We start from the raw sequence: 57,671 nt of genomic DNA on the forward strand, positions 1-57,671 counted from the left end.
CTGCAATGATAGATAGCGCTTTGTTCTTCTGCGCTGTTGATGCTGTTGCTAGGTGAAAAGCAGCCTCTTTTGCTGCGATACCCATGTTAGTTAAATCCACGTTTAACTCTCCCTTAATTCTGTCTGTCTATCTGAAATTCTGGGTGCGCTATTTAATCAAATAGCCACCTTTAGTCGGCAGCTATTCATCGATATCTCATACTCAACGTATGCGCACTACACTTGGGTGGTCAGTTACTCTTGGATAACAACCATGTCATCACGGTGAATGACTTCCGAGCCGTAGTCATAGCCCAGGATTTCTCCAATATCTTTACTGTGTTTGCCCGCAATCTTCGCCAAGTCTTGGCTTGAGTAGCTTGCGATGCCGCGAGCAATCACTTTACCTTTGTTGTTGGTCACTTGGGTGACTTCACCACGGGAAAACTCACCGCGTACTTGAATCACACCTTTTGCCAGTAGGCTGCTGCCTTTGGTGTTGACTGCGTTAACTGCACCATCATCGACTACGATGTCGCCGGCAGAAGCTGGGCCCGCAAGAATCCAGCGTTTGCGGTTTTCTAATGCCTCTTCAAGTGGTAAGAAACGCGTGCCTTGTGGCTCTTCACTCAATGAGTCAAATACAACGTTTTCTGCACTGCCTGCAGCGATGATTACCTCAATACCTGCACGGCGAGCAATATCCGCCGCTTGCAGCTTAGTCGCCATACCACCCGTGCCTAGCGTTGTACCACTGCCACCTGCGATTTTACGCAGAGTATCATCAATGGTCTTGACCTCTTTGATCAACTCGGCATTTGGGTCTTTGCGAGGATCTGCGGTAAAGAGGCCTTTTTGGTCCGTCAGAAGCAGCAGTTTATCCGCACCACACAGGATACCCACCAATGCCGATAGGTTGTCGTTATCACCCACTTTAATTTCGTTGGTTGCAACGGCATCGTTCTCGTTCACGATAGGGATAATGTCGTTATCCACCAGCGCATTAATGGTATCACGTGCGTTTAAGAAGCGTTCACGGTCATCAAGATCAGCACGCGTCAATAGCATTTGACCAATCTTGATGCCGTAGATAGCAAACAAAGACTCCCACACTTGAATCAACTGGCTCTGCCCAACTGCGGCAAGAAGTTGCTTGCTTGCCATTGAGTTGGGTAGTGCGGGGTAACCAAGGTGCTCACGCCCAGCTGCGATTGCGCCAGACGAAACCATAACCACAGAGTGGCCTTGTTTTTTAAGTTCTGCACACTGACGCACAAGCTCTACCATGTGAGCTCTGTCTAGCGCCAATGTACCACCAGTTAAGACACTGGTACCCAGTTTAACAACCACAGTCTTAGGCTGTGTTGCTGTCCCGCTTTGATGATTAGTTGTCATGAAGTCTTTATATGAATAAAACAAATAAGAGGTGATGTTTTAGCAATCAAAACAGGAATTCACAAGTAGAAAAGGTGCGAAATCGCACCTTTTTACTTTATAGAGAGGAGTAACCTTTAAAATTAAACAAATTCGACAGAAGCTGCGTCTAGCTCAACCTCCAGTTCGAACTTAGTTTTCAGCTCCTCAGAGAGCTTTTGGTGAAACGCTTCTTGAGTACGAGTTACCTCAGAAATGGCCTTCTTAGGGAGTTCTAGCTCGTCCCATTCCCCTTCAACGTTGTATTTGCCAATGTTGTATTTCGCGGTAAAGCCTTGTTCAGATTTTGCCAATTCTAGCCACCATCCCCAGAACTCACGCTCTTCGGGTGACTTCTTATCATTCACGCATACTGACAAGCAATCGAAGATATAGTGTCCGTCTTCAGATTGTGGCTCTCTCAGATATGGGCCAATAGCCTTTAAAACATTTAGCAAACGATAATGAGTTGGTTGTTGTGTCACTTCTGACATATTGAATCTCCGTTTTCAATGTTAAGAATGACGTTACTCAGACTGCAATACGTAAAAACGACGCAGTTGGGTTTTATAAATTTTCTCTGAGTATCAGGTACTTAATCTGTACACTTTTCATGCTTAACTAATTTTGGAGAAATGTCATCTAAATAATTCATCCTCAAGCCATTTTATCGCCAATTCGAGGGATTGCTCATAACCCTGTGTAATTGACTTGGACTTAATTTTCTTCGCCTTGCCGTAATCGCTGTAAATAGCAACCAGTTGATTATCCGATGGCGGTGATACCGGATCCCCTTCCAATGCCAATGCCAAGATAGGCACACGCGTCTTACTGTTGGCCAGTAGCCCCTGAACTTTGAGTGACCAAGCCATCAGCTGCCCAGACAAGCTATTGATATCAACAGCACCTTTACCCAAACGAGAAGCGAGTACATCAAGGTGCATCTTCGGCATCTGCTTGAGCTTATTTGTATGGACAAATATGTCATGAATCGGTGCGCCTAATGCCACACAGGCTTTGATCTTCTGCTGTTCTAAGAAAGACAAGCGCACCATCGCATTGCCACCAAAGCGGAAACCAAACAGACCTACCTTATAGTGGTCAACCCAAGGAATATTCGGCAATTCATTCAATACCGCTTGGTGTAGACATGAAGAGTCTTCGGTTAGCGGCCAATGAGAGCTGTGACCAATCGACGGCATATCCACAGTTAGCATCGCAATGTTCTTTGGTGCAAGGTAGTCACGAAACAGACGCCACATATCCGTTTGCAGGCTATCAAGGCCAGCGCTCACAATCACCACCGGCTGAGGTTTCTCGGTACTCGATAGGTGCAGGTGCGCTTTGATCTTGCGATTTTGATACGGGATCTCAAGCTGCTTCACCACCAACTTCGTATGCTTGATCGCTTCCGCATAAGCCGTGTTCGCCAACACCTGAGCCTGAGTCGCTAGGTTGTCGTTTTTAAGATGAGGGTAACCTGCAATGCTAAAACACAAAGAAGCAGAGAACAGCTCTTCAGCGACCTCTTCACCACTCTTATCATTAGCGCGGTTTTGGTGCTGCATACCTAGCTTGGTCCACTCGTACGCCCAGTTACCACCGCGATAACCCATTACGGTGTCTAGCCACTCATCGGTGGTGCGAGAGTGTGTCGATGAGGCAATGCGTGATAACACTGCTTCCTGTTCGATTGGATTAACCCCCTGCCATACCCATTGCATGCGACGCAGGTTGCGATACCAAGAGCTGTCTTGCTCCTCACGCTTCTGATCGAGTAGGTCAATCGAGCTTGGCATATATTGCGTCAGCATCGAGGTCTCTTTCGCCTGTTTATGCTTAACGAATAGAGTTTCAGATAGGTTTTTACTGGTTTCTTCAGATAACGACATGGGGATTCTCAGTCGAGGATGATGCTTGTAATGATATAAAAAAAAATGACCCTATAAAGGGTCATTTCTCAAAAAACACAGATTATGCTTATTTTGACTTGCGATTTACCGGCTCAACGTAACCTAGGCTTAGGTCCCATGGCTGTTCAATCCATGTGTCTTGCGCGATATCAACAATGTAATCGTCTAGTAGTGCAGCGCCTGAAGGCTTAGCACATACTGCGATCAGTTTTGCTTTCGGGTACATTTCACGAAGTTTACGTGCAGTGTCACCGCTGTCTACTAGGTCTTCAACGATTAGGAAACCTTCACCGTCACCCTCTGGCGCTTTTACAACCGTCATATCACGTTGGTGATCGTGGTCGTAGCTAGAAATACAAATTGTATCAACGTAGCGAATACCTAGCTCACGAGCCAAGATTGCGCCTGGTACTAAACCACCACGACTTACTGCCCAGATACCCTTCCACTGTTCTGCAGGCATTTGCTTAGCAGCCAGTTCACGGCAGTAAGATTGCATGTTGTCCCATGTGATGATGAATTTGTTACTCATAGTAATTAAACCTAATAATTTGTCATGTTGTTAGAGGCCATAAGCGATATGGCCTCTGCAAGCGATTAAGCGAAGATGTACTTAAGGATAAAGATCACTGACATTACCCAAACGGCAACAGAAACGTCGCGACCTTTGCCACTTAGCAGCTTAATTGCAGCGTAAGCGATGAAACCTAGAGAGATACCCTCTGCAATAGAGTACGTCAACGGCATAAGCAGACATGTTACCACGACTGGTGCCGCTTCTGTAAGATCACGCCAATCAATGCCAACCAAGCCAGACATCATCAGAATTGCTACATAGAATAGCGCGCCCGATGTTGCGTAAGCTGGAATCATGCCCGCTAGAGGCGAGAAGAATAGAGCCAGAAGGAATAGAACGCCAACAACAACCGCTGTTAGACCAGTACGACCACCTTCAGCAACACCAGAAACACTCTCTACGTAAGAAGTTGTGTTCGATGTACCTAGAAGTGCACCGATAGATGTTGCTGTTGAGTCAGCAAGCAGCGCTTTGTTTAGACGAGGCAGTTTGCCGTCTTCTTTGATTAGGTTTGCTTTTGTAGCAACACCCACTAGCGTACCTGCTGTGTCGAATAGGTCGACAAATAGGAAAGCAAATACCACAGAGATCATGCCGATTTCGAATACCGCAGAGAAATCAAGCTGCATGAAGGTTGGAGCTAGGCTTGGCGGTGTAGATACGATACCACCGTACTGAACATCACCAACAACAATCGCAATCGCAGTAATCGCGAGAATCGCGATCATTACTGCACCTTTCACACCACGGTGAACCAGTGCAACCGTTAGGAAGAAACCAAGCGCGCCTAGGATAGGGCCAATCGCCGTGATGTCGCCCAGTGATACTTTCGTTGCTGGGTTAGAAACCACGATACCCGCGTTGCTCAGTGCAATGAACGCTAGGAAAAGACCGATACCCGCAGAGATACCCACACGCAGTGACATAGGAATCGAGTTAATGATCCATTCGCGGACTTTAAAAATGCTTAAGAAAATGAAGATAACGCCCGACACGAATACCGCAGCCAAAGCGACTTGCCACGTGTAGCCCATACCCATAACCACCGCGTAGGTGAAGAATGCGTTTAAGCCCATACCCGGAGCTTGAGCAATTGGGTAGTTTGCTACAAAGCCCATGATGAAACAGCCAATAGCCGCAGCTAGACAGGTTGCTACAAATACAGCGCCATGGTCCATACCCGCATCAGCTAGGATCATTGGGTTTACAAAAATGATGTAAGCCATGGTTAGGAAGGTCGTTAGACCAGCGATGATTTCAGTGCGCACATTGGTGCCGTTTTCACTGAGTTTGAATAGCTTTTCGAACATTATCGAATCCTATAAGGGTAAAAAGTAAACGGTTGCGTAATCGATTGGCTCAGGATTATAAAGTCATCAAATAACAAATTCCAGATAGAATTAAGACTCTAATCAATATTAATAGAGAGAATGTATGAAACAGGGCGATTAAAAAGCCCTCTATGGAAATGGCAAGTGCTTTAAAAACAGTGGCTTAAAATACTGAGAAAATCAGAATCTAAGTGGTGTTTTTTTCTACCATGTAAAAAAGTTACAAACACAAGTTTGCATGGAGCGTACGATAAAAGTCATAAAAGCAGCCTTCTTTTCAACAGATCTGGTAATAACAGCAGTTCTAGAAAGTTGAAGTATAAAAAATCACCAATATTTATCGACAGATAAAAAAAACGCCACTCAAATTTGAGTGGCGGTAGAATCAGTCAACCAATACGGTTGTAAAAAAATTCCAATATATAGGGGTGAACAAACTGTTCAAGTCACACGCTCGGGTTACTTGTAACCAAAGCTAGTTGGGTATGCAAAGTTGCTAGTGTAAACAGAGCTGTTAAGCCAGAACATTGCAGATGGTAAACCTTTCATAACTATCACCTTAATAAATCAATTAAAAACAATTTTGATTTCTCGGTTCCTTGGAGGCGATAAACGGACTCATCCTTTGAGCATTTACTCTTCGCTTCAGAAGTTGGTTACTAATATACCTTAAAGAAAAAACATTACAAGTATTTTTTGCATCAGCTCACAATTTTGCTAAAAAAAGACTAAATAACAAACTTAAACTGTAATTTAATTACATAATAGTTCGATAAAAACGTTTGCACGACAATTTATTAAGCAACTGCGCGCTTATTTTTGATCTCAACTACAGATCTATCTTCAAACTTTGCAACAATTGCCTGTTGCAACACCTACTCGTTGCCCCGCTCAAATGGTATGCTGTCGGCATCAAAACAGACCCATACCTCTAGATTATTGTCCTTTATATAGGGGCACCTCTACCTAAAGATATGGTTATTAAATAAAAAAGGAGTCATCCGTGTCTGAATTCCATTCTGAGATCAGTAAATTATCCCCTGCCCCACTTTGGCAGTTTTTCGATAAGATTTGCTCAATCCCGCACCCATCGAAGCATGAAGAAGAGTTAGCTCAATACATTATCGCTTGGGCAACAGAGCAAGGCCTAGATGTTCGCCGTGATCCAACGGGCAATGTTTTCATCAAGAAGCCTGCAACACCGGGTATGGAAAACAAAAAAGGTGTCGTGCTACAAGCGCACATCGATATGGTTCCACAAAAGAACGAAGATACGGTTCACGACTTCACTAAAGATCCAATCCAGCCGTACATCGACGGTGAGTGGGTAACAGCAAAAGGCACAACGCTAGGTGCTGATAACGGCATGGGCATGGCTTCTTGTCTTGCAGTATTGGCGTCAAACGAAATCAAGCACGGTCCAATCGAAGTTCTACTAACCGTAGATGAAGAAGCAGGCATGACAGGTGCTTTCGGTCTTGAAGAGGGTTGGTTAGAGGGTGATATCCTTCTGAATACTGACTCTGAGCAAGAAGGCGAAGTCTACATGGGTTGTGCTGGCGGTATCGACGGCGCAATGACATTTGAGATTGCTCGTAACGCAATCCCTGCTGAGTTTGTTACTCGCAAGCTAACGCTTAAAGGTCTGAAAGGCGGTCACTCTGGTTGTGACATCCACACAGGTCGTGCGAACGCAAACAAACTGCTTGCTCGTTTCCTAGCAGGTCACGCAAAAGAACTAGACCTACGTATCGTAGAATTCAAAGGCGGTAGCCTACGTAACGCTATCCCTCGTGAAGGCTTCGTTACAGTTGCACTACCTGCAGAGAACCAAGAGAAACTGGCTTCTCTATACAACTACTACACTGAGCTTCTTTCTACAGAGCTAGGCAAAGTAGAAGACAGCATCGTAACATTCAACGAAGAAGCTTCTGTTGAAATGGGTGCGCTAGCAGCTGCAGACCAAGCTCGCTTCATCGCGGCACTTAACGCGGCGCCAAACGGTGTGATCCGCATGAGTGACGAGATTGAAGGTGTTGTTGAAACCTCTCTAAACGTAGGTGTTATCACAACAGAAGAGAACTCAATCACTGTACTTTGCTTGATCCGTTCACTTATCGACTCAGGCCGTCAACAAGTTGAAGGCATGTTGAATTCGGTAGCAGAACTAGCGGGTGCGAGCATCGCATTCTCTGGCGCATACCCAGGTTGGAAGCCGGACGCAGATTCAGAAATCATGCACATCTTCCGTGACATGTACGAGGGCATCTACGGTCACAAACCAAACATCATGGTTATCCATGCTGGCCTAGAGTGTGGTCTATTCAAAGAACCTTACCCGAACATGGACATGGTTTCTTTCGGTCCAACAATCAAATTCCCTCACTCTCCAGACGAGAAAGTGAAGATTGATACGGTTGAGCTATTCTGGAACCAAATGGTTGCTCTACTTGAAGCTATTCCAGAAAAATAGAAGCTATCCCAGAAAAAGCATAATTCGCTTTTCTAGCACAAACAAAAACAGGTACTCATTGAGTACCTGTTTTTTTAGCTAGCGAGCTTGTTATGTATCTTTGTTTACAACAAACGTTAAGCGCGAGCTGCAGCGTAAGCCGCTAGTTCATCCATTGAGGTTTGAGCCACAACTTCACCGTCGATAGAGTAAGTCACGACTTCACCGTCACGCACGCCAATCAACGTCGCTTTTTCACCATTCTGGTAAGTAATGCTCATTTGGATTGTATTCTCGTCCAATTGCATCATCTCACCACGCTCAATTACACGGTTCTGCGTTAACGGTGCAATCGGCGCTTCAGTTAGAGACTTGTCTAGCTGATGGTTGATGTCGATGTAAGTATCGGTTTTGCTATCAAAGATATGCGGTGTACCTGTGATTGGGTTTTTACCCGTCCAAAACTCTAGCGAGTTGAAAACCAAGTAGTCCGCTGCAACAGTTAGACCGTAAACAGGCGCGAGCAACATGTTCAATCCACCGCGCGCGTAACGGTTATCGACCGCTTTAAGGTTAAATTGCATTAGGTAACCAGTAACAGCATTACTACCCACACAGCCTGAAAGAGCTACCGACGCCACTGCCAGAGCTACGATCTTTGTGATTGTTTTTTTCATAACGATCTCAGTTAATTAATATACTCGCCCAAAAAAAGGCGCTGGATAGTAGCAGTCACTTTCTTCTGAATTATCAGCAAATTGTCAGAAATAAAACGGCAATCAATTAACTTGATTAAGAATAAATCAATGCCGATTCCATTCTCAAACACGCCTCATCAAAAATTTTTGTCGTCACCGTAAAGTGATTGATTCGTACTAAAAATCAACGATTGGTACATTCCGATTTAATCCATTATCTATTCGTTGAGAAACCTAAATGGCAAGACTAAAACCTAACCAACCATTCGAACTCCTTGGTCAAACTGTACAACCAGGCCAACGAATGGAGATTGAGCTGCAAGCGGCTCAGCTGTATACCCATTCTCCGTTGTCGATCCCTATCGAGGTGATTCATGGTCGCCAAGCAGGCCCAACGTTGATGGTGAACGCAGCTATTCACGGTGACGAGCTTAATGGCGTTGAGATTGCTCGCCAGCTAACGAATGCTATCGAGCCGAAAAAGCTAAAAGGTACCCTGATTGTCGTGCCAATCGTCAACGTGTTTGGCTTTATTCATAAGTCACGCTACTTACCTGACCGTCGCGACCTAAACCGTTGCTTCCCAGGCAGTGAGAAAGGCTCATTGACGTCTCGTATCGCGTACACCTTCTTCGAAAACGTCGCGAAACGTTGTGATTACATTCTGGATCTGCACACAGGTGCCATTCACCGCACCAACCTGCCTCAGATTCGCGCCAACTTGTCGAACCCTGAGACATTAAGAATCGCTAACGCGTTTGCGACACCAGTGATCATCGACTCACCACTTCGCGACGGTTCACTGCGTAGCGAAGCTGAGAAGCTTGGTATTCCGGTACTGACATACGAAGGCGGTGAAGCGCTGCGCTTTGATCACCTAGCGATTCGCGCGGGTTACTTGGGTATTCACCAAGTGATGAAAGCGATTGGCATGCTGCGACCAAACCGTAAAAAGCTGCCAGAGCCTGTGATCAGTCGCTCTACCAGTTGGATCCGTGCAGAGTCAGACGGTATTTTACGCAACATGGTTAGGCTGGGCGAAAAAGTAGAAGCAGGACAAACCCTAGCGTATGTCAGCTCACCACTGGGCCACCAAGAGAGCCAAATCATCACCAAGAAAGGCGGTATTGTGATTGGTCAACAAACACTGCCATTGGTGAATGAGGGTGACGCGGTGTTCCACATTGCTTACTTCAAACAAGATGATGAAGATGTAGAGCAGTCAGTAGAGAACTACATTGAAGAAGTGGCAGAAGAAGATTGGTTAACCACTCTGAATAACTAATCTGTCACCAAACGATACATTCAAACTCCACAAAAAAGGCCCCAGTCGCTCAAGACGATTGGGGCCTTTTCTTTACCAGGCGAGTAAACTCAACCTCGTAGAATCTGAATCTTATTCTTCATCAAGCTCTGCTGCGCGAGCCTTTGCACGTGCTTCACGCGCTTGCTCTGCTTTTAGCTCTTTCGCGTGACGCAGTTCGTCGCGCTCTTTACGCTGTTCAGCTTTGCGCTCGTTACGCTCAGCTTGGTTAGCAACGAAAGAAGCCAGCTCTTTCTCTGCCCACTCTTGTGCTTGCGCTTCAGTTTCAAAACCCGTTTCACGCTTAGAAACGCGAGTTGAGCGAGATGTTACTTGACGAGTAATCTCTGCACACCAGCCGTTGCGTTTTTCTGAAAGGCGGATATCAAATTTTTTGGTCTTAGACATGTTCTGTATTTTCCTAAGGGAGATCATTAAGGGATCGGTCAACTTTGATAACTCCATCTATGTGAGTATCTTTTTAACACCATCCCTTGGTAAGCGCGGTATTAGAGCACAAATCCATAAACATTGCTGCAAAAATTTGCAGCGGATCACACTGCAATTTCCTCAATCGATTGCGCTCCCGTTTCAGCGTTCTATAGGTGTTAGGCCAGCATCAATTATAACGAAGGGCAAGCGAGCATCTCGGAATAGTCTATGCTGAGACAAAGGCCGATGATCGAACCTATCAAGCTACAATTCATCTATCATCAACGCCTTAACTACTCCGCCCATAATTAAAATAGCTAAGGAGTCGCTATGGAAAGCTTCATTAAACATCTCCCTAAAGTTGAGCTGCACCTGCATATAGAAGGGACGCTGGAGCCAGAACTGATGTTCGAGCTGGCGAAACGCAATAACATCAGTATCCCCTTCACCACACCAGAGGAAGTCCGTGAGGCTTACCAATTCCACAACCTACAGTCGTTTCTCGATATCTATTATCAAGGGGCGAACGTGCTCATTCATGAACAAGATTTTTATGATCTAACTTGGGCTTACTTACTCAAATGCCAACAAGACAACGTGATTCATACCGAGATCTTTTTTGACCCTCAAACTCACACAGAGCGTGGAATTGAATTTGAAACGGTCATCAAAGGCATCACTCGCGCTCTCAAACAGGCCGATCAAGAACTCGGGATCAGCAGTCAATTGATCATGTGCTTCCTGCGTCATCTTGATGAAGAGAGCGCCTTTGAAACCCTAGCGAGCGCCCTGCCCTTCAAAGAACACATTATTGGCGTCGGACTCGACTCCTCAGAAATGGGTCACCCTCCAGAAAAGTTTCAACGTGTATTTCAAGAGGCTCTTAATCATGGCTTCCTCAGCGTGGCACACGCCGGCGAAGAGGGGCCTGCACAGAACATTCGCGATGCCATCGAGATGTTAGGTGTTACTCGTATCGACCACGGTGTTCGTTGCAGTGACGATCCAGAGCTCATCAATGAATTAGCCGCCAATCGGATGCCTCTGACGGTGTGCCCACTCTCCAACACTAAGCTCAAAGTGTTTGAGACAATGCAGCAACACAACATTGTGGATTTATTAAGAAGAGGGTTATGTGTGACAATTAACTCGGACGATCCTGCCTATTTCGGTGGCTATATGAACGACAACTTCTTCGCCGTCGCCAATGCCCATAGCGTGACTAAACAAGAACTGGCTCAGTTTAGTATCAATGCTATCGAGGCAAGCTTTATCTCACCTCACGCCAAAGAGGATATGATCACTCAAGTTCGTCATTACCTAGCCAATCACTAAACTCGGATAACAGGGTTAAGACGAAAAAAGGAAGCACACCGCTTCCTTTTCTTTTCAATTTTGTTCAATCACTTAGCCCGGATGACCATCGACTCTCGGAGTCAATAGCATCATGCCGAACTTAAGCACATACATACCAAAAGCCAATACCCATAAGCCCGCGCTGATGTTAATCAGAGGCAACATATGAGCCGGGAAGAAACTCACACCAACACTACGCAGCAGCGCAGCCACAATAATTGCCGCAAATGCCACAGCCATGTTCGGCCCTTTATAGATAGCACGACCAGTATGACCCATTGTGACACGCGCAATCATAGCGAGAATTAAACCACTCAACCCGCCGATAGCAAACAGGTGAATCATATTGTGACCAGCAAACGGGTTATCTAACAGACCACGCAGCAGCAGGCTCACCGGAATACACAGGTATGCAGCATGTAGCGACCAAACTAATGGCTCTGACAGCGTCATCCAAGGCTTCCATCGAACCACTCGCAGCAGTTGGACCACACCTGCAAACAGCATTAATGATGACCCAACCTCGAGGAAGGTCAGCGGGAAGAAGCTAAGAACAAACAAGGCCACCAATGGCAGATTGGCTAACCACTCAAGCCACAGTAATGGTTGTGGTTTTTCAAAGTCAAAGCGGCGCGCAGTAAAGAATGGGATCACCCTACCGCCCATGACAGACAGCAACAAAGTGAACCACCACAGCATCGCGTGCCAAACCGCAGACGATGGGAAAGGCGGCATCCCCTTAATGGTTGCGTAGCTAGCAAAGTTCGCCACAATCGCCAAAACAAACAGCGGAACGAAGAATAGATTCTTCCACCCTTTTGCATGTACAACACGAAAACCAATCTCGTACGCGGCAAAAGCCAAAAACAGCGCCTCAATCGAGGAGATCAACCATAACGGGGCTGGTGACCAAAACAGAATACGAGGTGCTAACCACAAGCCGACTAGCGCCGCTAATCGATAATGCTTGGTGCCATTAACGCCCGTCCAGGTTTGCACTGCGGTTAACACAAACCCAACCACAATCGCCATCGAGAAACCAAACAGCATCTCATGCACGTGCCACCACAAGGCTGGGACATTAAGAATCTCAGGTTGGCCGTTTTGAAACATGTATACCCAAAGGGCGATGGCCAACACCGCATAAAGACTGCCAAGGAAGAAGAAGGGTCTAAAGCCCAAGCGCAGGTATGCAGGAATCGCATCTTCAACGCTTTTATCTGTGATATTTAACAAGCTCGCTCCTAATTTGATAAGCGTATCGCCCCTACTGACCAGAGATTAAAAGGCGATAGATTCACATATAACTTAGGTAATGCATGAAGCATTCCAAAATCATAAATACTTGTATTTACTGGATTTAAGAAACTAAACCATGCTCATTCATGTCATTTAAACACACAGCAAGATGTCAATATGACTTGTTAATGTCTAAAAGTAATATGCTGACTTTTGTTGGTATCCCCAATATAGTAGGAAAGGCTTTCAACAATAAACAGACAAGGATAGCGATGTATATTTTTGGCTACGGCAGTTTAATCAACTCCTCTTCACGACAACTCACCGGACAGACCGGAAAAGCAATCCCAGCGATCGTCGATGGTTTAGTCAGACACTGGAGTAAAATCGATGACAGCTATGTGCTTTCACCTTTGATCGTAAACAAGGGACAAGGTCAGGTTAATGGTGTGCTGCTTGAGGTGGATGATGCGGCACTGGCCGAGTTCGATCGTCGCGAACGCGGTTATCACAGGATTGAGCTCAACCCCGATCAAATCGACGCCCACCAAGGCTTTGATCCTTCACAGACGATCTGGGTTTACATAAAAGATGAAATTGAAGCGCCTTGCAGCAACAGTCCGATCGTTCAAACCTATGTCGATACGGTTATCGCTGGCTGCTTAGAGATATCAGAGAGTTTTGCCGCGCATTTTGTACAACACACTCAGGGCTGGCAACACCCTATGATTAATGATCGCCATCAGCCTAAGTATGGCAACCTCGCAGGCGTGTCTGAGCACCACCACAGCATCATTGATGACCTACTTCTAGTGGTGCGCAGCTCGTAAATAACTAAACGATGCGAACCCCTGCTGGCATCATACGCTCTGGTGTCAGCAATACACTCTCTGATTCGTCTTCTGTTTCAGCACACAGCAACATACATTCTGATGTGTGTCCACGCATCTTGGCCTTCGCCAAATTACACAGCACCACCACTTGTTTGCCCATCAGCTCTTCTTCAGTGTAGTAAGGCACTAAGCTCGTAACCGTTTGTAGCGTCTTTTCACCGACATCAATTTGAACAATGTATAGCTTGTCTGCGTTCTCATGGCGAGCAACCTCAATGATCTTACCCACACGCATCTCTAACTTAGCAAAATCGCCGTACGCAATCGTATCCATATTTACTCCCTTATTATTGATGAATTAATTTTTTTACTAAATTTAAGTAAAGTGTAAACATTTACACTAGCACTAAAGCTAATAATTACAAGCGGTAAAGATCTCAATATTGGAAGTAAAAGATAACTTTGATTGCCATACTATCAGCGACAGTGTTAAATAAGAGCGGTACTGAGTAGAGGTAGAAAATGGCGACAATTAAAGACGTAGCAAAGGAAGCTGGAGTATCGGTTGCAACGGTTTCTCGTGTAATCAATAAATCCCCGAAGGCAAGTGCAAGCTCAATTGAGTCGGTGACGCTGGCAATGAAAAAGTTGGGCTACCGCCCCAATGCCAATGCTCGTGCGTTAGTGAGTCAAAGCACCAATACCGTTGGTGTTCTGGTGGGTGATATCTCAGACCCTTTCTTCGGCACTCTCGTGAAGTCGGTCGACAATGTTGCGCGTGAAAACGGCAAACACATTCTAGTCGGTAATGGCTCTCACGATCGTGAAGAAGAGAAGCAAGCCATTGAACTCTTAATCAACAACCGCTGTGAGTCTTTGGTCATTCATTCAAAAGGACTGACCGATGAAGAGCTGATCGCCTACGCTAAAGAGGTGAAAGGCTTAGTGGTGATAAATCGCTATATCCCTGAGATCGGTGAACGCTGCATCTACTTAGACAACCAGAAAGGCGCCTACCTTGCCACTGAATACCTGATCCGTCACGGACACCGCAACATCGCGTGTATTGCTTCATCGATCAACATTGAAGATGCACAAGAGCGTATCCAAGGCTATAGTGACGCACTCAACGACTACAACATTGAACTGCCAGAAAGCTATATTGAAAGCTCGCAGCCAAGCAGTGAGGGTGGCGAATATGCCATGACGAACCTGCTGACCAAATCACTGCCTATTACTGGTATCGTCGCTTATAACGACTACATGGCTGCAGGTGCACTCTCTGTGTTGGATGAAAACGGCATTCAAGCACCGGACCAAATCTCTATGGTTGGATTTGATGACGGTCTAATTGCCCGCTACGTGTCCCCAAAGTTGACCACCATTCGCTATCCAATCCAAATGATGGCAGAGAAAGCGACACGTCTCGCACTGCAACTTGCTAAGCAAGAAATCACCAGCTCTGAGACGATGATGTTCTCTCCGACCTTGGTTCGCCGCAACTCCGTCACTAAGCTCAACTAATACCAAGACCGGCTAGTACCAAGAGCAACGAATACCAAGATTAACCAGCGAGGTCAGTGAATCAGCTGCGCTCGCTTCGAATCACCCTATTCCCCTATCGAACAAATGAAAAAAAGCCCTAGCGAAAAACGTCCGCTAGGGCTTTGTTACCATACTCTCACTAATGTATCCGTACCTTAGTCATTCCCTTATCAGCGAGATTTATACCAATAAGGTTCACCAAAACTTTTGAGCCGAGTGGGTCAGTCTGATTAATCCCCCGAAAATTCAAACTGGTAGCAAGTTTGATGGCGGTACTCTTGTTCAGGTCTAAGAATACAGCTCTCTTGCTTCCACTCTGGGTGGTTTGGCGAGTCCGGTAAAAACTGTGTTTCCAACGCGACACCTGCATAATCTTGGTAGCTTGTCCCTGAACGGTTTGGCGTTCCTGCCAACCAATTTCCAGTATACAGCTGCATTGCAGGCTTGGTCGTAAACACTTTTAAAGTCACCAGTGCGTCTGGAGAAGTCACCGTTGCGGCACACTTTCCAGCTCGGCACTCTTCTGCCAATAGAAATGAATGGTCATAGCCTTTGGCATTCTTTTGTTGCTCATCTCCCAGTAAACGCTCTGAGATCATCATAGGCCGATTGAAATCGAAGCTGGTCGATTTTACTGATTTAAGCCCATCGAGTGGGATCCCAGATTTGTCTGTCGGCAGGTATTGTGACGCATTAATGCTAACAATATGCGACAAACAATCTTGCTCCAACTCAGCGCCCAATAGGTTGAAATAGGCGTGGTTGGTGAGGTTAACCACGGTGTCTTTATCCGTCTTGGCAAAGTAGTCGATGGATACGCGGTTATCGTCGGTCAGTTGATAACGCACAGAGACCTTGAGTGTCCCCGGAAAGCCTTGGTCTCCGTCTTGCGAGGTTAAACCAAACTCTACTGAGCTGTCAGTTTGCTCCAGTATTTGCCAACGACGCTTATCAAAACCATTAGGGCCGCCATGCAAGGTATTGCCCGCTTGATTGACCTCAAGTTTATGGTTGATGCCATCAATCTTGAAACGCCCTCTCGCAATACGGTTAGCATAACGCCCTACGGTTGTACCCATATAACTGGCTTGCTTATCGAAGCTCTCCATTGAGTTGACACCCAATAGCACCTCTCTTTGACTTCCTTTGACTGGCAGAATACAGCTCAACCAAGTCGCGCCAATATCCATCAATGTCACTTCCATGCCGTGCTGATTTGACAGCGTGACTAACTTGGCGGTTTGCCCGTCGTAAGCCGCTGTTTGAGCCATTGATTGATGCAAACTTTGCGCGTGTGTCATCCTACATTCCTTCCTAGTGCCAGCAAAAAGCCCTTGCCCTCAAGCAAAGGCTTTACTATTTGGCCTACCATGATCTTTTTGCTTGGTAAGCCTGTAATCAAAGGGTTAGATTACTTCAACTAAGCCTGCACCGTCTTTTGCTTGGCACACATAAATCGATTCTTTTAGGCCAGTCGCCGCTTGGTATTTCTGTTCAACCGTCGCTTTAATCTCGTCAACCAGTGTTGGTGGAACTAATGCCACGATACAGCCACCAAAACCGCCACCGGTCATGCGTACGCCACCTTGGTCGCCAATCACCTCTTTGACCATATCCACCAGCGTGTCGATCTCTTTTACCGTGATTTCAAAGTCGTCGCGCATGGATGCGTGAGACTCCGCCATCAATTCGCCCATACGCTTCATATCATGATTACGCAGTGCAACTGCCGCTTCTTCAGTACGGTCGTTTTCAGTGATGACGTGGCGAGCACGTTTAGCCACCATCTCATCCAGCTCATCGACTTTAGTATTGAATTGTTCAATTGTTACATCACGTAGTGCAGGCACACCAAAAATACGCGCCGCTTCCTCACACTGCTCACGACGAGTGTTGTATTCACTGTCGACCAGACCACGCTTCTTGTTAGAGTTGATGATCACCACCGCCATATCTTCAGGCATTGAAACAGGCGTTGTTTCTAGACTACGACAATCCAACAGCATCGCATGATTCGCTTGGCCTTCTGCTGAGATCATTTGGTCCATGATGCCGCAGTTACAACCAACAAACTCGTTCTCAGCTTGCTGGCCGTTCAATGCGATCTCTGCTTGGGTGATCTCTAGGTTGTAAAGCACTTTAAAGGTTTGACCAATAACCACTTCTAAAGCCGCCGAAGAGCTTAACCCTGCACCTTGAGGCACATTACCTGTTACCGAGATATCAGCACCATTGAACTCATAGCCACGACCTTTCAAGCACTTCACTACTCCACGAATGTAGTTCGCCCACATCTTGTCTTGTTGGAAGGTGATCTCTTGTGTCAGATCGAACTCGTCAACCGCATCGCCGTAATCCACCGACACCACTCGAACGATGTTATCGTCACGCTTCGCAGCCGCTACTACGGTTTGGTAGTTAATGGCACACGGTAGGACAAAACCATCATTGTAGTCGGTATGTTCACCAATTAGGTTAACGCGACCCGGCGCTTGGATGATGTGAGTCGGTGCGTAGTTCAGTACCGAAGTAAAAGACGCTTTTGCGTTTTGGATTAGATCAGACATAAGTAAACTCTCTGCTTAAACTCTTTATTCAATTGGTTATGGCCCCTTATTGGCACCACTTTAATTCTGTTCGATTCCCTATCACGTTTATCCCTCTCAGTTGGGAATGACAACATCAGCTTTTTAGCTTGCAGACTCCTAGGCATTTCACTTCCTAGGCCCCTCACTCGTTGTCATTCCAGAATCGAGGCACGAGATATCTGGAATCTCTTTTTATGATGAAACTAGCGATTACTGCTCTTTGTAGTGCACGTCGCTCAAGTCACGTAGACGCTGCGCGGCTTGCTCTGCCGTCAGGTCACGTTGCGATTCTGCCAGCATTTCATAACCCACCATGAACTTGCGTACCGATGCGCTACGCAATAGTGGTGGATAGAACAGTGCGTGTAGCTGCCAATGATCAATGTCGGTCCCCTCTTCGAAGAATGGCGCATAGTGCCAGCCCATCGAGTATGGGAATGAACATTGGAACAGATTGTCGTAGCGGCTTGTTAGCTTCTTAATCGCAACCGCCAAATCATCACGTTGCTCGTCAGTCAGTTCGCTCATACGACGAATGTGTGTCTTTGGCAGCAACATAGTTTCGAACGGCCACGCTGCCCAGTAAGGTACAACGGCAATCCAATGTTCCGTTTCAACCACAGTGCGAGAGCCGTCTTTCATTTCAGCTTCAACGTAGTCTACTAATAGGTTTGAACCTTGTTGTTCGAAGTACTCTTTTAGAAGCTTCTCTTTACGCTCGATCTCATTTGGCAGAAAGCTGTTCGCCCAGATCTGACCGTGAGGGTGCGGCTGAGAACAGCCCATGGTCTCGCCTTTGTTCTCAAACGCTTGAACCCATAGGTAATCTTTACCTAGCTCTTCAATCTGTTCGTTCCAAGTATCAATCACGCCGCGAATCTTGTTTACCGGCAACTCTGGCAATGTCTTGCTGTGATCCGGTGAGAAACAGATCACGCGGCTCAACCCTCGAACACCTTGAGTCTTAAATAGAGGGTTATCAGACTCTGGAGCATCAGGTGAGTCAGGCATCAACGCCGCGAAATCATTACTGAAGACATAAGTGCCATCGTAATCAGGGTTCTCATCACCTGAGATGCGTGTGTTGGTCGGACAAAGGAAACACTCTTTGTCGTACGCTGGCAGTTGCTCGGTTGATGGCTTCTCATCTTGGCCGCTCCACGGACGCTTTGCGCGGTGTGGTGATACCAAGATCCACTGACCTGTTAATGGGTTATAACGACGGTGCGGGTGATCGACTGGGTTAAATTCAACTTTTGACATACTTACATTGCTCTTAATTTTTGTGTTCTTGGTGCATCGACCAAGATAAATAATTCTTCTACAAGGAGATTCCCTATCGCGCTCGTTCCTCGCTGTAGGGAATGACGTTTGAGTTCATCGCTTAAAACTCAGTGTCTAAACCTCTATGTTTAGCGTTTTTCCAGAGCTTTATGGTGCGGTGCATCAGCTAATAGCCTATAGCGCTCAATAACCTTTAACTCATCCGTCATTCCAGAATCGAGGTACGAGATATCTGGAATCTCTCTTTTCTAATCTCTTACCTCTGCATTCCCCAAAGAAGTTGGAGTTGCAGCTTTCAATTACATCAAGTTAGTAACCATTGGGGTTATTCGACTGCCACTTCCACGTATCCGCCGTCATTTCATCAACACTGCGTGTCGCCTTCCAACCTAGATCTCGCTCGGCTTTTTCAGTACTTGCCCAGCACTCGGCAATATCACCAGGGCGACGTGGACAGATTTCATAAGGGACTGGTTTGCCAGAGGCTTTTGCAAAGGCTTCTACCATCTCTAGAACACTTGAGCCTTTACCTGTGCCTAGATTGTAGATATGCAAACCCGCTTTCTCACCGACTGCTTTTAGTGCTGCAACGTGACCATCAGCCAAGTCCATTACGTGGATGTAATCACGAACGCCCGTGCCATCTAGAGTTGGGTAATCGTTACCAAATACCGCTAACTTCTCACGGCGACCGACGGCCACTTGAGCAATAAATGGCATTAAGTTGTTTGGGATGCCTTGCGGGTCTTCACCCATAGTGCCTGACGGGTGTGCACCAACCGGGTTGAAGTAGCGAAGCAGCGTTACGCTCCAATCATTTTCGGCGTTAAACAGATCGCTCAAACACTCCTCGACCATGTATTTACTGCGTCCGTAAGGGTTAGTTGTTGCACCCGTAGGAGAATCTTCAGTAATTGGCACAACCTCAGGGTCGCCATAAACCGTTGCTGAAGAGCTGAATACGATGCTTTTTACGCCCGCTTTTTTCATGCAACGAGCCAAAACCAAAGAGCCGTTGACGTTGTTGTCGTAGTATTCAAGAGGTTTAGCCACCGATTCACCCACGGCTTTTAAGCCCGCAAAATGAATCACAGCCTGAATGTTGTTTTCTGCGAACACACTATCGAGGAAAGATTCGTCGCGAATATCGCCAAGGTAAAAGGTTGGGCGTTGACCCGTTAATGCTTCGATTCTCTCAAGCACCAACTCTTTGCTGTTACACAAGTTATCAACGATGATCGGCTCCATACCTGCCTGCATCATTTGAATGCAAGTATGACTTCCGATGTACCCCATGCCGCCTGTAACCAGTACTTTCACAATCAACCTCTCTCTTAATCTTGATGACACTCAAGTGGAATATCCAAACTCAATAGCGTCGCGTTAATTAAATACTAGCAGTCAATTTGGAACTAATTCTGTGATCAAAACCACGAAGTGTAAACGTTTACACAAAGTTTCACAGATAGGTAACCGAGAGAAAGGCGTGAGAAATGAATGATTGGCAACCTAATTCATTGAATTTAAATAAGATAATTATGAATAGTGAAATTTGCGATATGCACTAAGAGTTCTGAACTTATTTTACTAAAAGTTAATGCAATGACTTCCAGTTTCATTACAATAGACGTTGCAGAATTAGAGAGGTGCACTGGTTTTTTCGCTCATCTATGTTTAGAGCCGCCCAGTGTTCCAATAACAGGAAGTGAGTATGGCAACGTTAAAAGATATCGCGACTGAAGCAAATGTATCATTGGCGACGGTTTCAAGGGTCCTTAATGAAGATCCAACATTGAGTGTTAAGGAAGAGACCAAAAGGCGTATCTTTGAAATTGCAGAAAAGCTGGAGTACAAAACCAGCAGCTCACGTAAAACGGTTAGCAGTAAAAAGCAGCACCATCACTTTCTTGCTCTGTACAATTACAAGCAAGAAGCTGAGGTAAACGATCCGTACTACCTATCTATTCGCCACGGTATTGAAACCCAGTGTGAGAAGATGGATATAGAGCTAACCAACTGTTATGAAAGTAAAATACAGTCTAGCACTAGCCCTATCACAGGTATTCTTCTGGTTGGTAGAATGTCTCCAGAAGTCATTGAACAAGCGAAAAAGCTCACTGATAACATCTGTTATGTAGACTTTACTGATCACTCAGAACCGTATGACTCCGTTGATATCGACCTAGCTCGAATAAGTAAAGAGATCACTAACTTCTTTATTGACCAAGGCTACGACCGCATCGGCTTTATCGGCGGCCAAGATGACGTAAATACACCGGATATTCGTGAAGTCGCTTTCGCAGAGTACGGCCTTTTGAAACAAGTGGTAAGCGAACAAGATATCTATCGTGGGGATTTCTCAAGCTTGTCGGGTTATAAGTTAGCGAAGCAAATGTTAGAAACTGGCGACTATCCAAAAGCGATGTTCATTGCTTCAGATTCCATCGCAATTGGCGTATTACGTGCTATTCATGAGCATGGATTGAACATTCCAGAAGATATCGCTCTGATCAGTGTCAATGATATCCCAACGGCTAAGTTTACTTTCCCATCTTTATCGACGGTTCGTATTCACTCTGAACTGATGGGAATTCAAGGCGTTAACTTGCTGGTCGAGAAATCGAGAGACGGACGAGCGATCCCACTGCGTGTCTACGTGCCGAGCAAGCTAAAGCTCAGAGATACAACAAAATAGCTTAATATTCAAAAAGATAAACAAAGCCACCGCTAAAAACCGGTGGCTTTTTTGGTTCTATGGCTCCCAAAACCACGCTTACCTAAACCGATCCTGCCTGACGCTATTTTCACCACATAGCATTCTTTTAGACGGATCACACCGCACGACGAAAAGCCCTCAAAAAATGTGATGAAGTTAAAGTAAAACGTTTTCACCAATTTCATTTAGTAAAACTTTTACTAATAATTACCTCAGTCCAAAAAATACTCGTATTCACTACGACCCAATTACGCATAAGAACGTCGGCTAGCATTCAAATAGGCCGAGAGAGAGGCAACGTGAACAACTGGGAAAACTTCCTGAACTTACATGAGAACCGTATGGCACCACGTGCTTACTTCTTCTCATACGCATCAGAAAAAACAGCTAAGACATTTCAACGTGAATTAAGCAGCCACTTCCAACTATTAAGTGGTCAATGGAATTTCAGCTACTTCACCAACCCGTTACTGGTTCCTGAAGAGTTTTACTCTCAAGAGATGAGCGATTGGGGCCATATTACGGTACCAAACATGTGGCAGATGGAAGGCCACGGCGATCTTCAATACACAGATGAAGGTTTCCCATTCCCAATTGATGTGCCTTTTGTACCGTCAGACAACCCAACTGGCGCATATCAACGTTCGTTCTTCCTTGGCGACAGCTGGAACGACAAACAGACCATCATCAAGTTTGATGGTGTAGAGACCTACTTCGAAGTTTACGTAAACGGTGACTATGTTGGTTTCAGCAAGGGCAGCCGACTGACCGCTGAATTCGATATCTCTAGCCACGTAAAAGCAGGCAACAACCTACTTTCTATTCGTGTGATGCAGTGGGCAGACTCCACCTACATTGAAGACCAAGACATGTGGTGGACAGGCGGTATCTTCCGTGATGTTTACCTTGTTGGTAAAGAACAACTTCATGTTCAAGACCTAACGGTTCGCACTGATTTCGACGACGCTTACCAAAGCGCTACTCTTTCGTGCAACGTTGCTCTAGAAAACCTAGCAGCAGCGACAAACGCAACCCTTGAGTACGCATTGCTTGATGGCAGCCAAGTTATCTCCCAAGGCTCTGTAGATAACTTAACGGTTCCTAACCAGCAGACTGGCGGCAATGCGAACACTCAATTCTCTATCGATGTCGTGAACCCTGTTCAATGGAACGCTGAAAACCCATACCTTTACCAATTGCTGCTGACGCTAAAAGATGCAGACGGCAAAGTGCTAGAAGTGATTCCACAACGCGTTGGTTTCCGTGACATTAAAGTTCGCGATGGTCTGTTCTACATCAACAACAAATACGTGATGCTGCACGGCGTAAACCGTCATGACAACGACCACCTAAAAGGTCGCGCGGTTGGCATGGATCGCGTTGAGAAAGACCTAGTATTGATGAAGCAACACAACATAAACTCAGTACGTACCGCGCACTACCCGAACGACCCTCGCTTCTACGAGCTATGCGATATCTACGGCCTATTTGTTATGGGCGAAACCGATGTCGAAACACACGGCTTTGCTAACGTTGGCGACTTAAGCCGCATCACTAACGATGCAGCATGGGAAGCTGTGTTTGTTGAGCGTATCGAACGTCATATCCATGCTCAGAAGAACCACCCTTCTATCATCATGTGGTCACTAGGCAACGAGTCAGGCTACGGCTGCAACATCCGCGCTATGTACGATGCGGCAAAAGCGATTGATGACACCCGCTTGGTTCACTATGAAGAAGACCGTGATGCTGAAGTGGTTGATGTTATCTCTACCATGTACTCACGTGCTCAGCTAATGAATGCCTTCGGCGAGTACCCACACGAAAAACCACGCATTATCTGCGAATACGCACACGCAATGGGTAACGGCCCAGGTGGCTTAACCGAATACCAAAACGTGTTCTACAAGCACGATGCAATTCAAGGTCACTACGTTTGGGAGTGGTGTGATCACGGCATCTTAGCTCGTGATGAAGCGGGTACTGAGTTTTACAAATATGGCGGTGACTACGGTGACTACCCGAACAACTACAACTTCTGCATGGACGGTTTGATCTACCCAGACCAAACACCGGGCCCAGGCTTAAAAGAGTACAAACAGGTTATTGCACCAGTGAAGATCCGCGACTTCAATTCTGAAGACGGCACATTCACCGTTGATAACAAGCTGTGGTTCTCAAATATTGATGACTACACCATCACTGCAGAAGTTCGCGCTGAAGGCGAAACCATTGCAGTACAACACATCAAGGTTGAAGAGTTGGCTGAAAACTCTAGCCGCGAACTGACACTTAACTTGCCACAGCTTGATGAGCGCGAAGTGTTTGTGAACTTTACTGTGCGCAAAGATTCTCGCACGCCTTACAGCGAAGCGAACCACGACATTGCGGTGTACCAGTTCCAAGTGAAAGAGAACACAGCACAGCTAGAAGCCTTCATCAACAACAATGCAACGGCACTGAATGTTGAAGAATCTCGTCTCGCCTATCTAATCAAAGGTCATAACTTCGCACTGAACTTCTCGAAAGTGAACGGCAAGCTGACGTCATGGTTGGTCAATGGCGAAGAGATGATTAAGTCAGAACCACGAATCAACTTCTTCAAGCCAATGATCGATAACCATAAGCAAGAGCACGATGGTTACTGGGAGCCAGCACACCTACAGATCATGCAAGAGCACTTCCGCACGCTGAAGGTGGAAGAGAACAACGGCAAGGTAGAGATCACGACCACCAGCATCATTGCTCCACCTGTATTTGATTTCGGTATGCGTTGTGAATACCGCTACCAAGTTAATGCTGAAGGCCAATTGAACGTTGAGCTAAGCGGCGAACGTTACGGTGAGTACCCGCATGTGATTCCTGTGATTGGTTTTGATATGGGCATCAATGGCGACTTCGACCAAGTTCAATACTACGGCCGCGGCCCTGAAGAGAACTACCAAGACAGCAAGCAAGCCAACATGATTGATGTGTACCAATCAACCGTCGCAGACATGTTCGAGAACTACCCGTTCCCACAAAACAATGGCAATCGTCAGCATGTTCGTTGGGCTGCGCTTTCAAGCCGTGCGGGTAATGGTATTGCAGTAAAACCGCAGCAAGAAATCAACTTCAGCGCATGGTTCTACACCAACCAAAACCTGCACCAAGCACAACACACCATTGAGCTAGAGAAAAGCGGTTACATCACGCTAAACCTAGATCACCAAGTAATGGGCTTAGGCTCCAACTCTTGGGGCAGCGAAGTGCTCGACTCTTACCGCGTGTATATGGATGAGTTCCGCTACGGCTTAACTCTGATTCCATTCCAAGCAGGCGATTGCGACGCGCAGCACCTAATCAATCACAACTTTGGCGATGAGTTTTTTACGGTCAATGCACCACAAGCTCAACCACAACTGAACGAGGCATAAACGATGATCGTTTTAGAGAACTTAGAACAATTTAAAGTCGTCTACCGTGATGGTCGTAAATGGCAACGCTGTGTAGAAGCGATTGAAAACATCGGCAACATCAAAGATGGCGTGATGTATTCAATTGGTGATTCACTGGCTTACATGATTGAAGACGGCGTGGCTCGCAATACAGAAAACTTCACCGGTAATCGTCGTTACTTCGATGTGCACTACTACCTAGAAGGCCGTGAAACGGTCGAGTTCGCAGCGAAATCAGAGCTAGAGCAGATACAAGCTTACAGCGATGAAACCGACCGCGAACACCTAATGGGTAACGGTGAAACTCGTGAGCTAGTTGAAGGCCAAGTGGCGATCTTTGACAACAACCAAGCTTACCGCTTCCACGGTGATAGCCGAGTTCGCAAAGTGGTATTGAAAGTGACTATTGAAGACGGTTACTTCCTCAACAAATAACAACAACCCTATCTATTCGCAGAGTGAGCCTTGCCGTTCAAGGCTCACTGAATAATTAACTCTCTAAGTCACCGAATAAAGACTTAGGACCATAACTACTATAATTACGTGATTCCCGGAGGACACTACTATGTCTGAATCTGTACGCGGAAAGTTAGGCAAATTTGCCCTACTCTCCATGACATTTGCAGCGGTATTTAACGTTCGCAACATCGTAAACAACAATATCGAATTGGGACTAAGTTCTGCCCCTATCTTTTTGCTTGCGACCCTTATCTACTTCATCCCGTTCGTGTTCATCATTGCCGAATTCGTTTCAGCAAATAAAAACTCTGAGTCAGGTATGTATGACTGGCTGAAAAAGCCACTCGGAACCAAAGCCGCTTACCTAGGTTCATTCCTATACTGGTTCGTAAACCTGTTCTGGTTTGTATCTCTACTACCAAACGTCATTGCTTACGCATCTTACGCGATGTTGGGCTACGAATACGCCTTCTCTCCACTAGTGACTTCGGTGATCTCGATTGTTCTATTTGCCGCTGCAACCCACATCTCGACTAAGGGGGCCACTTGGCTAGGTAAGATCTCTGAAATCGTGGCTTACGGTGTATTCGCACTATTCGCAATCTACGTTATCGGTGCACTAATGGCGCTAGGCGGCGACCACGTACCAGCTGAACCAATCACGCTTCAAGCTATGTCCCCGACCATTAACTGGGCAACGCTAGGCATTATGTGTTGGATCTTCCAAGCAGCTGGCGGTGCAGAAACGGCGGCAGCTTACTTAAACGATGTAAAAGGTGGCCACAAGTCATTCATCAAGGTGATCATTGGTGCAGGTATCGCTATCGGTTCAATGTACGCTGTCGGCTCACTGCTAGTAAACGTGTTCGTTGCTCGTGAAGACCTAACCTATGCGGGTGGTATGGTTGAAATCTTCACAGGCATGGCTCAGTTCTTCAGCATCTCAGAATCTCTAGTTGGTCGCTTCGTTGGTATCGTTCTATTCGTTGCTATGTTTGGCTCAATGATGATGTGGACAGCAGCACCGGTGAAAATCCACTTCTCTGAAATTCCAAAAGGCGTTTACGGTGAGAAAACGACAGAGCTAAACGAACATGGTGTTCCAGTCCGTGCAGCATGGTGGCAGTTTGCGTTCGTATTCGTGATGCTTGTGGTTAACGGCTTCGGCTCGGAATCAGTACAAGACATGATGAACACTGCAATCAACCTAACAGCTGGTACCGCAATGCTACCGCCTATCTTCATCATGGTGGCGTACTTTGTGTTCCGCTTGAAGCATGACGACACACCGCGTGATTTCCGTATGGGTACTCGCACTCAAGGTATGGCTGTGGTTTCAGTTCTGATTACTATCTTCGTTGTGAGCATGACAGCGTCAGCCTTCCCAACAGGTGTAGACCTAGTTCAAGCCTTCTTCATCAACGTATTTATGACAGCGGTATTCTCTGGCATTGCATGGTGGTGGATCTCTCGCTTTGAAAAGAAGCAAGCAGGTAAAGAAGCTAAGCTAGAAACGGCTAAGCAGTCGTAACCAGAGTTAACCTTCAGTATTTATAAAAAAGCGCCTAATACGGCGCTTTTTCTATTTAAATCAACACATTAAAGTCCAACCACCAATAATAAAAACGCCATTCCGTCAAGTGTAAACCTCTCATAAACACCGATAAATCGCTAAATAAAACAGCTACAAAAACCAAGGTAAAATATTAACTAAATATATTTACTCAAGCTCACATATTTGACTAATTTCAGTTAACTTATTGGCGTCTAATCTTTAATCTTCTTGTTGAAGAGATAGCCACTTCTACACCATAAAAACGACACAAAGCCCCTACAAGCCTTTTAAATAGTCGAAATGTAGATGTTCAACTCTTCCATCCTCTTCTTTGTTAAATATTGACTTCAGCAAGTAATAAATTTACTTAAAGAATCATAAACACAGAGAAGACCGATCGTAAAAATAACAACAATAATCGCTCTCCCCCTTCTTTAAGAAAGGTAGTTAGCAAACCAACACAATAATGAAAACGCGGTCTAGATTTTCCTCTCTAGAACCAAGTACTAACGATCATCAACGTGATTCACCGGAGAACATCATGTCCGATAATAAACGCAGTACGATAGGCAAGTTTGCCCTACTGTCTATGACCTTCGCGGCGGTTTATAGCTTTAACAACATCATTAATAACAACATCGAAATCGGCCTCTCTTCGGCTCCGATGTTCTTTTTAGCAACCATCTTTTATTTTGTTCCTTTCTGTTTGATTGTTGCTGAGTTCGTATCCCTGAATAAAGACTCAGAAGCAGGTGTTTACTCCTGGGTTAAAAGCTCTCTTGGCGGTCGCTGGGCGTTTATTTCAGCTTACACATACTGGTTTGTTAACCTATTCTTCTTCACGTCTCTGCTGCCTAGAATCATCGCTTACGCGTCGTATGCTTTCTTAGGTTTCGAGTACATCTTCACGCCAATGACCACTGCGATCTTGAGTACTATTTTGTTTGCGGTCGCGACGCACATCTCTAACAACGGCGCGAAACTGTTAGGTCCTATCACCTCATTAACTTCGTCACTGATGCTACTACTAACCATGTCTTACATTCTGCTATCAGGCGGTGCGTTGATCGGTGGTATCGAGCCAGCTGACCCAATCACCATTGAAGCAATGACGCCAAGCTTTAACTGGGCATTCCTAGGCGTCATCACATGGATCTTCATGGCGGCTGGCGGCGCTGAATCGGTCGCAGTTTACGTAAACGACATCAAAGGCGGTCACAAGTCTTTCGTTAAGGTGATCATCATTGCGGGTATCTTTATTGGTGCGCTTTACTCGGTGGGTTCTATCCTGGCTAACGTATTCGTATCTCGTGAAGAGCTTAAGTTCACTGGTGGTTCAGTACAGGTTTTTGAAGGCTTAGCACTCTACTTCGGCTTACCTGAAATTCTTATGAACCGCTTTGTGGGCATCGTTTCTTTCACTGCGATGTTAGGCTCTCTACTGATGTGGACAGCAACTCCGGTTAAGATTTTCTTCTCTGAGATCCCCAAAGGTATCTTCGGCGAGAAGACAGTCGCTCTAAACAAACAAGGCGTACCGGAGCGTGCAGCTTGGGTTCAATTCTTCATCGTGATTCCATTGATGTTCATCCCGACGCTAGCGTCTGACACAGTGCAAGATTTAATGAGCACTATCATCAACATGACTGCAGCAGCTTCTATGCTACCGCCACTGTTCATCATGATTGCGTACCTGCACCTACGCCTGAAACTCGATCACCTACCACGTGACTTCCGCATGGGTTCTCGCCCCGTTGGTATCGCTGCAGTGTCAATTCTTATTGGTATCTTTACGGTGGGCTTCTTTGCATCAACCTTCCCAACAGGTGCTGACATCATGACCATCATTTTCTACAACGTCGGCGGCATTGTTATCTTCCTTGGCTACGCTTGGTGGAAATACGGTCAATACGAGAAAAGCCTTTCTGCAGAAGAGAAAAAGCTAGAAGCAAGGCCTGAACCTGCAAACGCCTAAGGCATTGGTATCTGATTAACAGATAACAATTCAGACTAAGGATTTTCATCAAAGACACTCAACTAACCGTGAGTGTCTTTTTTCTTATATTTTGTTCTATTTTTCATTCACTTAATAGATACAACCCAGCGCTATCATCTGTTTGTACGTTCAACTAAAACTCGGAACAAAACGAAGGTAAATATTTTACTAAAACAGATCACACTTTCGAGTTAAAGGGATTTTAAACAACACATTTATCAGTAATATCAGTCGGGAGAACGCGAGTAACCTGACCACTACGCCTTGAGAGCACCCCACATTAGAAGTCAGAACTGCTTACGATTCTTCATTTACTAACCCGACACAGAAGTGAACAAAATGAAAAGTAGTTTTACTAAAACCACTCTTATCGCTAGTTGTGTTCTTGCTGCGTTATCAACCCAAGCTTACGCACAAGAAAGCGCTGCTAACCACAGCGACACTCAGCCCCCTAAAACAGAAACTGAAACCCTATTTAACTTCTATGGTGAGCTTGGCCTTGGTGGTCATGTTGCCCTAGAAGGTGACGACAAGGGCCGCTACGCCGACGGCACTTACATTGAAGCTGGCTTGGCTATCGAGCATGGCAATTGGTTTGGTCTTGCTTACATGGAAGGCTGGACAGTCCAAGCCGATGACGAAGGTAATGCATGGGCTACAGGTCATGGTTGGGGCGGCTTCGAAGGTGGTTTTAACCGCTTTTATGCTGGTTATCGCACTGATGCAAAAACAGAATTTATTGTCGGTCGCATGGACTCATCTCTGGATGACGTCCAATGGTGGGGTGACCCAACCGTAGAGTACGGCTACGCGATCTCAAACACTCGTGACGTACACGTGGGTGTGAAGATACAAAACCTAGAAGGCAAGCTGCGCTACAGCGTTTCCTTCGCTCCAGAGTCTGACTTCTCTGAAGACGATGCGCTGATTCACTTTGGTAAATACGACAACTTCGCAGACCAATGGAAAGACAAAAACGCCATGGTCAACGGTTATGTCCAATACGATCTGACTGACGACCTAACCCTAATGGGTGGCGGTGAAGTTCGTAATAACGACGGTGGCGAACTTCTACTATTAGGTGCTGAGTACAAGAACTTTGCTACGCGCGTTTGGCACGACACTGACAAAGGCAATCAAGAGTCTTTCGGCAGTGAGTCTGGTATTCAAACCAGCGCTTGGTACGAAGCCGCACAAGGTGTTTACCTATCAGCAGCCTACAACTACGCTAACTTTGATGGTGATAACGGCGAAAAAGAGATCACTTCTTACATCAACGCAGGTGTTTGGTACGAATACGGAAACGGTGCATTTGCGACCGCTTTCGATAGCCGCTTTGGCGTAGGTAGCGACACTGAAATTGGCGACGCACAAGTGTTCGCAATGCAATACTTCTACTGGTAATAACAGGAAATCACTATGAAACTGAACAAATCATTCGCAGCTATCGCTATTGGCGCAGCACTTGTTGTTACTGGTTGCGCATCAAATACAGGCTCTGAAGAGCTTCAAGCAAATCAATTTAAAAACGTTATCGACCGCACTGGCTCACCAGAATACATGCGAGACTATGATTTCGATGACCATCAACGCTTTAACCCTTTCTTCGACCTAGGCGCATGGCACGGTCACTTGTTACCAGACACGGCTGAAGGCATGGGTGGCTTCCCGGGAACTGCGCTGCTTACTGAAGAATACATTAACTTCATGGCTGATAACTTTGACCGCCTAAGCGTGTTCAAAGATGGCAAAAAAGTCGAATTCACGATGGAAGCTTACAGCCTACCGGGCGCATTGATTCAGACGCTAAAGTCTGACGATGTTACTGTCGAGATGACGATGCGTTTTGCTTCTAACCGTACCTCTCTGCTGGAAACTAAAATCACCACTGACTCACCAGTTGAGTTAGTGTGGGACGGTGAACTGCTTGAAAAAACACACGCCAAAGAAAGCGTAGCACAAACCGATAAAACCATTGCCGAGACTTACCCTGACTACAATCGCCAAATCGTTGCAACGGACGATGGCCTAAAGGTCACTTTTGGCAAAGTGCGTTCAACGTGGGATCTACTGACTTCAGGCGAGTCTGAATACCAAGTTCATAAATCGATTCCAACCCAAACTAAGGTCGATGGCCTAACGTTTACTTCAACCGCAAGCATTGCAGAATCAACCACTATCTACACCACATACTCGCATGTGCTAACGGCAGACGAGGCGAAAGCGGAGCAGCCTGAAATCAAAAAGATCATGGCAAACCCTACCGACTTCTTAGCGGCATCGGAAGCGCGCTGGGAAGGTTACCTAGAGATGGGCTTAACCAACCCGGATGCGACGCCTGAGCAAGAGCGTGTTGCGGTAAAAGCGATGGAAACCCTAAACGGTAACTGGCGTGGTGCAGCCGGTGCGATGGAGTTTGACTCTGTGACACCTTCTGTAACGGCGCGTTGGTTCTCAGGCAACCAAACATGGCCGTGGGATACATGGAAACAAGCTTACGCGATGGCGCACTTCAACCCAGACGTAGCGAAAGACAACATCCGCGCAATGTTTGCCTACCAAATTCAAGCTGATGACCCTGTTCGCCCTTGGGATGAAGGCTACGTGCCAGATCTACTGGCTTACAACCTAAGCCCAGAGCGTGGCGGTGACGGTGGTAACTGGAACGAACGTAATACTAAGCCAAGCCTAGCAGCATGGGCGGTAATGGAAGTTTACAAGACCACCAGCGATGAAGCTTGGCTAGAAGAGATGTACCCAAAACTAGTGGCATACCACGACTGGTGGCTACGTAACCGCGATAACAACGGCAATGGCGTTCCAGAATACGGCGCAGCGCGTGACAAAGCACACAACACTCCAGAAGGCGAAATGTACTTCACTGTGGTTCGTGGTGACAAACACGAAACCGTTGTAGGTCAAGCAGCACTGGATAAAGTGATTGCAGAAGGTAACTATGACTACATCGAGAGCCCAGCTCAAACTGCGGCATCTTGGGAGTCAGGTCGTGATGATGCGGCAGCCTTTGGTTTCATCGATAAAGACCAGCTAGACGCCTACGTAGCCAACGGCGGAAAACGCAGTGATTGGGATGTTGAATTCGCCCAAAACCGCGCGGAAGACGGCACCCTGTTAGGCTACTCACTGCTACAAGAGTCCGTTGACCAAGCAAGCTACATGTACAGCGATAATAAGTACCTAGCGGAAATGGCTGACATTCTAGGCAAAGAAGCGGAAGCGAAAGAGTTCCGTGAAAAGGCTGAGCACCTATCGAACTACATCAACACCTGTATGTTCGATGAAGGCACGAACTTCTACTACGACATTCGTATTGAAGATAAGCCGTTAGCCAATGGCTGTGCTGGTAAACCGATTGTAGAACGTGGCAAAGGCCCTGAAGGTTGGTCACCACTGTTTAACGGTGCAGCAACCCAAGCACACGCGGATGCGGTGGTCTCTGTGATGAAAGACACCTCAGAGTTCAACACCTACGTACCACTGGGCACGGCAGCGCTATCTAACCCAGCATTCGGCCCAGATATTTACTGGCGTGGACGCGTATGGGTAGACCAGTTTTACTTCGGCCTGAAAGGCATGGACAGCTACGGTTACCGTGATGATGCGATTGAAATGGCAGGCGCTTTCTTCGACCACGCTGATGGCTTGGTACAAGACGGTCCTATCCGTGAGAACTACAACCCATTAAACGGTGAGCAGCAAGGTGCGCCAAACTTCTCTTGGAGTGCTGCTCACTTGTACATGCTTTACAACGATTTCTTTACTGACGCAGAGTAAGTCAAAGCTTTAACATCGTTCTAAAACCACTACAAAAACAAAGGCACCCAACATGATGTTGGGTGCCTTTTTCTTTGAATCAACTTTCAGTTCATTTAGGTTACTGTAGTATTTGGCCTACCATGTTCTTTTTACTCCACAAGCAGATCACCAAGCCTCTATGCATCAAAGAATCGAACCTGATAACGGTAGTGCTCTTGTGTTAATTTGAACTCATCATGCACACTTGGCGTCCATGAATCATCTCCACCAACCCCCATATGAAAGCCATCGACGTAAACAAACAACTGGTCTTGCTCGGTGAGATCACAAGTGTGTTTGGCCTGCACAAGTTGCTGCTGTCCAAAGCGGCTGACCGAAAAATGAAAATCGCCCTGTAATTTAAATCCGCCAATAACGGCCTCACGCACATCGCAACGCAACCCACAATCAGACGGGAAAATATAAGGAGTATGCATCTGCTCTATGTTCTGCTGATAGCGACCAATATGAGCCGAGCTTTTTCTGTCTGGGTAGTTTTCATGTGGCCCACGACCAAACCATGTCACCTCATTCGACGTCTCTTTTAGCGCAAAGGATAAACCAACACGTGGCAGAGATGGCAGACCTTTGGCGGCCTGAACATGCACATCGATAATCACTTCGCCATCAGAGAACAATTGATATTGCCAAGTCGACAACAGGCGTACTTGTCCTTCAACAACATGAGCAATTTTCGACGTCACCAATACCTTGTTTTCATGCGTGAAGAAGGAGAAATCAATGCACTCTGGCGTCAGAGAATCTAATCCCGCGGCTTGCCATCGCGCTATCCATGAGTTGGGATCAACGCGATTTGCTTCACTCACACCAATATCGTTATCCAGTGGCGCGCGATAGAAGTTATCACGAATGCCGCAGGCAAGCTGTTCAACGCCCTCTTTCAACCAGCTTTCAAGAGTACCCATTACACGGTCGAACTCAACGCGATACTGTGCGCCGATAATGATGAGGCTTTCAGCACTCTCGACGACCTGCGGTGGATGCTCAGAGGTATTATCGTCCAACACCAGTTGTGACGATGTCGGTAGGGTGAGTTGCTCGGTGGCTGTAACGTAACCTTTGCTTGCCCACTTAGTATCTTGATGTAATCTCACTTCTAGATTTAGGTGGTTGAGCGCATTGGCCTTTTGAGGAAGCACAATGCTGTCTAACTCAATCTGAATACTCGACTCTGGTTCTAACAACAGTTCAATGCTGCCACAACTTTGCTCTTCTCCTTCTTGAGTAATCGACCAATAAAGGGTTTCTTTATCACTTGAGCAAAAAAGGTTCTCGCTGCGCACTTCAATCACCAAAGGCTCAGGCGATATCAGAGCGAATTGATAAAACTGCTGCGCCTTTTTTACCTCGTTCAAGCTCGGGTGCAGGGTTCGGTCTGGGAACACCAATCCATTGATACAGAACTGACGGTCATTAATCTCATCACCAAAATCGCCACCATACCCCCAATAAGGCTTGCCTTTTGCGTCGGTTTTGGTGATGCCTTGATCAACCCAGTCCCAAATAAATCCGCCTTGCAGCCTTGGATTATCGCGAAAGGCTTGCCAGTATTTATCAAAGCTACCTAGGCTGTTGCCCATCGCGTGTGCGTACTCACATAAGATCAGCGGACGCTGCTCATTCGGCAATGCGATCGCTTTGCGAATTCCAACACGCGGCGTCACCTCTGGTTGATGAGCAACGACAGGTAAATCCCAATCCACTCGCGCATACATAGGGCACATAATATCGGTAGCTGCGGTATCCGCCCCACCTCCTTCATATTGAACAGGTCGAGTTGGGTCGCTCTGTTTAACCCACTGGTAGAGCGCATGATGGTTGCGCCCTATCCCTGACTCATTGCCAAGTGACCAAATGATCACACTAGGGTGATTCTTATCGCGTTCGACCAAGCGAGTCATGCGACGCATATAAGCATTGAGCCAAGAGGCATCGTCTGATAGGCGGCACATGGGTACTTGTCCGTGGGTCTCGATGTTTACTTCATCAACCAAGTACAACCCATATTCATCACACAGCTCATACCAAAGTGGATGATTCGGGTAATGGGCGGTTCGCACCGCGTTGAAGTTGTTTTGCTTGATGAGTTTAATGTCTTGAATCATTCCCTCACGAGTCATGGTATGCCCAAGTTCAGGGTGATGCTCGTGTCGATTCACCCCTCGAATTAGCAGCGGCTTACCATTAACTTTAAGCAGGCCATCGCTGATCTCAACGCTGCGAAAACCGACATCGTAAGCCTCACAGTCGAGCAGCTCGCCTTGTTCATTCTCTAACGAGATAACACAGCGATAGAGATAGGGAGATTCAGCACTCCATTTGTGGGGGTTAGCAACGGAATTCTGGCTGTATGCCACTTCCTGCCAAGGCCCTTTTTCATCGACATATCGTTGGCCAAAACCGACAACATCAGGTTCAATGACTTTCTGACCTTGCACATCATACAGTTCAATTTTTACCTGATGAGCATCACTACTCTCATCACTGTTTTTTGATATTTTCACATCAACACAGAGCTGCGCGTCGCGATAGGCAGCGTCTAATTGAGTTTCGATTTTTACGTCTTCGATCGCTGTCTTCGGCTTAGTGAGCAAGGTAACGTCGCGGAATATGCCGCTCAACCACCACATATCTTGGTCTTCAAGGTACGAGCCATCTGACCAGCGTAATACCATAACTGCTAACGAGTTTTCTCCCACTTTGACAAACGCCGATAGGTCAAACTCAGCTGGCAAACGGCTGTCTTGTGAATAGCCCACCCACTTGCCGTTACACCACAAATGAAAAGCAGAGTTGACGCCATCAAACACAATTCTGTGGGTATTCGTCAATGCTTGCTCTGTGCATTGAAAAGAGGTTCGATAAAGCCCTGTAGGGTTATCGCGAGGCACAAATGGCGGGGTATCTGCAAACGGATACTTCACATTGGTATAAATCGGTTTGTCATAGCCTTGCATCTGCCAATTACTCGGAACTTCCATCGAGTCCCAGGTTGCATCGTCAAAATGCTCTGCAACCATGGCTTCACTAACCAACTCTGGCGCATCAAACAGCTGAAACTTCCAGACCCCATTTAAAGATTTGGTATTCGAAATGGTTCGTGCAGCTGCATCTTCTCGAGAGGTATACGCCTTCAAAGGAGCATGCGCTTCCAGCACGTTGTGATGTGTAATGTGTTGATTTTCCCACTCACGAGCGGAGATGATTTGAGAGAAGCTTCTCATTAACTGTTCCTTGCGATAAACCGTTCAGAGTGTGTCATTGTCAATATGACTTAACTGCCTTTAACCAACAGCAGTGGCAGTGAGGTGAGTCGCACCATAAATACTATTGACGATGACACATACAGAGTGATGAAAACCGCAGCGACAATCGCTGCGGCTTGATCTCAATTACTTAAAGGCGCGTTTGCTTACCTTGTCTAGCTTCTTAAGAATCTTATCGATACGTTCAGGGTGAACCATAAACTCTTGGAAGCCTTTCATCCCCTCTTTTGCCATCGCCGGGTTGGTGTCGCGATCATAGAACTGTGCAGTACCATCACTCGCCGCTAACATCGCAACGCCTTTGTCTAAGAACGGATCTGACTTAGCTTTTGCTTTGTTGTTGGTTGGGATCTGCAGCAGCATCTCATTGATTAGCTGTTGGTTCTCAGCACGAGCGACAAACTCTAAGAACTTACGAGCATCAGCTTTGTTCTTCGCTTTTGATGGAATGTGCAGGGTATCCATTGGCGCATCTTCTGCCATTGGCACGCTTGGGTCGATGACTGGGAATTGGAAGAAATCCATCTTGCCATCAAGCTCCGCCGGGAAGTTTGGCGTAATGAAGTTACCCATTAAGTACATCGCTGCCTTACCGTTGTATAGGAAAGGTTGCGCTTCTTGCCAAGAGTAAGATGCATGGTTATCTAAGAAGTAGCCTGGCTCAACCAACTCAGCCCAGTTAGCGAATGTTTTCTTCACACGCTCATCGGAATAAGGCACCTTGCCATCCATCAATTGGATATGGAAATCTAAGCCATTGGTACGCATGTTGATGTAATCGAACCAGCCAGCAGCCGTCCACAGATACTTAGTACCGATGGTAAATGGTGTCACGCCGTTTTCTTTTAGTGTTGCTGACGCCGACTTTAACTCTTCCCAAGTTTTTGGTTCAGCAATACCGTACTGCTCAAAGATGTCTTTACGGTAGTAGATACCCCATTGGTAATACGTGTAAGGCACACCATATTGCTTGCCTTGCACCGTCATCGCCGGCGCCGCTGCTGCAAAGTCTTGCTTCATGTTGTTGTCTGCCCAGATGTCACTCACATCTTCAAACAAGCCACGATCAACAAACGCCTTCATACGGTTACCGGCATACCAGAACACCACATCCGGTGGCGAGGTCACCAACCAGTTACGAATCGTGGTTTTATACGACTCATGGTCATACAGGTTGTACTTAACCGTGATATCAGGATTCTCTTTTTCAAAGCGACTGATGATCTCACTCCAAGCCTCTTTTGGGGCTGGGTCAGAGGCATCTGAGTTGATGACTAAGGTTCCTGCGAACGCTGTAGTCGAGACGGAGGCAGCAAGCACTGCAGTTGCAGCGATATGTTTCACGTATTTCATATGTAGGTCCTTGTTATAGAGCGGGGCTCACTAAGTCCAATTTTTATTATTGTGCTGGGTAGAGTTATTCGTGCTTTAGTTACTCTCTGTGTATCCATTTAAAGTGGATTGTTTATATAACGGCTCCTACTTTGAGGAGCCCTCATTGATTGTTTAGCCTTTGGTCGCTCCCAAAGTCAGGCCGGCAATAAAGTGCTTCTGCATGGTAAAGAACAGAACAACCGGTGGAATAGCCGCAACTACAGCACCCGCTGACATGAACTGCCACGACGCCAACCACTGACCTTGAAGTGAACTTAAACCAGCAGTCACTGGACGCACTTCATCGCTTTGAACCAGAACCAAGGCCCAGAAGAAATCATTCCAGATAAAGGTAAACACTAAGACTGCAAGTGCAGCTAATGCAGGGCGAACCAGCGGCAGAACTACATGCCAAAATATTTTCCATTCACTGACCCCCTCTACACGCGCAGCTTCGATCAAGGCATCAGGTATACCGACGATAAAGTTACGCATAAACAGAGTACAAAAGCCGGCTTGAAAGGCGATATGGAAAAAGATCAGAGCCCAGTGTGTATCGTACAAACCTAGGTTAATCGTCAGGTCACGTACCGGGATCATCAGGATCTGGAAAGGTACAAAGTTACCCGCAATGAACATCGCGAAAATCCAGAGGTTGGCCTTGAAGTTGTATTTAGCTAACGCGTAACCTGCCAATGTGGAGAGAGCAACCGCTCCCGCTACCGCTGGTAAAGTGATGATCAAGCTATTGATTAGATACTGTCCCATCGATGTGGAGGTGAACACCTGAGTGTAGTTTTCAATAAACTGAATCTCGCTTGGCCAGCCCCAGTAGTTACCTTTGTTGATGTCTTCCATCGAACGAATCGAGGTCATCATCACTGCAATAAGAGGGAGCAGCCACATGACAATAGAGATGGGCAGAGCCACTCGATAACTGATATTGGTAAAGCGTCCTGCTTTTTGAATCGGTTGTGGATACATTATTTTTCACTCCTCAACATACGCCACAAGAAGTAAGCGATATAGATATCCATAATCAGGAATAGAACAACGGAAACCGCAGCGCCATAACCCATTCGGTAGTTAAAGATCGACTCTTCGTACATTTGATACGCCAGTACTGTAGAGCTTCCCCACGGGCCACCAGCGGTCATGGTTGCCACTAAGTCAAATGAACGCAGAGCGCCAATTACGGTGACTACCACGGCAATAAAAGTGGCAGGTCGCAATTGAGGTAGCACCACATACCACAGCATTCGCCACTTCTTGGCTCCATCCAGTCGTGCTGCTTCCAACTGTTCAGGGTCTAGGTTGTTCAAGCCCGTTAAGTACAAAATCATGCAGTAAGAGATTTGTGGCCACAGGCCTGCCACGATAATCCCGTAGGTAACGTAATCTTCATTGGCGAGAATGGAGATAGGCTCAAAACCAAGTGAACCTAAGACGATATTGAACAGGCCAAAGGATGGATCGTAAAACCAGGCAAACACTAAGCCCACAACCACTTGTGAGATAACAAATGGAAAGAAGAAGAGAGACTTAACAACACGGATGCCTTTCACTTGTTGGTTGAGAAAGAGGGCGATAGCCAGACCACAAGGTGGCGCAAGCATAAAGAAGATCAACCAAAGGAAGTTGTTAGTCAGTGAGGTGTAGAACGCATCGGAGTCAAATAGCTCACGATAGTTCTCTAGCCCCACCCACTCTTTCTCACCAAGTCCATCCCACTCGAAAAAACTCAACCAGATACTGTCCACAATCGGAAAGATCACATAGAGCGAGAAGATGGCTATTGCCGGTGTTAAAAACAGCCACGGCGACAGCTTAGAGCTGATGCGCCTTTTCTTTCTGGCTGATGGGATGCGATTTTCTGGGTATATCGTTTTCACAGATTGCACCATTTTCCCAAATTCCTTGTCTTCATAGCTTTGTTTACAATTCCATTTGTTTCAAAGTTAATCGGCGAAACATCATCAAATTGCTAAGCTTTAATCGTAACCATGCTCAAATATTAATCTCAGCAATCATATTGTGTATCGTTATGTTTAAATTGTGTAAACGATTCCACAAAAAACAGAATACTTTGTAAAATTTGTATGAGCCGGATCAATAAATCGTGCGAGGCACCTAACAAATTTCTGATGAATGCGTATGTTTTAAAGGCAAAGTGATGTAGTCCAACAAGGCAAGGAGATAGCATGGCTGATATCAGCTTAAAAAAGGTCATTAAGCGTTATGGTGATGTACAGACCATCCATGGTGTTGATCTAGAGATAACTAACGGTGAATTCGTTGTTTTTGTTGGTCCGTCAGGTTGTGGTAAGTCGACGCTACTTCGTTTAGTTGCCGGTTTAGAAGAAATTACCGAAGGCGAAATTCATATTGGCGACGAGCTAGTAAACGATGTTGACCCTGCTGAACGCGGTGTTGCCATGGTATTCCAATCTTATGCGCTCTACCCACATATGACAGTGGAAGAGAACATGGGCTTTGGCCTGAAGATGAATGGCGTCGCAAAAGAGACCATCGATAAGCAGGTCACCAGTGCCGCTAAGACTCTACAACTCGAACACCTATTAAAGCGTAAGCCGAAAGAGCTGTCTGGTGGTCAGCGCCAACGTGTAGCGATCGGTCGCGCGATTGTACGCAACCCAAAGGTGTTCCTATTTGATGAACCACTCTCAAACCTAGATGCAGAACTTCGTGTCGATATGCGTCTACAAATCGCAAAACTACATCAAGATCTGCAAAATACCATGATTTATGTCACTCACGATCAAGTCGAAGCGATGACGCTTGCCGATAAGATCGTAGTACTTAGAGATGGCAGAGTAGAGCAAGTTGGCTCTCCATTAGAGCTTTACCATACCCCACAGAATGAGTTTGTGGCTGGCTTTATCGGTTCACCGAAGATGAACTTCTTACCTTGTGTAGTGGGCTCTTGCTCAGAGACTCACGCTCAACTTTCTATCAATGGTAATAGCCAAATCATCCTGCCACTTCCAAGCCAAAAGTTAGCAGAAGGACAACAGTTGACACTCGGTATCAGGCCAGAACACTTAGAGATAAGTGGCGGTTCTGACATCAAGATTGAGTTTCAAAGCGAAGTGGTTGAACGGCTTGGTAATAGCACCTACATGTTTGGTCAATCTTGCGGTATTGATGGCTTTAAGGTTCACCTCCCTGGCGACCAAGAGGTTTCTCGTTATCAATCTTTGGAGCTAAGCTTCTCTGCAAAAGACTGTCATCTATTCGATGTGCAGGGGCAGCGAATCGACTAACTGCCCGTTTATACAAAGCCAGTCTACGCACTGGCTTTGTCTTTCCCTCTCTCTTACCCAACCTCCCCTTCCTACTATCTTCTTGATCATACTGAAAGGGAAAACGTTACCAACACAGTGGTATTTCAGCTCTAAATCCCACTAATTTTGACCTTATAGGTAATCCGGACATTATTTTGATAGTTGTTTTGTTAATAAGCACTACACTAAAGCCTCACCCTTCCCTTTTTTGAGAAAACGTAAATGCCTAATGCTGATTCCAACCTAAACAAACGTATGGGAATCATTGCGCTCACTTGGCCAATATTCATTGAAGTTCTACTGCGAACCGCACTCAACACCAGTGACGTGTTCATGCTATCCGGATACTCAGATAAAGCAGTATCAGCGGTTGGTGTTATCTCGCAGATTTCATTTTTCCTGATCATTGTCTCCACCATGGTCAGCAGCGGAACAGGTATCTTGATTGCACAATACAATGGTGCGTCTCGTGACCAAGAGAGTGCGCATGTCGGCGTAGCCAGTATTGTCCTAGCCGTCATCACGGGCGTTTTATTGAGTATCCTAGCGGTGTTAGGCGCTGAATATTTCATTCCGCTCTACCAGCTTGAAGCGCAAGTGGAGCAGTACGCTCAAGAATATCTGTTTATCAGTGGTGCTCTGACTTTTAACGTCACTATAGGCGTAGTACTGACTACGATTCTTCGCAGCCACGGCTATTCAAAATCACCAATGGTCATCAATATGATTGCTGGTGTTATCAACGTTGTAGGTAACTACTGCGCGCTATATCAACCGTTTGGATTGCCCGTTTACGGTGTTCAAGGTGTGGCAGTCGCGACCGTTTTCAGCCAAGTCATTGGTATGTTTATCTTAATTGGTGTCGTTAAAAGCAAAGGGATCGACCTTCCGGTGAAACAATTTAGGTCTATCCCTAAATCTATCTACCAAAAGATCATCAAAATTGGCTCTATGAATGCGGGTGAGGTGCTATCTTACAACATGGCTCAAATCAGCATTACCTTCTTTGTGGTACAGATGGGAACATCATCACTGGCGGCGTTTACTTACGCGCAGAACATCGCTCGTCTTTCTTTTGCGTTCGCTCTCGCTATTGGTCAGGGTAGCCAGATTCAGACAGGTTACTACATTGGTAAAGGCTGGATTGATGAGATCACCACACGAGTACAGCGATACTTTGTGGTGGGCTTTATTGCATCGACCGTGATCACCTGTTTAGTCTACCTATTCCGCTTCGAGATCTTAGATGTCTTTACCCAAGACCCAGAGATCATCGCCCTGACGGCAAGTCTGATTGCAGGCTCAATACTACTTGAAGCGGGTCGCGTATTTAATCTAATTTTTATCTCTTGCTTAAAAGCCGCAGGCGACATTCAGTTCCCAGTAAAAATGGGCATATTGAGCATGTGGGGCATTGGGGTTGCCATGAGCTATTTGCTTGGCGTGCACTGGGGCTATGGCGTATTTGGCGCTTGGATGGCAATTGCGATGGATGAATGGTTCAGAGGCATCATCATGGCTCACCGTTGGCGATCGAAGAAGTGGACTAAGTACTCTTTCTAAACCGTATTTTGAAAAAAGAAAAAGCGCTAGGGGGAGCTAGCGCTAACCAACTAAATCCGTTTAGTGTGGGAGAGTTTTCAACTATATCAAACCGTTATAGTCGATACTAAAAACTTAGGTAAACGAAAAATTCTATTCATTACATCTGTAAAATTCTTTAATTTAAGTATAGTCAGATTCTGAAAATTGGCGTGATTTTTTTGTAGGAAAACACTGATATTTTAACCTCGTTTTTCCATCGCATTGTCTTCATTAATTATTGCCGACACCGCTTTGGAAACTAGGCTTCGTAAGTGTTTGTTTTTGTCTTCAGTGACCTTTCCTCGACGATAAAGTAACTGAATATCAAAGTCAGGCACATCAATAGGCGGAGTGATGGCAACCAAGCTCTCTTCTACCACCTCAGACCCACTACGAGCCACCAGCTTAGGTACAATACATAGTATTTTTCGACCACGGATCAATCGTTTCACGGTCAAGAAATTGCTTGAAGACAGAGCGACCTTTCGCGTTACACCGGCTTCGGCCAACTTAGCATCTACCCCTGTCTGCAATGCTCCGTTCGGAGAGACTAAAGCATGCTCGACTGTAACAAACTCTTCAATCGAGATTGGGTCACTGACGTTCAAAGTCTGACTGTCATAAAGACAAACATGCTGCTCAGTATAAAGGTGTTTAGTCCGATAAAGTGATGGCACTTCTCCAAAGCTTCCAATGGCGAGGTCTAACTTTGCCTCTTCGAAGACGTGTTGATAATTGGATCGGTTTACATTGAAGAACACAACTTGAGAATTAGGAGATTCAGTTTTAATGTAATCAAAGATACTTGGGCCAAACATCTGCTCCGCATAGTCGGTCAACCCAATCTTCCATGTACCTTGATAGGTATCAACATCAAACACTTTTGACATCAGAACTTCGGACTGAATAGTGCTCAATAGAGCATCAACGGTTACAGAGAGTTCTATCGCTCTGTCAGTCGCCTGCATGCGTGATCCAACTCGCTCAAATAGCGGATCATCAAATAGCTTTCGAAGCCTCTGCAAGCTATGACTCATTGCTGACTGACTCACATAACAACGCTCAGCAGCCTTGCTCACACTGTTGGTTTTATACAAAGCCTGCAGTGCAATCAATAAGTTAAGATCAATACCCTTCCAATTAAAATCCGTCACCAAGCAAACCCATATGATTCATAGTAATAATTAAAACAATTAATTTGAATCATAGTACAACTCCACATAAATTAGCCACAAACATTTATTTGGATACGATCATGCTTTCAATTTTTAAGACATTTTTCTGGCTTGGCTGGATCAGCTTTGGCGGACCTGCCGCGCACATTGGGTACTTTCGTAAGACCTTTGTTGAAAAATTAAACTGGCTGTCAGATGAAGAGTACGGTCAAATTGTGGCACTCAGCCAATTCCTGCCAGGACCAGGCTCAAGCCAAGTGGGATTTGCTCTAGGTTACAAAAAAGGCGGCTTAGCTGGCGCGATTGCCGCATTTGTCGGCTTTACCTCACCCTCTGTCATCTTGATGCTAGTGTTAGCGGTCGTCAGTGGTCAGTTCCTTGAAAGCTCCTTGTTCAACTCGATCATCCATGGTCTCAAGCTTCTTGCTGTAGTTGTCGTTGCTGATGCGACATTTGGCATGTATAAAAACTTTTGCCAATCAAAATTAGCCACCGCTTTGTGTGTTATCACTGCTGTTGTACTCTTGCTAATGCCCGGTATCTGGCCGCAAATCTTAGTGCTACTTTTTGCTGCGTTCATCGGCAGTCAGTACTTACTTCCTAAAGAGCCTAAGGCAATTCAAAGTACAAACAAAATCTCAGTAATGCCTCTGATTATCTTTGTTGCCCTATTAGTAGGCCTACCACTAGCAAGCTCGCTTTCACAAGGTATTGAAGTATTTGGGCTCTTCTATCAAGCCGGTAGCTTGGTATTTGGTGGCGGCCACGTAGTACTTCCGCTATTACAAAATGGTATTGGTGACCAACTGTCCCAAGATACGTTCCTAACCGGTTACGCAGCAGCACAAGCTGTTCCAGGGCCAATGTTTACCCTAGCAACCTATCTGGGCTACGTGCTAATGCCTTCCGCGCCTATTGTTGGTGCTCTTCTGGCGACTATCGCGGTCTTCCTTCCTGGCTTTTTACTACTGCTTGGTGTGTTAAAGAACTGGCAGGCTTTAGCAAGTAAGCCGAAAGTAGCAGGCGCTTTAACTGGGGTTAATGCTGCAGTTGTTGGCTTACTATTAGCGGCTCTATACCAACCGATCTTTACCAGTGCGGTAAACAATGGCTTAGATTTCGCATTGATTATTGTTGGTGTGTGGCTTCTCAAATCAGTTAAGCTACCGATCGTTGGCCTTGTCGGTGTGTTTATTGCGGCTGGTGTTGCTCTAAACTTTATTTAATGCGCTACGGTTGCCAACAAAGAAAAGGTTACTGAAAAAGAAAGTGTTACTAACAAAGAAAAGCGTCACACCACGGTGTGACGCTTTTTAGTTTGAGCCATATTACTTTAAGACCATATCTACTCGTCGGTTTTGCTGTCTACCTTGATAGGTGTCATTACTTGCGATTGGTACTAGCTCGCCTTTTGATACACCTTCAAGGGACTCTTTATCAGCTCCTTTCTGCACAAGATAGTTCTCAACAGAAGTCGCACGTCGCAAGCCTAGAGAGAAGTTATACTCTTTGGTACCTATGCTGTCTGTATGCCCTTCAACAAACAGGTTAGGGTTGTTACGCGTAATCTTCTTAGATAACTCGTCCAATACATAGATAGACTCAGGCGTTAAACGTGACTTATCAAACTCAAAATAAACACGCGCAACTACATCGCCACTATCAAAGTTCTCAAAGTTGCCCTGAGTAATCAAAAACTCGATACATTTAGGACTTACGCCTTGCCTTAACAACTCTCGGCGCAATTGATCTTGTGGAAAGACGTAGTCACTCTCTTGCTCAATCAATGAAAAAGGCCCTTGATTGATCGTCATTGCACGGCCTTTATGCGCTGAAATCGAGTGCTGAAAGTTCACATCATCTTGTGAGCAGTAATATTCCAATTTAGTAACTTGGTCTTCAGAGGCATAACCCGCTTGAGAATAACTAACCAAAAGCAACAGCGGTAATCCTACCCAGTAATTTGACTTTTTCATGTTTTCTCCTTGTTATCAGCGCATTCGGACTACCACTATTTCAAATGACCGATCTCTTCACTAATTAGCTCTAGTATTTTTGCGAGAATTTGATTTTTATTCTCCGCTTTAAATACATTGTCCTCGCCCGCACAGACTTTAAGGCCCACATTTGAATTCAGATCATAATCAAACCCAATAACAGCAATACGTGACAAAACATCGTCCTTATCTTTGTTATCCGCTTTCTGAGCATTTAAGTCATTTCGAATCTTGTCGCACAATCCGTGGTTATCATATAATTTTTCCGAAATCGCTTTATGAGAACGTGTCCCTTTGTTGGCGACTTGATTGTTACCTTTGTCAGCACCATCAGACAAAATAATAATCAATCTACGTGGGTTTTTCCCTTGCATTGCCAATTGTGCACCACGAATTAAACCTTGATGAGATGCAGTATAGCCATCGGGTCTAAAGGTTTTTACGTCAGTATTAAATTGAGTAAATTTCGTCGTTGGTTCAATATCATAAAAGATGGCATCTTCATAAATATTGGTCGTTCTACAATTTGCATTGCTTTTCTCTTTGAACACATTGCTAACTGTTTTAGAAAAATCGACTTCGACTTCTGGTTTTGGTACACCATTGTCAAATTTAATATTTACTTTGTAATCTAGCTGGTCTAAGTAACATTTATTATGATCAGAAACTCGAACATAATTATTGAAACCAACAAAAGAAATTGTATTGTCATCAAGTTGGACAATATCATTAAACTTCTGAAGCTCTACTGTCACTGCTGAAATAACATCTCTCAGATCTTGATATTTTTTCTGCTTGCCTCCCTTCCAGTTATTATCCATTGAACCTGAAAAGTCAGATACAAATACAACATCAACTGGGTGATCTTGGTATTTTCTAGATGTCCCTGAACTAGATACATTAAAATCATCACCAAAATTTTCGTCACTTGAAAACCAACTATCATGTTTGGTTGTTGCCGAGACTTGATATTGGAAGAAACGCGAACCGCCATTTTCCAAACCTGAAACACAATCAGGTATACTTTGGCAATCTAACTTTTGAATTTTAACGGACGTGATACTCTCCTTATCAGTCACATATGCATTAACATACGCCTTTACAATATCTTGATTAACTTTGCTCCCACTTCCCGAACCATCGTCAATGTTATCATCATTATGCGCCGATACCGCTAATGCAGCAGCTTCAAGTGCATCGTCTAAGCGAGCTTTATCTTGAATCGCACGTGCGCCATCAGTCCCTAAACTAAACAGAGCCCATAATGCAGGTAAAATTAACACTGTTAATATGCCCGCATGCCCCTTTTGCTTTCTAAATTTAAGCTCTTTATGGGATAGTAAGTCACTCATACTACCTCCCTACTATCACAGACGAAGACTGTACTGTGCTAAATCCATAATCACTCAAGTTAGCGAGTAGATTCTCCGTTTCATAACACAAAGTGACTCTATATAAGGTCGCTTGGCGTCCCCAAGAAGTCACAACACTTAAGTCCTTTTCAATAACTGATAGGACTTGGGCGGGTTGACAATTTATTCCATCTCGATACGTAACTAGTGCATTAGGAGTACCGTTTGATTGGTAAGTTTGCTCTTCAATCAAAACACCGAACTTAGAACTATCAAAACTTGCAATCGTTCTACCAAAAGAATTTGTTACCACATCTACAACGAGATCAGCATCAGCCTGCGATGTTGTATAGTTCTCACCATAAAGTTGCGTTCTTTCTTTCAACAGATTTACTGATGAAAAAGATAGACGATCGAGCTTTCCTTTAGTTGATATTTTAATGGTCGAATCGATTGCAATCATAAGAAGCAACCCCAAAAAAACTCCCACGAGAGCAAACTCTATTGCGAACACGCCTCTTTGTTTAAATTTCAAATTTATCGCGTTCATATTCTTGCACCACTATCACTTCACGAGACAAAAGAGTTGTACTATCGAAAAAGTAAGTAAATACGCCACCAATCTCATAACTTAAATGATAAATAGCAATACTACTGTCTTGCTCAACCCCACAAGTTGCTCCAGTTCCTAGACTTGGAGTACATATGTCTGCTACTGAATGAAGTTCTGTCATCGTTTTTACGTAGTGGACTGAGGAGCTAACCTTGCTAGAGTCGACAAAATTCGACCAAACACTGTCACTATTATCCAAAACCTGCTTGAACGATGTTAGGTAAGTACTATTGTCTTTTTTGGCTTCTCGCGAAGCATTGGCAATAGCTAAATCTGTAGCTGCTGATACATAAGACAAAAAGCAGACTTCTACCCAGGCAGCTATAAACAACCAAAAAGCAAAGAAACCCAAAGCAAACTCGATAGACACGACTCCGTTTTGTCTCCGCCGTTTCTTAAATATCAACTTACTCACTATATAGTTAGCCATACTCACCTCCTAGTAAGTAGAGCTGCTCTATCAGAATTGTGTTCTGACAGAGGCGTTCAGAGATACATCCTTTAATCCTGTATAGATATGATATAACTCTTCCGACGAGTACATCCCACCTAACAGGGCTTTAACCTGAACGAAATCACCCACCTTTGCGTATGCTAACACTAGGTTAGATACGACTTGCTTATCTGCTTGTCCATTTTTATAAACTGGCTCTAAGCGTGTTATCGCTCGTTGATAGTCCGCTTCTAAAATATCCATAACAGCTAAGTTATTGCTGATCACGACATCTTCATAAAGAAGCTCTCGAGCTTTTAAAAAGTGCTCTCTGGCACTCTCAAATTTACCCAGCCTGACATAAACTAAACCCAACAGGTTTTCCGCTTCGGCAAATTCCACTCTTTTCTCCAGAGAGCGTTTTGCATACACCAGTGCTTGTTGTGGATCGTCTTGCTCAAACTTCACCCTCGCTTTCAAGAAATCCAACTCAGCACTTTGATTTTTTGGTGCTGTCATTCTTTCCAGATGAAAACCTGCAGAGTCTATATCCCCTACATTCAAGTAAGTATTTACGAGTTTCAAGCGAGTCTCGTAAGAATCATCACTTTGAAGTTGCTTTTTATAAAGCGCTATTAATTTATTGTTATCGCCGGAATTTTTTAGCAATGCTTCTTTTGACTTAAATTCTTGGCTGTTGTCCGAAATTGAATTAGAAGTAGAGGCACACCCAATTACCAAGTTAAATAAAATGACCACTAGCACCAAATGTAGATATTTTTTAATCATTTCAACCACCTAACATCCTCATAATCCCAGGGGCAGTAATCAAAATAACAATAGGAAACATTATAAAAAGTATTAATGGTATTGACATTTGAGCTGCCAACTTACCAATCTTTTCTTCCAATTCAAGCATGTGGACATCCCTAATATCCTTAGCTAAATTAGACAATACATCATATATAGACGAACCATATTGCAAACTCTGATTAAGCGTCATCACAAAGCTTCTTACTTCATTAGTGGGTACACGGTTATATAACTCTTCTAGTGCACTCTCCAACCCAACGAGCTTTGCTCTCTCGTTTGTTTTATGAAGCATATGCGATATATCCGGATCAAATCCTTGCATCTCATGTGCAAGATATGCAATCGAAGCCTCTATTGTCATCCCAGTTCTAACACACACTCCCATTAGGTCCAATAAATAGGGGAGCCTGTCAGAAAGCTTCCTTTGTAATTTCTTTTTCTTCAACTCTAAGTATAGGTCAGGACCGACAACAACGACACTTAACCAAAGTGCAATTAGTATAATCGTTGTTGTCAATTCCATATGCATGGTCATGGTATAAAACAGTATCACTAATATACCCAATGCCATTGATATATACTTTATTGGAAGTAACCATTTGAACCATTTACTATTATAGAAACCCGCTGCAACAAATTTTTTCTCAACATCCCTCTCAGATATAGAAAATAACTGACCAAACCAACGGCTCACTGACTCAACTTTTGAGGTATTGGAAGAGTCAACACTGTCATCAAGCAAAACACCAACTTTATTTAGAGTCTTTTTTCTCGTCTGACTAACAGAAAAAGAATAAATTAACACTCCAAGACCGATAACAATCATCCACATAAATATAATTGCTTGCACTTTACCATCTGATAGAAAAGAAATAATTTCACTCATTAGCTAACTCTCTTCATCAATAACCAAACAATCAGTATCCCGATAAACTCACTCAACAATACATAATAAAGGATTGGTTTCCCTCGTTCATTAAACATAACGAAGTCATAGTTTTCAGGACTGATATATTGAAGTAAAAATAGGAAAGCAAACGGTATCGCAGCAACTATCTTGGCTGACATTCTTGCTTCAGAGGTCAAAGCATACTTTTTCTTGTTGATCGCTCTGGCATCGAACATTAGGCGATTGATACGTGTCATCACCTCTTTTAACTGACCACCTCTATCTAGGTTTGCACGTAAAGTAATAATGAAGAAATAAAATGAAGGATACGGGAAACGAAGACATGCTTTACGAAAAACATCATCGGGGCTCTCACCAATTTTCATACGCTCAGCCATTAAACGGAACTCATTGCCGAGATCGTTATCTTGTGAGCGCCCTACATATGCTATTGCATGCATTATACTTTCGCCAGCAGACACTGAACTAGCAAGCATATTTAGTACGTCAGGAAAGCTCTCTTCGAATATCCGCTCCTCCCTCTGTTTTAACCAAACACACATCCAGAAAGACACAATAAACATAAGGGGCAAAACAATAACTAAGCTGTCGCTTCTAAAAAAATATGAGATCAAACTTGAAATCACAAAATATGCAACCAATTCGAATATAATTATTTTCACTAAAGGGTACTTACCGATTCGATTAGTAAAATTATCCCAGCTAGTTTCCACTTTTTGAAAAAAAGTTTGCTCCGTTAAAGATTTAAGATTGACCGCTTGCTGATCCGTAGCAACAACATGCTCCAAAACCACAGTCTGCTTACTAGGTTTAAGGTAAGATATTGTTTTCTTCTTTTGTAATGCAGGCAGAAATAATAAAGTCACACCTCCTACCATCAACAGTAAGTAATAGATCATGCTACTCTCCCGGCTGACGAAAAGACCGAATCAAGCTGCTGATGTAAACCAAAGAACCTTGCCTTCTCCACTAAAACCGAACGCTGCATCAATCCTGTGGTAACATAGTTCCCATGTATTACTTTGACATCATTTTGCTGTGGATCAGGCTGAAATCTAAAGATCTCTTCCATCACAACATTATCTCCTTCCATACCAATAACTTCTGAAATACTCATCACTTTTCGGCTACCGTCATGTAATCGACTAACCTGTACGATAATATCGATAGCACTAACGATCGTTTTCCGGATCGCATCTAAAGGTAAATTCTTAGTTGCCATCATAACCATTGACTCGACACGACCGAGCGCATCGCGAGGGGTGTTAGCATGTAATGTTGACATCGAACCATCATGACCGGTATTCATAGCTTGAAGCATCTCAAACGCCTCTCCACCACGACACTCACCTACGATAATTCTATCCGGTCTCATACGAAGCGCATTAATTACAAGTGCTCGTTGGTCTATTTCCCCTGTATTTTCAATGCCCGCTTTACGCGTTTCTAAGCGTACGACATGAGGCTGTAGCAAGCTTAATTCTGCCGCATCCTCTATGGTCACAATCCGCTCTGACTCGGAGATATGTTGCGAAAGCGCATTAAGGAGAGTTGTTTTCCCTGAGCCGGTACCACCTGAAATCAAAATATTCAGCCGACAACGCGAGGCGATCATCAAGACTTGAGCCATCTCTTGGCTCATTGACCCGTATTCAAGCAATCTTGAAAAATCAATCGCCTGTTTTTTAAATTTACGAATAGAAATACTGGTGCCATCAAGAGCGATAGGAGGGATAACAATATTTACGCGGCTACCATCTTGCAAACGTGCATCACAAAGAGGAGAGGAATCATCTACACGTCGACCAACTCGGCTTGCAATACGCTTCGCAATATCAATCAACTGACGTTCATCGACGAAAGTAATATTCGACTTTTCAACTAAACCATCGCGTTCAATAAAAATATTTTCATAACCATTAATCATTACGTCAGTGATAGAATCGTCATCCATCAGTGACTGCAATGGGCCTAAACCATGAAGCTCATCAACCAAGTTTTGTACATATTGTTGACGAGTTACAGCAGAAACTGATAGCTGATCTTTATCAATAAGAAGTTCTACAGCCTGTTTCAACTGTTTAGCTAGTTGTTCACTAGACATGGCATTGATAGCGTCGGGTTCTAAAGCTTCAAATATCTGACTACGAATCTCTTTGTACGCTTCTATCGGGTTCTTCATCGGCTAATCCTCAGCTAAACCAACCATTCTTAGATTTAATCTCTTCACCTAAAATTAGAGCGGCTAAATCTTCTAATGATCGGGCTGGTTTTCCTCCATGAGAAATGATCGACTTACCTTCCAGTAACTTATGATCCAACTTCTTAATATGAGGGATAACAATATCAATAGGACATTTTAAAAATTTCTCAGCTTCTTCTTGGGATACTGTTGCATCTCCATTAGGTAAAAGGCAATTCATCACCATTATGATTCTGACGCTGTTATCTAAACCCAAACTATCATCAAGTTTACGTTTGAATTTTCCAGCTTCTCTTAGTGAAGAAACGCTTGGTGAGAACGTCAAAACAATACAGTTTGATAACTCAATTAGCTCTTTGACGCTGTATATAAGGTTGGATGTATTCAACAAATCTTCTATTAGAAAATTATTTGTTTGAGACAAATGACCTGCTGCTGCTTTGGTAAACTGCTTTATTTCCTCAATTTCAAGTTCAGGAGAAGTGAGCGAAAGCACTGATAGAGAACTACTTTGCTTTTTGAGCAAACTTTGAGAAGCTGCATCATCTAAGTTAAGAACTTGACTACCAGGTCTAACTTCACGCTTCTCAAAGCCCTCTATTCCCATCATTATATCGATATTCCCACCATGATAAGCATTATCCACAACGACACATGAACTGTGTTTTTCCTTCGAAAGATAACGACTAATTTCAGCGCAAATAAACGTATTGCCGACCCCGCCTTTACAACCTAAGAAGCTGACTTGTTTTGCTTTTCTTACCAGCCCTACACCACTATTGGCTTGTCTATTGCGATAAACACCAAGTGAAAAATCAATAAACTCTTCTTTAGTTACAGGCCAAAATAAATAATAAAGGACAAGGCTTCTTAAACGCCTAATTGTCGAAATTGAATCCTCTTTACCTACAATAATCACAGATGCGCTATTGGGGAGTAGGTGGCAAATTCGCTCAGCATCAACGACAAGGTCTTTACTTTCATTCAGCTCTATAACAATAATCTCAATACCTTCTTGCTGACCGTAAGCCGTCACATTATCGTCAGACAACTGTTGAAACTCCGGCAAACTAAAGCCTTCGAAGTTACACGCTTCTCGTATTAAGTTCTTGCACTCATCTGTCTGATAAAAAACCACACTACGAATACCGTTCGTTGCTTGATTCGCATGAGGTACTTTTTTGTTCAAGATATCAATCAAGTCCATTTTCTACCCCTACTTAAAAGTTACTTTTATCGAACATGCGTTCTGGATGAGTTATGGATTTCCATCGCATCCCTTCAGGAGCACAGCCATTAGTAATTTCGCCATAATGACCAACCTCTACATACTCACAAATAGGCGTAACTACCTTATGTACTGTGGTAGAGAAACTGAAATCAAAAGCCTCGTTTAAATTCTTGTCATAGTGAATAAATAACTGTTTTGACTCCATACCACGAGTTTTTAAATATGAGGTATATTTGTTAACAAATCGTTTCCCTTCTTTAGTGCTCCATACAAAGGAAAACTCTTGATTTGCAAAGTCATTCCAATTCTCAGAAATATACCCATCGATATAGTCCCAGGCTTCTTGCTGCTTATTTTTCTCAATTTTTACTGCGAGTTGATATTCAATAGGCACCACTTCGATTGCAGGCCCCGACTGCTCTCCAATATGCTCTGCACATCCAAATAACCCAAGAAGAGGAATAAATGCTAGATTTCGAATTCTCATTTTTTAAACCCTCCAGCTGACAATATTTGATTCACGAACTCTTCCGATGCTTTAGGGTAATCATCACTCAAACCCAACCAACGATTTAAGTTGTAGGTTCGATGTATAGTAGGAAGCTGAATTTGATTTGGGTGAATAGGTTGTACAAGGTTCACGGTTGCGACAATGATCAATTCCGTTTTCGTTCTTTCGGTAGTTGTCTTTCTAAACAGAGCACCTAGCACTGGAATGTCTCCAATATATGGAATACGTCGTAGCTCTTCTCGCTCTTCAGTACTTAGCAACCCAGCTAAAACAAAACTTTGACCATCGCCTAACTCGACAGTAGTTCTTGCTCGGCGGGTTTTCAGAGCCGGTAGATCAAAGTTATCATTCTGATACTGATTATCTAACGCACTCACCTCTGGTAACATGGATAGTTTTATTTTGTCATCATTGAGAACCTTAGCCATCAGCTCTAGTCGAATACCATACTCGCGATACTCAACATCCGTACTACCATCTATTACGGTCACAACAGGTATTTCACCACCCGCTAAAAAGCTTGCTGTCTCACCAGAGATTACAGAGAGATTCGGTTCGGCAAGGACTTGTCCAACTCGATCATCACCAATTGCAGTGATCACAGAAATAATGTCATCAGCACTAAAAGAGGTCAGTTGGTCGACAAAAACACCAGGGGACACTGTACCAATCTCAATACCAAACTCTTCAAGAAACGTGTGCGAAACTTCTGCAATTGATATCTTCACATTGACTTGCTTGGTCGTTTTTACTTCAATATTGTCAACAACACCTGGGTACCGATAACGACGCATGAATGCCATCTCATACGCTTCATCACCTATTTGCCAATTAACGTTAGTGATTTCAGCTTCTTTACCTAATAGTTCACCAGTCAGTCGATAAATCTCCTCTTTAGTTTTTTCCGACGCCACAGTACCACTCAGCACAGCTTGTTCACCTAAATTATAAATACTGACATCTGCGTCTGGATAGCGAAGTGCTATTTGCTGCTCAATATGAACAAGGCTTTTATTCACAACCAGCTTGTTAGAGATAATCGTATTACCTTCCTTATCAAAGACCATAAATGAAGCATTACCCGTTTGGCGCCCAAAAAACACAACTTTGTTTTCATCTATAACTTGATAATCGGCAACTTCAGGGTCTGAAATAAACACTGACCCAATCTCTTGCTTCGTCGTTATACTTCGAGCGTCTCCCTCTGATAAATTAACCACCCGAGCGTATGCAGCTTGAACAAAAATCATCAGGCAGATTATTGAAACCCAACGAGGAACATTTATTATTTTCATATAGTTACCCTCTAAGCTCTTATCGAATCTTCGCATTATCACCACGGTACTCGACGATAGCTCTATATTCAGGTAGCACATCCCCTGAATTTGCCTGTAACTGCTCCGCAAATTCAGGTCCAATTGATTTGTGTATTTCTATTTGAGCGATGTTTTTTGCGATTGAAAGTGTCGCCACTTGCTTTCGCGAAAGTTCAAGAACCAAAACGACCCCTGAGAGTTGCTCTTCTCCTGCGTTTTCTGAATTAAAATTCTCAATCTTTAATACTTTCACAGCCAATAAAATGGGTGATACTGATACGCTTTGAAAACCATCAACTTCATCTTCAATAGCCAAATTTTGTTGCTGGGAACTCAAAGCAATTACATCAACAGTTGTGCCATGATCAATAACTCCACCAACTATAGACTCACGGTTGACAATAATTGGATAAGGAACCATTTGGTCAGAGATAGTCGCATCAATGTAACCCTGTTGATCAGGCGTGACATACATGCTTGTTTGAAGCCAATCTCCAGGTGATAAGGTATTTCTAGCAACAGCACCATTCGGAATGGTCGCGGTAATTTCATCTTGAGAGATAGAGAGCTGTCTTTCAGGGATCTGTTTAGTTGAGAACTGAGCAGGAGACAATACTTGGCCTCGCTCCAAGCTTTGATTCAATACCAACACGTTGACGCGTTTTTCTTGCTCTTTAGGTGCAACTGATGATTCTTCAATGCTGCTCTGATTGAGGTATTGCTGGGAAATACCAAACAAACCAGCCCCGATTGCAATCAGGGCAACTGGAACAATAACCTTGATGCTCATGTCGTCTCCTTACTGGCCCATGGATGCTAAGATTCCAACACACCCTCCCACGCAAATAGCAACACCATATGGAACGCCCTTGCTTTTCCTAGAAGGGATAACCTTAGTTGTTAAATATTCACAGAGTGCGGCGACGCCACCAACAACAAGAACAACCAATATAGAGGCGAACAAGAAACCCGGTGATATAAATAGTGAAAGCACTGTCAACAGCTTGACGTCCCCTGCACCCCAAATCCCAAGCATCCAAAGCGTGAAACAAATGAATAAAGTAATAAAGAAAGATATATAATAAATATTTATTTCATACACTAAAGTAGAAATTATTAAGAAAATCAACAATAAAAAAACTGCTGTATTGGGGATCTTTCTTTTCCTAATATCGAAATAGCATATAGACATCAGAATTAAAAACAATCCCCAAATAAACAACTTAAATGTTATGATAGATTCGATCATTAACTTATTAGTTAGTTGTACTGCCATCCATTGCTTTTTTGATATTTTTCACTCCCTCACTGAGAGCATTATCTAAAGAACTGTTATCTGTACTATTAAATACAGATATAATAACGGCAGCAACCGCTACGCCTAACACCGCGTACTCAATCGCTGTTACACCGCGCTCGTCTTTTGCGAACTCTTCAAGTAGTAATTTTGCTTTGATATAAGTAGATAAAAACATAATGAACTCCATGTCACTCTTTTGGTTTGCACTCACATGAGTACCTTTCTCCTAAAACGCATATAAAACAATGCCCTAGGAGGAATATATGATGAGTACGCTTTCTTGTGATCTTTTATTCCATCACTTACGTAGTCTTCTCACCTGTTCATTTCAGTACATTTCATACCAAGCGGTTAGTATTATTTTGTCAATAATTTGACCTTTCTTACTATTCTTCTATTATTTACTTTAATCATAATAAACTGGATTCATAAGGTTAATGCCTTATCAAATAGTTACAGATATGGAAAAAGGAAATTTCATCGGTGATGAGCCAAATTATTTGAATTCTTGTTTGTTAAAAGTAATTCAAACTAATTTCATTATTAATCACGTTGGTTGGGATATTTCTGTACTAAGTGAACCAAATCAATCATTTAGCTTTTTATACCTACATAGTAGTAGAAATAAGCAATTAGCCGACCTTGCAGAGAAAATAGCGATTAATTTAAACAGAGACATTATTGTCATTCACAATAATATTTACCAAAGTGAAAATAAAATAAGCAACATTACACATATTAATGAGAATAATATACAAGCAACTAATCACCTATCTACTCTTTTAGAAAGATACAAACAGTTGAGTAATAAACCAGACGCCTATCAAATATCACATCGTTTTAACGTAGAAAGCACCGTTTCCTATATAGATGCGCATTTAAACAGTGCAGTGACAGAGAAAGAAGTGGCCGACCATTGCCACCTGTCAGTGAACTATTTCTCTAAAGTATTTCATGCCAACGTGGGGGTTAGCTTTCAGGAGTACGTCACCACAGCTCGCATCGAGCAGGCTAAGTTAACCCTTATCCAGAAACGAGAGCAGACGATTGCCAATGTAGCCTATACATTGGGCTTCAAAGATGTCTCTTACTTCAGCCGGTTATTCAAAAAAAAGACCGGGCTCACACCTGGGCAATATAGGAAGTTTGGAAACCATTAATTTACTCCCTAAAACTAAAGTTACGTGCTATGTTTAACATAATTTTAACAATAATAACTTAGCGAAAAACATGGAGTTAGACAATGATTCAGCCTAACGAGTTTAGCCAAGACCAAAACCAAGCTCTCCCTACACCAAACGAAATGATTTTAAAATGGGCAGAGGAGCGCCCAAATGAGGTCTAT

The 57,671-nt window shown here is 44.4% G+C and carries 50 protein-coding genes (2 of these 50 only partly in view); 17 read left to right on the forward strand and 33 right to left on the reverse strand.

Annotated features, from left to right (window positions below; all coding sequences use genetic code 11):
- From KI655_RS15265 to KI655_RS15290, 6 genes are all read right to left on the reverse strand, one after another.
- On the reverse strand, positions 1–100 hold the beginning of the coding sequence (locus tag KI655_RS15265; protein WP_285406775.1) for a glutamate-5-semialdehyde dehydrogenase. 1,151 nt of this gene lie to the left of the window's left edge; only the first 100 of its 1,251 coding nucleotides appear in the window; the start codon lies at positions 98–100; its stop codon lies beyond the left edge, outside the window.
- Between the two features lie 134 nt (positions 101–234).
- On the reverse strand, positions 235–1,374 hold the full coding sequence (gene proB, locus KI655_RS15270) for a glutamate 5-kinase (protein ID WP_285406776.1): 1,140 nt from the start codon (positions 1,372–1,374) through the stop codon (positions 235–237).
- Between the two features lie 122 nt (positions 1,375–1,496).
- Positions 1,497–1,886, reverse strand: a complete 390-nt coding sequence (gene crl, locus KI655_RS15275; protein WP_285406777.1) for a sigma factor-binding protein Crl — start codon at positions 1,884–1,886, stop codon at positions 1,497–1,499.
- Between the two features lie 144 nt (positions 1,887–2,030).
- Entirely contained in the window at positions 2,031–3,284 is a 1,254-nt protein-coding gene (frsA, locus tag KI655_RS15280) for an esterase FrsA (RefSeq protein ID WP_285406778.1), read from the reverse strand.
- Between the two features lie 88 nt (positions 3,285–3,372).
- On the reverse strand, positions 3,373–3,837 hold the full coding sequence (gene tet(34) / locus KI655_RS15285) for an oxytetracycline resistance phosphoribosyltransferase domain-containing protein Tet(34) (protein WP_285406780.1): 465 nt from the start codon (positions 3,835–3,837) through the stop codon (positions 3,373–3,375).
- 65 nt (positions 3,838–3,902) lie between these two features.
- Complete coding sequence (locus KI655_RS15290; RefSeq protein ID WP_285406781.1) at positions 3,903–5,192, reverse strand: NCS2 family permease; 1,290 nt, start codon at positions 5,190–5,192, stop codon at positions 3,903–3,905.
- Between the two features lie 1,024 nt (positions 5,193–6,216).
- Here KI655_RS15290 and KI655_RS15295 point away from each other — a divergent pair.
- Positions 6,217–7,686 carry an aminoacyl-histidine dipeptidase gene (locus tag KI655_RS15295; protein ID WP_285406782.1) on the forward strand — a complete coding sequence of 490 codons (1,470 nt, stop codon included), beginning with the start codon at positions 6,217–6,219 and terminating at the stop codon, positions 7,684–7,686.
- 116 nt (positions 7,687–7,802) lie between these two features.
- Here KI655_RS15295 and KI655_RS15300 read toward each other — a convergent pair whose 3' ends face one another.
- The gene (locus KI655_RS15300) at positions 7,803–8,342 is read right to left on the reverse strand and encodes a DUF3332 domain-containing protein (protein ID WP_285406783.1); all 540 of its coding nucleotides are present in this window, start codon (positions 8,340–8,342) and stop codon (positions 7,803–7,805) included.
- Between the two features lie 259 nt (positions 8,343–8,601).
- Here KI655_RS15300 and KI655_RS15305 point away from each other — a divergent pair, with 259 nt between their 5' ends.
- Positions 8,602–9,648, forward strand: a complete 1,047-nt coding sequence (locus KI655_RS15305; RefSeq protein WP_150893639.1) for a succinylglutamate desuccinylase/aspartoacylase family protein — start codon at positions 8,602–8,604, stop codon at positions 9,646–9,648.
- A gap of 111 nt (positions 9,649–9,759) precedes the next feature.
- On the opposite strand, the gene KI655_RS15310 is transcribed toward KI655_RS15305, so the two are convergent.
- Positions 9,760–10,074, reverse strand: coding sequence for a DUF3622 domain-containing protein (locus tag KI655_RS15310; RefSeq protein WP_285406785.1), 315 nt, complete (start codon positions 10,072–10,074; stop codon positions 9,760–9,762).
- A 354-nt stretch (positions 10,075–10,428) separates the two neighbouring features.
- On the opposite strand from KI655_RS15310, the gene KI655_RS15315 reads away from it, so the two are divergent.
- Positions 10,429–11,433 carry an adenosine deaminase gene (locus KI655_RS15315; protein ID WP_285406787.1) on the forward strand — a complete coding sequence of 335 codons (1,005 nt, stop codon included), beginning with the start codon at positions 10,429–10,431 and terminating at the stop codon, positions 11,431–11,433.
- A gap of 72 nt (positions 11,434–11,505) precedes the next feature.
- On the opposite strand, the gene KI655_RS15320 is transcribed toward KI655_RS15315, so the two are convergent.
- Entirely contained in the window at positions 11,506–12,690 is a 1,185-nt protein-coding gene (locus KI655_RS15320; protein ID WP_285406788.1) for an NnrS family protein, read from the reverse strand.
- A gap of 275 nt (positions 12,691–12,965) precedes the next feature.
- Here KI655_RS15320 and KI655_RS15325 point away from each other — a divergent pair, with 275 nt between their 5' ends.
- Positions 12,966–13,523, forward strand: coding sequence for a gamma-glutamylcyclotransferase family protein (locus tag KI655_RS15325; RefSeq protein ID WP_285406873.1), 558 nt, complete (start codon positions 12,966–12,968; stop codon positions 13,521–13,523).
- 4 nt (positions 13,524–13,527) lie between these two features.
- Here KI655_RS15325 and KI655_RS15330 read toward each other — a convergent pair whose 3' ends face one another.
- Positions 13,528–13,860 carry a tRNA-binding protein gene (locus KI655_RS15330; RefSeq protein WP_285406790.1) on the reverse strand — a complete coding sequence of 111 codons (333 nt, stop codon included), beginning with the start codon at positions 13,858–13,860 and terminating at the stop codon, positions 13,528–13,530.
- A 188-nt stretch (positions 13,861–14,048) separates the two neighbouring features.
- Here KI655_RS15330 and KI655_RS15335 point away from each other — a divergent pair, with 188 nt between their 5' ends.
- Positions 14,049–15,050 (forward strand): substrate-binding domain-containing protein, encoded by a 1,002-nt coding sequence (locus tag KI655_RS15335; protein WP_285406791.1) that lies wholly within the window; start codon positions 14,049–14,051, stop codon positions 15,048–15,050.
- A 251-nt stretch (positions 15,051–15,301) separates the two neighbouring features.
- Here KI655_RS15335 and galM read toward each other — a convergent pair whose 3' ends face one another.
- From galM to galE, 4 genes are all read right to left on the reverse strand, one after another.
- The gene (galM, locus tag KI655_RS15340; protein ID WP_285406793.1) at positions 15,302–16,372 is read right to left on the reverse strand and encodes a galactose-1-epimerase; all 1,071 of its coding nucleotides are present in this window, start codon (positions 16,370–16,372) and stop codon (positions 15,302–15,304) included.
- A 105-nt stretch (positions 16,373–16,477) separates the two neighbouring features.
- Positions 16,478–17,638: a galactokinase gene (gene galK / locus KI655_RS15345; protein ID WP_285406795.1), complete on the reverse strand. Its 1,161-nt coding sequence runs from the start codon at positions 17,636–17,638 to the stop codon at positions 16,478–16,480.
- 231 nt (positions 17,639–17,869) lie between these two features.
- Positions 17,870–18,922 (reverse strand): UDP-glucose--hexose-1-phosphate uridylyltransferase, encoded by a 1,053-nt coding sequence (locus tag KI655_RS15350; protein ID WP_285406797.1) that lies wholly within the window; start codon positions 18,920–18,922, stop codon positions 17,870–17,872.
- A 330-nt stretch (positions 18,923–19,252) separates the two neighbouring features.
- Positions 19,253–20,263, reverse strand: coding sequence for a UDP-glucose 4-epimerase GalE (gene galE, locus KI655_RS15355; protein WP_285406800.1), 1,011 nt, complete (start codon positions 20,261–20,263; stop codon positions 19,253–19,255).
- 391 nt (positions 20,264–20,654) lie between these two features.
- On the opposite strand from galE, the gene ebgR reads away from it, so the two are divergent.
- From ebgR to ygjK, 7 genes are all read left to right on the forward strand, one after another.
- Positions 20,655–21,638 carry a transcriptional regulator EbgR gene (gene ebgR / locus KI655_RS15360; RefSeq protein WP_285406803.1) on the forward strand — a complete coding sequence of 328 codons (984 nt, stop codon included), beginning with the start codon at positions 20,655–20,657 and terminating at the stop codon, positions 21,636–21,638.
- A gap of 320 nt (positions 21,639–21,958) precedes the next feature.
- Positions 21,959–25,075 (forward strand): beta-galactosidase subunit alpha, encoded by a 3,117-nt coding sequence (ebgA, locus tag KI655_RS15365; RefSeq protein WP_285406805.1) that lies wholly within the window; start codon positions 21,959–21,961, stop codon positions 25,073–25,075.
- Positions 25,076–25,078: 3 nt separating this feature from the next.
- On the forward strand, positions 25,079–25,531 hold the full coding sequence (locus tag KI655_RS15370) for a beta-galactosidase subunit beta (RefSeq protein ID WP_285406808.1): 453 nt from the start codon (positions 25,079–25,081) through the stop codon (positions 25,529–25,531).
- A 130-nt stretch (positions 25,532–25,661) separates the two neighbouring features.
- Complete coding sequence (locus KI655_RS15375) at positions 25,662–27,086, forward strand: amino acid permease (RefSeq protein WP_150869178.1); 1,425 nt, start codon at positions 25,662–25,664, stop codon at positions 27,084–27,086.
- 565 nt (positions 27,087–27,651) lie between these two features.
- Complete coding sequence (locus tag KI655_RS15380) at positions 27,652–29,085, forward strand: amino acid permease (RefSeq protein ID WP_285406811.1); 1,434 nt, start codon at positions 27,652–27,654, stop codon at positions 29,083–29,085.
- Between the two features lie 360 nt (positions 29,086–29,445).
- Positions 29,446–30,510, forward strand: a complete 1,065-nt coding sequence (gene ygjJ, locus KI655_RS15385) for a protein YgjJ (protein ID WP_285406813.1) — start codon at positions 29,446–29,448, stop codon at positions 30,508–30,510.
- Positions 30,511–30,525: 15 nt separating this feature from the next.
- Positions 30,526–32,901: an alpha-glucosidase gene (gene ygjK / locus KI655_RS15390; RefSeq protein ID WP_285406815.1), complete on the forward strand. Its 2,376-nt coding sequence runs from the start codon at positions 30,526–30,528 to the stop codon at positions 32,899–32,901.
- 158 nt (positions 32,902–33,059) lie between these two features.
- Here ygjK and KI655_RS15395 read toward each other — a convergent pair whose 3' ends face one another.
- The 4 genes from KI655_RS15395 to KI655_RS15410 all read right to left on the reverse strand — a co-directional run bounded on the left by KI655_RS15395 (position 33,060) and on the right by KI655_RS15410 (position 39,487).
- Positions 33,060–36,167, reverse strand: a complete 3,108-nt coding sequence (locus KI655_RS15395; protein ID WP_285406818.1) for a beta-galactosidase — start codon at positions 36,165–36,167, stop codon at positions 33,060–33,062.
- 168 nt (positions 36,168–36,335) lie between these two features.
- Positions 36,336–37,562 (reverse strand): ABC transporter substrate-binding protein, encoded by a 1,227-nt coding sequence (locus KI655_RS15400; RefSeq protein WP_150869181.1) that lies wholly within the window; start codon positions 37,560–37,562, stop codon positions 36,336–36,338.
- Between the two features lie 153 nt (positions 37,563–37,715).
- The gene (locus tag KI655_RS15405) at positions 37,716–38,567 is read right to left on the reverse strand and encodes a carbohydrate ABC transporter permease (RefSeq protein ID WP_032551606.1); all 852 of its coding nucleotides are present in this window, start codon (positions 38,565–38,567) and stop codon (positions 37,716–37,718) included.
- On the reverse strand, positions 38,567–39,487 hold the full coding sequence (locus tag KI655_RS15410; RefSeq protein WP_032551605.1) for a carbohydrate ABC transporter permease: 921 nt from the start codon (positions 39,485–39,487) through the stop codon (positions 38,567–38,569). The genes KI655_RS15405 and KI655_RS15410 overlap by 1 nt, the downstream gene beginning before the upstream one ends.
- A 297-nt stretch (positions 39,488–39,784) precedes the next feature.
- On the opposite strand from KI655_RS15410, the gene KI655_RS15415 reads away from it, so the two are divergent.
- Together KI655_RS15415 and KI655_RS15420 are read left to right on the forward strand one after the other, a co-directional pair.
- On the forward strand, positions 39,785–40,867 hold the full coding sequence (locus KI655_RS15415; RefSeq protein WP_285406823.1) for an ABC transporter ATP-binding protein: 1,083 nt from the start codon (positions 39,785–39,787) through the stop codon (positions 40,865–40,867).
- Positions 40,868–41,110: 243 nt separating this feature from the next.
- Entirely contained in the window at positions 41,111–42,451 is a 1,341-nt protein-coding gene (locus tag KI655_RS15420) for an MATE family efflux transporter (protein WP_285406825.1), read from the forward strand.
- Positions 42,452–42,672: 221 nt separating this feature from the next.
- Here the strand turns inward: KI655_RS15420 and KI655_RS15425 are convergent, their stop codons facing one another.
- Complete coding sequence (locus KI655_RS15425; protein ID WP_285406827.1) at positions 42,673–43,626, reverse strand: LysR family transcriptional regulator; 954 nt, start codon at positions 43,624–43,626, stop codon at positions 42,673–42,675.
- Between the two features lie 101 nt (positions 43,627–43,727).
- On the opposite strand from KI655_RS15425, the gene chrA reads away from it, so the two are divergent.
- Positions 43,728–44,873, forward strand: coding sequence for a chromate efflux transporter (gene chrA / locus KI655_RS15430; RefSeq protein ID WP_285406829.1), 1,146 nt, complete (start codon positions 43,728–43,730; stop codon positions 44,871–44,873).
- 102 nt (positions 44,874–44,975) lie between these two features.
- Here chrA and KI655_RS15435 read toward each other — a convergent pair whose 3' ends face one another.
- The 14 genes from KI655_RS15435 to KI655_RS15500 form a co-directional block, all read right to left on the reverse strand.
- Entirely contained in the window at positions 44,976–45,623 is a 648-nt protein-coding gene (locus KI655_RS15435; RefSeq protein WP_285406831.1) for an OmpA family protein, read from the reverse strand.
- Positions 45,624–45,658: 35 nt separating this feature from the next.
- A complete protein-coding gene (locus tag KI655_RS15440) occupies positions 45,659–46,996 on the reverse strand; it encodes a pilus assembly protein TadG-related protein (RefSeq protein WP_285406833.1) in 1,338 nt (445 codons plus the stop codon).
- Position 46,997: 1 nt separating this feature from the next.
- Positions 46,998–47,546 (reverse strand): tight adherence pilus pseudopilin TadF, encoded by a 549-nt coding sequence (gene tadF / locus KI655_RS15445; protein ID WP_285352520.1) that lies wholly within the window; start codon positions 47,544–47,546, stop codon positions 46,998–47,000.
- Positions 47,521–48,039, reverse strand: a complete 519-nt coding sequence (locus tag KI655_RS15450) for a TadE/TadG family type IV pilus assembly protein (protein ID WP_285406835.1) — start codon at positions 48,037–48,039, stop codon at positions 47,521–47,523. Before KI655_RS15450 ends, tadF begins: the two co-directional genes overlap by 26 nt.
- A gap of 30 nt (positions 48,040–48,069) precedes the next feature.
- The gene (locus tag KI655_RS15455; RefSeq protein ID WP_285406838.1) at positions 48,070–48,831 is read right to left on the reverse strand and encodes a secretion protein; all 762 of its coding nucleotides are present in this window, start codon (positions 48,829–48,831) and stop codon (positions 48,070–48,072) included.
- Position 48,832: 1 nt separating this feature from the next.
- Positions 48,833–49,741: a type II secretion system F family protein gene (locus tag KI655_RS15460; protein WP_285406841.1), complete on the reverse strand. Its 909-nt coding sequence runs from the start codon at positions 49,739–49,741 to the stop codon at positions 48,833–48,835.
- The gene (locus KI655_RS15465) at positions 49,741–50,664 is read right to left on the reverse strand and encodes a type II secretion system F family protein (RefSeq protein ID WP_285406844.1); all 924 of its coding nucleotides are present in this window, start codon (positions 50,662–50,664) and stop codon (positions 49,741–49,743) included. Before KI655_RS15465 ends, KI655_RS15460 begins: the two co-directional genes overlap by 1 nt.
- Entirely contained in the window at positions 50,661–51,947 is a 1,287-nt protein-coding gene (locus tag KI655_RS15470) for a CpaF family protein (protein ID WP_285406847.1), read from the reverse strand. Before KI655_RS15470 ends, KI655_RS15465 begins: the two co-directional genes overlap by 4 nt.
- A gap of 10 nt (positions 51,948–51,957) precedes the next feature.
- Positions 51,958–53,175 (reverse strand): type II secretion system protein Z, encoded by a 1,218-nt coding sequence (locus KI655_RS15475; protein ID WP_285406850.1) that lies wholly within the window; start codon positions 53,173–53,175, stop codon positions 51,958–51,960.
- A gap of 13 nt (positions 53,176–53,188) precedes the next feature.
- Positions 53,189–53,686, reverse strand: a complete 498-nt coding sequence (locus KI655_RS15480; RefSeq protein WP_285406852.1) for a hypothetical protein — start codon at positions 53,684–53,686, stop codon at positions 53,189–53,191.
- Positions 53,683–54,960 carry a type II and III secretion system protein family protein gene (locus KI655_RS15485; RefSeq protein WP_285406874.1) on the reverse strand — a complete coding sequence of 426 codons (1,278 nt, stop codon included), beginning with the start codon at positions 54,958–54,960 and terminating at the stop codon, positions 53,683–53,685. The genes KI655_RS15480 and KI655_RS15485 overlap by 4 nt, the downstream gene beginning before the upstream one ends.
- A 64-nt stretch (positions 54,961–55,024) precedes the next feature.
- Complete coding sequence (gene cpaB / locus KI655_RS15490) at positions 55,025–55,816, reverse strand: Flp pilus assembly protein CpaB (protein ID WP_285406855.1); 792 nt, start codon at positions 55,814–55,816, stop codon at positions 55,025–55,027.
- A gap of 9 nt (positions 55,817–55,825) precedes the next feature.
- Entirely contained in the window at positions 55,826–56,302 is a 477-nt protein-coding gene (locus KI655_RS15495) for a prepilin peptidase (protein ID WP_285406857.1), read from the reverse strand.
- Positions 56,283–56,501, reverse strand: a complete 219-nt coding sequence (locus tag KI655_RS15500) for a Flp family type IVb pilin (protein WP_285352316.1) — start codon at positions 56,499–56,501, stop codon at positions 56,283–56,285. Before KI655_RS15500 ends, KI655_RS15495 begins: the two co-directional genes overlap by 20 nt.
- A 286-nt stretch (positions 56,502–56,787) precedes the next feature.
- Between KI655_RS15500 and KI655_RS15505 the strand changes: the two genes are divergently transcribed.
- Positions 56,788–57,486 (forward strand): AraC family transcriptional regulator, encoded by a 699-nt coding sequence (locus KI655_RS15505; RefSeq protein WP_285406859.1) that lies wholly within the window; start codon positions 56,788–56,790, stop codon positions 57,484–57,486.
- An 83-nt stretch (positions 57,487–57,569) separates the two neighbouring features.
- Positions 57,570–57,671, forward strand: partial view of an AMP-binding protein gene (locus KI655_RS15510; protein WP_285406862.1) — the 5' end (the start) only. Its footprint extends 1,587 nt past the window's final position; the window shows 102 of its 1,689 coding nt (coding positions 1–102); the start codon lies at positions 57,570–57,572; its stop codon lies off the right edge, out of view.

Source organism: Vibrio sp. D404a, from assembly GCF_030248535.1.
Classification (GTDB): Bacteria; Pseudomonadota; Gammaproteobacteria; order Enterobacterales; family Vibrionaceae; genus Vibrio.

Excerpts from the sequence above, each read along its gene's own strand:
- proB (WP_285406776.1), bottom strand. The coding sequence starts at position 1,374 with ATGACAACTAATCATCAAAGCGGGACAGCAACACAGCCTAAGACTGTG.
- crl (WP_285406777.1), bottom strand. The coding sequence starts at position 1,886 with ATGTCAGAAGTGACACAACAACCAACTCATTATCGTTTGCTAAATGTT.
- frsA (WP_285406778.1), bottom strand. The coding sequence starts at position 3,284 with ATGTCGTTATCTGAAGAAACCAGTAAAAACCTATCTGAAACTCTATTC.
- KI655_RS15290 (WP_285406781.1), bottom strand. The coding sequence starts at position 5,192 with ATGTTCGAAAAGCTATTCAAACTCAGTGAAAACGGCACCAATGTGCGC.
- KI655_RS15300 (WP_285406783.1), bottom strand. The coding sequence starts at position 8,342 with ATGAAAAAAACAATCACAAAGATCGTAGCTCTGGCAGTGGCGTCGGTA.
- KI655_RS15305 (WP_150893639.1), top strand. The coding sequence starts at position 8,602 with ATGGCAAGACTAAAACCTAACCAACCATTCGAACTCCTTGGTCAAACT.
- KI655_RS15310 (WP_285406785.1), bottom strand. The coding sequence starts at position 10,074 with ATGTCTAAGACCAAAAAATTTGATATCCGCCTTTCAGAAAAACGCAAC.
- KI655_RS15315 (WP_285406787.1), top strand. The coding sequence starts at position 10,429 with ATGGAAAGCTTCATTAAACATCTCCCTAAAGTTGAGCTGCACCTGCAT.
- KI655_RS15325 (WP_285406873.1), top strand. The coding sequence starts at position 12,966 with ATGTATATTTTTGGCTACGGCAGTTTAATCAACTCCTCTTCACGACAA.
- KI655_RS15330 (WP_285406790.1), bottom strand. The coding sequence starts at position 13,860 with ATGGATACGATTGCGTACGGCGATTTTGCTAAGTTAGAGATGCGTGTG.
- KI655_RS15335 (WP_285406791.1), top strand. The coding sequence starts at position 14,049 with ATGGCGACAATTAAAGACGTAGCAAAGGAAGCTGGAGTATCGGTTGCA.
- galM (WP_285406793.1), bottom strand. The coding sequence starts at position 16,372 with ATGACACACGCGCAAAGTTTGCATCAATCAATGGCTCAAACAGCGGCT.
- galK (WP_285406795.1), bottom strand. The coding sequence starts at position 17,638 with ATGTCTGATCTAATCCAAAACGCAAAAGCGTCTTTTACTTCGGTACTG.
- KI655_RS15350 (WP_285406797.1), bottom strand. The coding sequence starts at position 18,922 with ATGTCAAAAGTTGAATTTAACCCAGTCGATCACCCGCACCGTCGTTAT.
- ebgR (WP_285406803.1), top strand. The coding sequence starts at position 20,655 with ATGGCAACGTTAAAAGATATCGCGACTGAAGCAAATGTATCATTGGCG.
- KI655_RS15370 (WP_285406808.1), top strand. The coding sequence starts at position 25,079 with ATGATCGTTTTAGAGAACTTAGAACAATTTAAAGTCGTCTACCGTGAT.
- KI655_RS15375 (WP_150869178.1), top strand. The coding sequence starts at position 25,662 with ATGTCTGAATCTGTACGCGGAAAGTTAGGCAAATTTGCCCTACTCTCC.
- KI655_RS15380 (WP_285406811.1), top strand. The coding sequence starts at position 27,652 with ATGTCCGATAATAAACGCAGTACGATAGGCAAGTTTGCCCTACTGTCT.
- ygjJ (WP_285406813.1), top strand. The coding sequence starts at position 29,446 with ATGAAAAGTAGTTTTACTAAAACCACTCTTATCGCTAGTTGTGTTCTT.
- ygjK (WP_285406815.1), top strand. The coding sequence starts at position 30,526 with ATGAAACTGAACAAATCATTCGCAGCTATCGCTATTGGCGCAGCACTT.
- KI655_RS15395 (WP_285406818.1), bottom strand. The coding sequence starts at position 36,167 with ATGAGAAGCTTCTCTCAAATCATCTCCGCTCGTGAGTGGGAAAATCAA.
- KI655_RS15400 (WP_150869181.1), bottom strand. The coding sequence starts at position 37,562 with ATGAAATACGTGAAACATATCGCTGCAACTGCAGTGCTTGCTGCCTCC.
- KI655_RS15405 (WP_032551606.1), bottom strand. The coding sequence starts at position 38,567 with ATGTATCCACAACCGATTCAAAAAGCAGGACGCTTTACCAATATCAGT.
- KI655_RS15410 (WP_032551605.1), bottom strand. The coding sequence starts at position 39,487 with ATGGTGCAATCTGTGAAAACGATATACCCAGAAAATCGCATCCCATCA.
- KI655_RS15415 (WP_285406823.1), top strand. The coding sequence starts at position 39,785 with ATGGCTGATATCAGCTTAAAAAAGGTCATTAAGCGTTATGGTGATGTA.
- KI655_RS15420 (WP_285406825.1), top strand. The coding sequence starts at position 41,111 with ATGCCTAATGCTGATTCCAACCTAAACAAACGTATGGGAATCATTGCG.
- chrA (WP_285406829.1), top strand. The coding sequence starts at position 43,728 with ATGCTTTCAATTTTTAAGACATTTTTCTGGCTTGGCTGGATCAGCTTT.
- KI655_RS15435 (WP_285406831.1), bottom strand. The coding sequence starts at position 45,623 with ATGAAAAAGTCAAATTACTGGGTAGGATTACCGCTGTTGCTTTTGGTT.
- KI655_RS15440 (WP_285406833.1), bottom strand. The coding sequence starts at position 46,996 with ATGAGTGACTTACTATCCCATAAAGAGCTTAAATTTAGAAAGCAAAAG.
- tadF (WP_285352520.1), bottom strand. The coding sequence starts at position 47,546 with ATGAACGCGATAAATTTGAAATTTAAACAAAGAGGCGTGTTCGCAATA.
- KI655_RS15450 (WP_285406835.1), bottom strand. The coding sequence starts at position 48,039 with ATGGCTAACTATATAGTGAGTAAGTTGATATTTAAGAAACGGCGGAGA.
- KI655_RS15455 (WP_285406838.1), bottom strand. The coding sequence starts at position 48,831 with ATGATTAAAAAATATCTACATTTGGTGCTAGTGGTCATTTTATTTAAC.
- KI655_RS15460 (WP_285406841.1), bottom strand. The coding sequence starts at position 49,741 with ATGAGTGAAATTATTTCTTTTCTATCAGATGGTAAAGTGCAAGCAATT.
- KI655_RS15465 (WP_285406844.1), bottom strand. The coding sequence starts at position 50,664 with ATGATCTATTACTTACTGTTGATGGTAGGAGGTGTGACTTTATTATTT.
- KI655_RS15470 (WP_285406847.1), bottom strand. The coding sequence starts at position 51,947 with ATGAAGAACCCGATAGAAGCGTACAAAGAGATTCGTAGTCAGATATTT.
- KI655_RS15475 (WP_285406850.1), bottom strand. The coding sequence starts at position 53,175 with ATGGACTTGATTGATATCTTGAACAAAAAAGTACCTCATGCGAATCAA.
- KI655_RS15480 (WP_285406852.1), bottom strand. The coding sequence starts at position 53,686 with ATGAGAATTCGAAATCTAGCATTTATTCCTCTTCTTGGGTTATTTGGA.
- KI655_RS15485 (WP_285406874.1), bottom strand. The coding sequence starts at position 54,960 with ATGATTTTTGTTCAAGCTGCATACGCTCGGGTGGTTAATTTATCAGAG.
- cpaB (WP_285406855.1), bottom strand. The coding sequence starts at position 55,816 with ATGAGCATCAAGGTTATTGTTCCAGTTGCCCTGATTGCAATCGGGGCT.
- KI655_RS15495 (WP_285406857.1), bottom strand. The coding sequence starts at position 56,302 with ATGGCAGTACAACTAACTAATAAGTTAATGATCGAATCTATCATAACA.
- KI655_RS15500 (WP_285352316.1), bottom strand. The coding sequence starts at position 56,501 with ATGTTTTTATCTACTTATATCAAAGCAAAATTACTACTTGAAGAGTTC.
- KI655_RS15505 (WP_285406859.1), top strand. The coding sequence starts at position 56,788 with ATGGAAAAAGGAAATTTCATCGGTGATGAGCCAAATTATTTGAATTCT.